This is a genomic window from Thalassoglobus sp. JC818 (assembly GCF_040717535.1).
Lineage (GTDB): Bacteria > Planctomycetota > Planctomycetia > Planctomycetales > Planctomycetaceae > Thalassoglobus.
On record NZ_JBFEFI010000003.1, the window covers coordinates 762,056 to 819,726 of the forward strand.

General features: G+C 52.5%; 48 protein-coding genes (2 of these 48 running past the window's edge). 20 read left to right on the forward strand and 28 right to left on the reverse strand.

The genetic code is table 11. The annotated features are described in order from the left end of the window. From lhgO to tdh, 7 genes are all read right to left on the reverse strand, one after another. Positions 1–749 carry the 5' portion of an L-2-hydroxyglutarate oxidase gene (lhgO, locus tag AB1L42_RS10815; protein ID WP_367054601.1) on the reverse strand. The gene continues 460 nt to the left of window position 1, outside the view, so only the first 749 of its 1,209 coding nucleotides appear in the window; its start codon is at positions 747–749; the stop codon falls past the left edge of the window. Between the two features lie 104 nt (positions 750–853). Next, positions 854–1,234 (reverse strand): DUF488 family protein, encoded by a 381-nt coding sequence (locus AB1L42_RS10820; protein WP_367054605.1) that lies wholly within the window; start codon positions 1,232–1,234, stop codon positions 854–856. 154 nt (positions 1,235–1,388) lie between these two features. Continuing rightward, positions 1,389–2,636: an NADH-quinone oxidoreductase subunit D gene (locus AB1L42_RS10825; protein WP_367054610.1), complete on the reverse strand. Its 1,248-nt coding sequence runs from the start codon at positions 2,634–2,636 to the stop codon at positions 1,389–1,391. A 41-nt stretch (positions 2,637–2,677) separates the two neighbouring features. Further along, positions 2,678–3,208 carry an NADH-quinone oxidoreductase subunit C gene (locus AB1L42_RS10830; RefSeq protein WP_367054615.1) on the reverse strand — a complete coding sequence of 177 codons (531 nt, stop codon included), beginning with the start codon at positions 3,206–3,208 and terminating at the stop codon, positions 2,678–2,680. 83 nt (positions 3,209–3,291) lie between these two features. After that, positions 3,292–3,864 (reverse strand): NADH-quinone oxidoreductase subunit A, encoded by a 573-nt coding sequence (locus AB1L42_RS10835; protein WP_367054620.1) that lies wholly within the window; start codon positions 3,862–3,864, stop codon positions 3,292–3,294. A 44-nt stretch (positions 3,865–3,908) separates the two neighbouring features. Then, positions 3,909–4,550: a 4Fe-4S binding protein gene (locus tag AB1L42_RS10840; protein ID WP_367054623.1), complete on the reverse strand. Its 642-nt coding sequence runs from the start codon at positions 4,548–4,550 to the stop codon at positions 3,909–3,911. 139 nt (positions 4,551–4,689) lie between these two features. Further along, positions 4,690–5,721, reverse strand: coding sequence for an L-threonine 3-dehydrogenase (gene tdh, locus AB1L42_RS10845; protein ID WP_367054626.1), 1,032 nt, complete (start codon positions 5,719–5,721; stop codon positions 4,690–4,692). A 390-nt stretch (positions 5,722–6,111) separates the two neighbouring features. Between tdh and AB1L42_RS10850 the strand changes: the two genes are divergently transcribed. Beyond that, the gene (locus AB1L42_RS10850) at positions 6,112–7,308 is read left to right on the forward strand and encodes an amidohydrolase family protein (RefSeq protein WP_367054629.1); all 1,197 of its coding nucleotides are present in this window, start codon (positions 6,112–6,114) and stop codon (positions 7,306–7,308) included. Positions 7,309–7,517: 209 nt separating this feature from the next. Here the strand turns inward: AB1L42_RS10850 and cimA are convergent, their stop codons facing one another. After that, entirely contained in the window at positions 7,518–9,104 is a 1,587-nt protein-coding gene (gene cimA, locus AB1L42_RS10855; RefSeq protein WP_367054632.1) for a citramalate synthase, read from the reverse strand. 482 nt (positions 9,105–9,586) lie between these two features. On the opposite strand from cimA, the gene AB1L42_RS10860 reads away from it, so the two are divergent. The 7 genes from AB1L42_RS10860 (at position 9,587) to AB1L42_RS10890 (ending at position 16,503) form a co-directional block, all read left to right on the forward strand. Continuing rightward, positions 9,587–10,384, forward strand: coding sequence for an aldolase/citrate lyase family protein (locus AB1L42_RS10860; RefSeq protein WP_367054635.1), 798 nt, complete (start codon positions 9,587–9,589; stop codon positions 10,382–10,384). A gap of 253 nt (positions 10,385–10,637) precedes the next feature. Continuing rightward, the gene (locus tag AB1L42_RS10865) at positions 10,638–11,411 is read left to right on the forward strand and encodes an MBL fold metallo-hydrolase (RefSeq protein ID WP_367054638.1); all 774 of its coding nucleotides are present in this window, start codon (positions 10,638–10,640) and stop codon (positions 11,409–11,411) included. Positions 11,412–11,448: 37 nt separating this feature from the next. Continuing rightward, positions 11,449–11,964 (forward strand): hypothetical protein, encoded by a 516-nt coding sequence (locus AB1L42_RS10870; RefSeq protein WP_367054641.1) that lies wholly within the window; start codon positions 11,449–11,451, stop codon positions 11,962–11,964. 254 nt (positions 11,965–12,218) lie between these two features. Beyond that, positions 12,219–13,511 carry a DUF3592 domain-containing protein gene (locus AB1L42_RS10875; protein WP_367054644.1) on the forward strand — a complete coding sequence of 431 codons (1,293 nt, stop codon included), beginning with the start codon at positions 12,219–12,221 and terminating at the stop codon, positions 13,509–13,511. Then, complete coding sequence (locus AB1L42_RS10880; protein ID WP_367054647.1) at positions 13,508–13,867, forward strand: hypothetical protein; 360 nt, start codon at positions 13,508–13,510, stop codon at positions 13,865–13,867. The genes AB1L42_RS10875 and AB1L42_RS10880 overlap by 4 nt, the downstream gene beginning before the upstream one ends. 416 nt (positions 13,868–14,283) lie before the next feature. Then, positions 14,284–14,976 (forward strand): hypothetical protein, encoded by a 693-nt coding sequence (locus AB1L42_RS10885; RefSeq protein ID WP_367054650.1) that lies wholly within the window; start codon positions 14,284–14,286, stop codon positions 14,974–14,976. A gap of 105 nt (positions 14,977–15,081) precedes the next feature. Then, positions 15,082–16,503, forward strand: a complete 1,422-nt coding sequence (locus tag AB1L42_RS10890; protein ID WP_367054653.1) for a M14 family zinc carboxypeptidase — start codon at positions 15,082–15,084, stop codon at positions 16,501–16,503. 14 nt (positions 16,504–16,517) lie between these two features. Here AB1L42_RS10890 and AB1L42_RS10895 read toward each other — a convergent pair whose 3' ends face one another. The 13 genes from AB1L42_RS10895 to AB1L42_RS10955 all read right to left on the reverse strand — a co-directional run bounded on the left by AB1L42_RS10895 (position 16,518) and on the right by AB1L42_RS10955 (position 31,477). Further along, positions 16,518–18,068: an ABC transporter permease gene (locus AB1L42_RS10895; protein WP_367054656.1), complete on the reverse strand. Its 1,551-nt coding sequence runs from the start codon at positions 18,066–18,068 to the stop codon at positions 16,518–16,520. A gap of 78 nt (positions 18,069–18,146) precedes the next feature. Next, complete coding sequence (locus tag AB1L42_RS10900; RefSeq protein WP_367054659.1) at positions 18,147–20,105, reverse strand: hypothetical protein; 1,959 nt, start codon at positions 20,103–20,105, stop codon at positions 18,147–18,149. 85 nt (positions 20,106–20,190) lie between these two features. Next, complete coding sequence (locus tag AB1L42_RS10905; protein ID WP_367054662.1) at positions 20,191–21,069, reverse strand: DUF1559 domain-containing protein; 879 nt, start codon at positions 21,067–21,069, stop codon at positions 20,191–20,193. Continuing rightward, on the reverse strand, positions 21,069–21,518 hold the full coding sequence (locus tag AB1L42_RS10910; RefSeq protein WP_367054665.1) for a hypothetical protein: 450 nt from the start codon (positions 21,516–21,518) through the stop codon (positions 21,069–21,071). The genes AB1L42_RS10905 and AB1L42_RS10910 overlap by 1 nt, the downstream gene beginning before the upstream one ends. Beyond that, positions 21,515–22,093: a hypothetical protein gene (locus AB1L42_RS10915; protein WP_367054668.1), complete on the reverse strand. Its 579-nt coding sequence runs from the start codon at positions 22,091–22,093 to the stop codon at positions 21,515–21,517. The genes AB1L42_RS10910 and AB1L42_RS10915 overlap by 4 nt, the downstream gene beginning before the upstream one ends. Next, the gene (locus AB1L42_RS10920) at positions 22,090–22,437 is read right to left on the reverse strand and encodes a type II secretion system protein (RefSeq protein ID WP_367054671.1); all 348 of its coding nucleotides are present in this window, start codon (positions 22,435–22,437) and stop codon (positions 22,090–22,092) included. Before AB1L42_RS10920 ends, AB1L42_RS10915 begins: the two co-directional genes overlap by 4 nt. Before the next feature lie 47 nt (positions 22,438–22,484). Continuing rightward, positions 22,485–24,107: a type II secretion system F family protein gene (locus tag AB1L42_RS10925; RefSeq protein WP_367054675.1), complete on the reverse strand. Its 1,623-nt coding sequence runs from the start codon at positions 24,105–24,107 to the stop codon at positions 22,485–22,487. An 18-nt stretch (positions 24,108–24,125) separates the two neighbouring features. Beyond that, positions 24,126–25,160 carry a type II secretion system F family protein gene (locus AB1L42_RS10930; RefSeq protein ID WP_367054678.1) on the reverse strand — a complete coding sequence of 345 codons (1,035 nt, stop codon included), beginning with the start codon at positions 25,158–25,160 and terminating at the stop codon, positions 24,126–24,128. A 182-nt stretch (positions 25,161–25,342) separates the two neighbouring features. Further along, positions 25,343–26,386, reverse strand: coding sequence for a type II secretion system F family protein (locus tag AB1L42_RS10935; RefSeq protein WP_367054681.1), 1,044 nt, complete (start codon positions 26,384–26,386; stop codon positions 25,343–25,345). A 123-nt stretch (positions 26,387–26,509) separates the two neighbouring features. After that, a complete protein-coding gene (locus tag AB1L42_RS10940) occupies positions 26,510–27,514 on the reverse strand; it encodes a CNNM domain-containing protein (protein ID WP_367054684.1) in 1,005 nt (334 codons plus the stop codon). 112 nt (positions 27,515–27,626) lie between these two features. Next, the gene (locus AB1L42_RS10945; protein WP_367054687.1) at positions 27,627–28,937 is read right to left on the reverse strand and encodes an ATPase, T2SS/T4P/T4SS family; all 1,311 of its coding nucleotides are present in this window, start codon (positions 28,935–28,937) and stop codon (positions 27,627–27,629) included. A 277-nt stretch (positions 28,938–29,214) separates the two neighbouring features. Next, a complete protein-coding gene (locus AB1L42_RS10950; protein ID WP_367054690.1) occupies positions 29,215–30,006 on the reverse strand; it encodes a dienelactone hydrolase family protein in 792 nt (263 codons plus the stop codon). A gap of 259 nt (positions 30,007–30,265) precedes the next feature. Next, positions 30,266–31,477, reverse strand: a complete 1,212-nt coding sequence (locus tag AB1L42_RS10955; RefSeq protein ID WP_367054693.1) for a class I SAM-dependent rRNA methyltransferase — start codon at positions 31,475–31,477, stop codon at positions 30,266–30,268. Positions 31,478–31,723: 246 nt separating this feature from the next. On the opposite strand from AB1L42_RS10955, the gene AB1L42_RS10960 reads away from it, so the two are divergent. After that, entirely contained in the window at positions 31,724–34,837 is a 3,114-nt protein-coding gene (locus AB1L42_RS10960) for a hypothetical protein (RefSeq protein WP_367054696.1), read from the forward strand. Positions 34,838–35,035: 198 nt separating this feature from the next. Next, the gene (locus AB1L42_RS10965; protein ID WP_367054699.1) at positions 35,036–36,586 is read left to right on the forward strand and encodes a hypothetical protein; all 1,551 of its coding nucleotides are present in this window, start codon (positions 35,036–35,038) and stop codon (positions 36,584–36,586) included. A 66-nt stretch (positions 36,587–36,652) separates the two neighbouring features. On the opposite strand, the gene AB1L42_RS10970 is transcribed toward AB1L42_RS10965, so the two are convergent. After that, positions 36,653–38,593, reverse strand: coding sequence for a translocase (locus tag AB1L42_RS10970; protein ID WP_367054702.1), 1,941 nt, complete (start codon positions 38,591–38,593; stop codon positions 36,653–36,655). A 231-nt stretch (positions 38,594–38,824) separates the two neighbouring features. Beyond that, the gene (locus AB1L42_RS10975) at positions 38,825–40,198 is read right to left on the reverse strand and encodes a hypothetical protein (protein WP_367054705.1); all 1,374 of its coding nucleotides are present in this window, start codon (positions 40,196–40,198) and stop codon (positions 38,825–38,827) included. 640 nt (positions 40,199–40,838) lie between these two features. Here AB1L42_RS10975 and AB1L42_RS10980 point away from each other — a divergent pair. The 3 genes from AB1L42_RS10980 to AB1L42_RS10990 all read left to right on the forward strand — a co-directional run bounded on the left by AB1L42_RS10980 (position 40,839) and on the right by AB1L42_RS10990 (position 43,708). Beyond that, entirely contained in the window at positions 40,839–41,816 is a 978-nt protein-coding gene (locus tag AB1L42_RS10980; RefSeq protein ID WP_367054708.1) for a polysaccharide biosynthesis/export family protein, read from the forward strand. A gap of 170 nt (positions 41,817–41,986) precedes the next feature. Then, positions 41,987–43,039, forward strand: coding sequence for a hypothetical protein (locus AB1L42_RS10985; protein ID WP_367054711.1), 1,053 nt, complete (start codon positions 41,987–41,989; stop codon positions 43,037–43,039). Positions 43,040–43,312: 273 nt separating this feature from the next. After that, positions 43,313–43,708, forward strand: coding sequence for a hypothetical protein (locus AB1L42_RS10990; protein WP_367054714.1), 396 nt, complete (start codon positions 43,313–43,315; stop codon positions 43,706–43,708). A gap of 32 nt (positions 43,709–43,740) precedes the next feature. Here AB1L42_RS10990 and AB1L42_RS10995 read toward each other — a convergent pair whose 3' ends face one another. Further along, entirely contained in the window at positions 43,741–45,573 is a 1,833-nt protein-coding gene (locus AB1L42_RS10995) for a UbiD family decarboxylase (RefSeq protein ID WP_367054717.1), read from the reverse strand. Between AB1L42_RS10995 and AB1L42_RS11000 the strand changes: the two genes are divergently transcribed. From AB1L42_RS11000 to AB1L42_RS11010, 3 genes are all read left to right on the forward strand, one after another. Continuing rightward, positions 45,572–45,748: a hypothetical protein gene (locus AB1L42_RS11000; protein ID WP_367054720.1), complete on the forward strand. Its 177-nt coding sequence runs from the start codon at positions 45,572–45,574 to the stop codon at positions 45,746–45,748. The two genes, AB1L42_RS10995 and AB1L42_RS11000, sit on opposite strands and share 2 nt — an antisense overlap. 73 nt (positions 45,749–45,821) lie before the next feature. Continuing rightward, a complete protein-coding gene (locus AB1L42_RS11005; RefSeq protein WP_367054723.1) occupies positions 45,822–46,565 on the forward strand; it encodes a hypothetical protein in 744 nt (247 codons plus the stop codon). A gap of 47 nt (positions 46,566–46,612) precedes the next feature. Then, positions 46,613–47,749 carry a VWA domain-containing protein gene (locus tag AB1L42_RS11010; RefSeq protein ID WP_367054726.1) on the forward strand — a complete coding sequence of 379 codons (1,137 nt, stop codon included), beginning with the start codon at positions 46,613–46,615 and terminating at the stop codon, positions 47,747–47,749. A gap of 85 nt (positions 47,750–47,834) precedes the next feature. Here AB1L42_RS11010 and AB1L42_RS11015 read toward each other — a convergent pair whose 3' ends face one another. From AB1L42_RS11015 to AB1L42_RS11025, 3 genes are read right to left on the reverse strand one after another with little or no spacing between them, the layout of a single operon-like run. Continuing rightward, positions 47,835–49,493, reverse strand: coding sequence for a hypothetical protein (locus AB1L42_RS11015; protein WP_367054729.1), 1,659 nt, complete (start codon positions 49,491–49,493; stop codon positions 47,835–47,837). Positions 49,494–49,498: 5 nt separating this feature from the next. Continuing rightward, a complete protein-coding gene (locus AB1L42_RS11020; protein WP_367054732.1) occupies positions 49,499–51,031 on the reverse strand; it encodes a serine/threonine-protein kinase in 1,533 nt (510 codons plus the stop codon). Further along, positions 51,028–51,618: a sigma-70 family RNA polymerase sigma factor gene (locus tag AB1L42_RS11025; protein ID WP_367054735.1), complete on the reverse strand. Its 591-nt coding sequence runs from the start codon at positions 51,616–51,618 to the stop codon at positions 51,028–51,030. Before AB1L42_RS11025 ends, AB1L42_RS11020 begins: the two co-directional genes overlap by 4 nt. Positions 51,619–52,089: 471 nt before the next feature. Here AB1L42_RS11025 and AB1L42_RS11030 point away from each other — a divergent pair, with 471 nt between their 5' ends. The 4 genes from AB1L42_RS11030 (at position 52,090) to AB1L42_RS11045 (ending at position 57,238) form a co-directional block, all read left to right on the forward strand. Then, on the forward strand, positions 52,090–53,607 hold the full coding sequence (locus AB1L42_RS11030) for a UDP-N-acetylmuramoyl-L-alanyl-D-glutamate--2,6-diaminopimelate ligase (protein ID WP_367054738.1): 1,518 nt from the start codon (positions 52,090–52,092) through the stop codon (positions 53,605–53,607). Positions 53,608–53,646: 39 nt separating this feature from the next. Continuing rightward, positions 53,647–55,062, forward strand: a complete 1,416-nt coding sequence (gene murF, locus AB1L42_RS11035; protein ID WP_367054741.1) for a UDP-N-acetylmuramoyl-tripeptide--D-alanyl-D-alanine ligase — start codon at positions 53,647–53,649, stop codon at positions 55,060–55,062. Between the two features lie 445 nt (positions 55,063–55,507). Next, positions 55,508–56,599 carry a phospho-N-acetylmuramoyl-pentapeptide-transferase gene (gene mraY / locus AB1L42_RS11040; protein ID WP_367054744.1) on the forward strand — a complete coding sequence of 364 codons (1,092 nt, stop codon included), beginning with the start codon at positions 55,508–55,510 and terminating at the stop codon, positions 56,597–56,599. A 192-nt stretch (positions 56,600–56,791) separates the two neighbouring features. Further along, on the forward strand, positions 56,792–57,238 hold the full coding sequence (locus AB1L42_RS11045; protein WP_367054747.1) for a hypothetical protein: 447 nt from the start codon (positions 56,792–56,794) through the stop codon (positions 57,236–57,238). 284 nt (positions 57,239–57,522) lie between these two features. Here AB1L42_RS11045 and AB1L42_RS11050 read toward each other — a convergent pair whose 3' ends face one another. Continuing rightward, a protein-coding gene (locus tag AB1L42_RS11050) for a hypothetical protein (RefSeq protein ID WP_367054750.1) crosses the window boundary here: on the reverse strand, positions 57,523–57,671 show its 3' end. 886 nt of this gene lie beyond the right edge of the window; 149 of the gene's 1,035 nt are visible here — the last part of the coding sequence; its start codon lies beyond the right edge, outside the window — the gene reads right to left on this strand; its stop codon occupies positions 57,523–57,525.

The following is a 57,671-nucleotide window of genomic DNA, read 5'->3' on the forward strand; positions in this document are numbered from 1 at the left end:
AATTTAGGATCGGGAACCGGATAGATGAGTCCTCGGCAGAGATGCTCGGCTTCTCGCTTGAGATAGAAGTATTCGCCGCGAAACGGAACGATGGGAGCTTCCGGTCGCTGATGCGAAAGTGAGATCAATCGGTCTGCCCACAGCCCGCCGCATGTCACGAGAATATCTGCTTTCAATTCCCCTTGCGTGGAGTCGACGATGACTTGAGATGGCTCCTGTCGAATCGCAGTGACTTCGGCATTCAACCAGATGCGATGCCCCGCCTCTGTCAGCTTCTTGGCGAGCCGTTCGCAGACGAGTCGGTAGTCGACAATTCCGGACTCAGGAACATGAATCGCCTGCACTCCAGCGACATTGGGTTCGAGTTCAAGCAAACGTGTGCGATCAATGATCTCGCAGTTCACGCCGTTGGCGAGCCCGCGTTCGTAGATGTCCTGAAGACGCCCGAGTTCGCTCTCATTCGTGGCGACGATGACCTTTCCGCAGAGGTCGTAGGGAATCCCTTCTTCGTCACAGAACTTCTGCATGGCAAGCTTGCCGGCGCGGCAGTTCCTGGCTCGATAAGTTCCCGGTTTGTAGTAGATGCCGGAATGCAATACGCCGGAATTGTGCCCAGACTGATGCATCGCGATCTGTGATTCTTTCTCCAGAATCACAATCTTTTTTCCGGGATATCGCTGCATCAATTCAAAGGCAGTCGCCAACCCGACAATCCCGCCTCCGATGATCGCAACATCGCACCTTTGCACAGCTGGGCCTCTCTCTTGATCTGGCGGGGAACGCATTCTGATGAAGTCGCTGGTCAGACGCGACAGTCTAGATTGCCGTCAATCCGAACCACAGAATGCGGCAATCAGCCCTTACTGTCGCGGGTTGGCCACCTTGCGACAAGGAACTCTTTCAAAACGGCTGCGTGACCAGCTGCGATGTCTTTGGTACTGGTCACGAGTGTGACGACATCGTGGCACTTCAATGAGTTGATTGTCGACTCAACTTCGTCGATGTTCTCGAGGAGTTCGGTTCGATAGCGTTTGGCGAACTCGTCAACCTGCGACAGGTTTTGATGGAACCATTTCCGAAGATCGTTCGAAGGTGTCCAATCCTTCGCCCAAAGGTCGATCTGAGCAGCTGCCTTCGAAATTCCTCGGGGCCAGAGACGATCGACGAGAACTCGAAAACCGTCGGCGGGGGATGCTTCGTCATAGATTCGTTTGACTCGAATCGTGGTTCCCATCGCACACTCGCATGAATTCATCGAGGGCCGAGTGTCGTCCGAAGCGTCTTTCAACTCGCAGCAACATCGTTCAGCTCAGTGGCTGCGCATCTTGTCGCTGTTGCTGAATGTTTGACTCACCTGCTTCGTTGCGAGGTCATCTCCCGAGATCGGCCTAGCGGTCGATTTCACCCATCACGATATCGAGGGATCCGACAATTGAAGGGATATCAGCCAGGAGGACACCTTCACACAGCGGTCCGGTGATCGAAAGGTTGCAGTAGCAAGAACTCTTCGCACGTGCTCGCATCGGTTCGGCTTGTCCATCACCAACGATGTAGAAGCCCATCCAGCCGCGTGGGCATTCGGTCTCGAGATAGCATTCGTCGACCGGAAGTTTGGTCGTCATTTTGTAAGGAACTCGGAAGTCCCCTTCACTGCTTGGGTATTTCTCCAACCCTTGACGGACGAGCTTGATCGCTTCGACCACTTCGAGCATTCGCACGAAGAAGCGACACCAGTTGTCCCCGAGGACAACTTCCTTCGGAATTCCGGAAACCCCATCGAACGGAGCGCTGATGACGTCAAAGTCATATCCGTCGTACATCTGAGTGTAAATCGGATCTCCGTCGCGGCGAAGGTCGCGTTTAATGCCGCTTCCTCGCAGCACAGGACCGGTGCAGCCGTAATCGACAGCCATTTCGGGGCTCAAAATTCCGAGTCCGGCGGTCCGTTTGATGAAGATCGAATTGCGTGTCAGCAGGGTGTGGTATTCAGCGATACGCTTTTCGAGCCATTCCAGGAAGAGCAGAACGGCGTCAGACCATTTCAGCGTGAGGTTAGGATCTTTTCCTGTCAAAGCAGCCAGGCCTGACGGAATTTGAATGTTTTTCGGGAGGTCGTGAGTCGCTCCACCAATGGTGAGATAGCTGTAGGTCAGTCGAGCACCGCAAGCTTCTTCGAACAGGTCGAGAATGATTTCACGTTCGCGGAAAGCGTAAAGGAACGGGCTGAAGCTTCCGAGGTCGAGACCATAAGCGCCCATCCCAACAAGGTGGCTGGCGATGCGACCGAGTTCAGCGATGATCACTCGGAGCGTTTGGGCTTTTTCCGGGAGTTCAATCCCCAGAAGCTTTTCGAATGTCAGCGACATGCCGAGATTCATGTTCATCCCGGCGAGGTAATCCATACGGTCGGTGTATGGAATCCACTGCGGTCCGGTGAGGTTTTCACCAATCTTTTCGGCACAGCGATGCAAGTATCCGATGTGCGGTGTCACTTCGTAGACGACTTCACCATCGGTGCGAAGCAGGAGTCGCAACACGCCGTGAGTACTTGGGTGCTGCGGCCCCATGTTGACGAGCATTTCGTCGGTTCGAACATCAAATTCGATGATTCGCTGATCTTCAAGCTGAGTTGCCATGTCTTCTCTCAATAAGCTGCAGCGGGAACGCGGGGCTGTGACTAGCCTCGAATGCCGTGATATTCCAATGGGAACTCGTAGTCTTTACGAAGCGGGTGGCCTTCCCAGTCATCGGGGCAAAGAATTCGAACGAGGTTCGGATGACCTTCGAAGAAAATCCCGACGAGGTCGTAAGCTTCGCGCTCATGCCAGTCTGCGATCGCCCAGACTCCAGAGACTGATGGAACGCTTGGCAGTTGACCCGATTGATCATCTTTCCAGCGAGGAAGTTTCACCTTCAGAGTGATCTTGTGATTGTGTTCGATGCTCAGCAGGTGATAGACGACTTCGACGTGCGGCTCGAAAGGAAACTTCTTGGCGAGTTTCGCGTCTGGTTCGAGGTAATCAACGCCCGAGAGATCGCAGAGCATGTCGAGTTTCAGGGCCGGATCACTTTTGACGAACTGGCCAACTTCAGCAATTCGTGGTGCAGCGATTTCGATCCAGGGATCTTTCGCACCGGCTTCGAAGCCGAGAACCACCTCTTCTCCAAACCGATCGGTCAGCGACTGATGAATTTCTTGTGGCGTCATGATTTCTGTCTGCACTAGCTGCCGGGGCAAGTTGAATCGGAGAATCGATTCGGACCCGGAATTCAATTGGAGATTCGGCTAAATCAAGAGACGAGTTGCGAATCGACTCGGGCTTCATTTTGTGAGTTTTTACGCCCCTGTGCACGGGCGATTTTCGCCTGATTGACCATCGCTCGAACCCAGTCGAGGTCGCCGCGTCGCCAGACATAAGCGAATCCGACCAGCAGGACTCCGAAGAAGACAAGAATGTCCGCGAATCCAGTCCATGCGATACGAAGTGCATCGGAAGCGGCAATTGCTGTTTCTGCAGTTGCTGTTCCGGGCTCAAGATTCAAGAGTTTGTCGGTGAGATTGGTGCGGGCAGCTTCTGTAAGCCGCGTGTCTGCCAGTTGCGTGACTCCTCCGAAGACTGTTGCCCACGGGAAGAAGAAGACGACTTCGACGTCGAAGATGATGAAGAGCAGTGCGACGACGTAAAAGCGAATATCAAACTGGACGTAGCTTGATCCGATCGTAGGTTCACCACACTCGTAGACAGCGTCTTTTTCCGGCGTCGGGAGACTTGGTCGCACGAGCCGACCGATCAACATTGGAGCTGCTACGAGAACTGCGCCCGCAATGATGAAGAGGATGAAGTGAACAAGAATGTCAGTCATGGAAAGGCTACAATTTCGAATGAAGAGACGGGTCGTTTCGTCAACTATTCCGCTTCAGAGTATTCAAACGGGCTTGGCTCACCCTTCACCCAAACCGGTTCGTAGAGAACCTTGGATTCGGCGACAGAAGTTGGATTCAGTGTGGCCTGTCCCCATGCTGTTTCCAGTGGAAGCTTCGCGTAATCCACAACACAACCGTCACGGCTGTAGCAGCTGAGATCGTGGTTAGAGCCCATGAAAATGCAGTCGACCGGACAAGGTTCGACGCAAAGTGCACAGAACATGCATTTTGTGTAGTCGATGGTGAACCCGTCGATTCGAAAGCCTTTGCCAACCGGGCTTTTCTCTTTTTCAATGTAGATACAGTCAACAGGGCAAGCCGCAGCACACTTTTCACAACCGATGCAAGTCGTCAGGTCGAAGCGGTGGAATCCGCGATAACGAGCTTTCACCGGAACCGGAGTTTCCGGATATTCGTAAATTTCGGCAAAGGCTTTTCGCTGGTAGGTCTTCCCCATTGTAAAGAGGGTGATCCACATTCCCTTGATCACTGTCGAAACAGCAATCCAGACGTTGCGAAACCAGTCAAACATGATCCATTGACCTGTTGGGCGTTCTCGATAGAGAGTCACGATTGTTTTGATGTGGCGGCGAATTGCACTGATGGCGATTCCACACACGTCCACAACCAAACGTAACTCGTTCGCTGAAAAGCATTATAGGTGTGGCGTCGCCCGCCGCAACCGATCTGTCTGGCATGGATTTCGTCATTCCCGAAGTCGGGAGATGATCGCAGCGTTCACAGCAAGAACTGAGGATTTCGCCTTAAAAAACGGTCCAGTCGAGGATGACTTTTCCAGATTGTCCGGAATTCATCACGTCAAAACCCTTCTGGAACTCATCGGCACCGAAACGGTGAGTGATGACTGGAGTGAGATCGAGCCCCCCTTGCAGCATGACCGTCATCTTGTACCAGGTCTCATACATCTCTCGACCGTAGATGCCTTTGATGGTCAGCATGTTGAAAATAACGATGTTCCAGTCAATTTCGATCGGTCGGGGCGGAATCCCAAGCATGGCGACCTTTCCGCCGTGACACATATTCTCGAGCATTTCACGGAACGCAGACTCATTTCCGGACATTTCGAGTCCGACGTCGAAGCCCTCCTTCATTCCCAATTCTTCCTGAACGTCCTTGATGCGCTCGGATCGGACATCGACGACTCGTGTTGCTCCCAGCTTCTTGGCGAGTTCCAGCCTCCACGGATTGACATCTGTGACAACGACAAACCTTGCCCCCGCGTACTGGCAGACGGCAGCTGCCATACAGCCGATGGGACCTGCTCCGGTGATCAACACATCTTCCCCGAGCACGTCAAAGGACAAAGCCGTGTGAACGGCGTTCCCGTACGGATCGAAGATGGAAGCGACCTCGCGATCGATGTCATCAGCGTGATGCCAGACATTGGTTTGCGGAATGGAAATGTATTCCGCGAATGCCCCTGGTCGGTTCACACCAATGCCAGAGGTGTCTGCACAGAGATGACGTCGGCCAGCGAGGCAGTTCCGACAGTGGCCGCAGACAACATGCCCCTCTCCACTGACGATCTCGCCGGGGTAGAAGTCTTTGACGTTATCACCGACTTCGATGATTTCCCCGACGAACTCGTGACCAACCACCATGGGAACAGGAATCGTCTGGCTGGCCCATGCGTCCCAATTGTAGATGTGGAGATCCGTGCCGCAGATGCCGGTCTTCTCAACGCGGATGAGAACGTCGTTGATTCCGACGTTCGGCATGGGAACGTCTTCCAGCCATAGTCCAATTTCAGAACGACTCTTTACCAGCGCTTTCATTGAAATCTCAATGCAATTTGGATTGGTCAACGCGATTGGAACAGGGCTCCGCCAACGCGATTGTAGCGAGGTCCACAGGCAAAGGTGAGAGCCAGAATTTCTGAATTCGATGTGATCAGGGATGTCGTATGTATCGACAGTTGTTCACATCAAGCTGCCTGATGATGTCATGGTTCATGGTCGAGCGAAAACTCTCGTCGATATCAAACTTCACCACTTTCTCTCGGCTTCTTCATTTGCTCGCACGATCGTGACACATTGAAACTGTGAGCGGTTCACAGTCGGCATACGCATGACTAGAGTGAGTCCATGCAGTCTGTGTTGTGTCATCGGACTGCTTACTGATATTCCGTTTGTGAAGAGTCCGTCGTGAAGATCGCATTTCTCCCAATGTCTTTTCGTTCCCTCATGCTGCTTTTCGTGGCGTGTTTGGGGTTTGCTTCTTCACTTGCTGCACAGGAGGAGAGCGGCGAGTCTCCTCGGCGGATTTATCTCGACGAGTTTCGTCCGACTCCAGTCCTGAAAGTTGACGAACATATCTTGCACTCGGCGAAGTTCCCTTGCGTGAATGTGCATTCTCATCCGGGGAAATTGTCGTTGGAAGAAGTCAACGACATGGTTGACACGATGGATGAGGCCAACATCGCTGTCAGCGTCAGTCTCGATGGGCCGGCTGGGCGGAAATTCGCGGATCACATCCATTTGCTCAAACAAGCTCACCCAGATCGTTTTGTGGTCTTTATGCGAATCGACTACATCGGAGACGGTGACCAAGACGATCCGTCAACGTGGGACGTTCATCGTAAGGGTTACGGATTGCGAATGGCCGATCAACTCACAGAGGCAGTTCGACAGGGTGCGAGTGGATTGAAAGTTTGGAAGAATCTGGGGTTGTACCTGAAGGACCTCGAGGGGAACTTAATCCCGCCAGATGATCCTCGCTTCGATCCGGTTTGGTCGCGGGCGGGCGAGTTGGGAGTTCCCGTGCTTTGGCATTGTGCTGACCCTGTTGCGTTCTTCACCCCGACCAATGAGTACAACGAACGCTGGGAAGAACTCTATCGCCACCCTGAATGGAGTTTTTATGGGGAGGAATTTCCAAGTCATCAGGAACTGATGGAAGCGCGCAACCGGGTGATCGCTCGACATCCCGAGACGACATTCATTTGTGCGCACATGGGCGACATTCCGGAAGATCTGGAAACGCTCGGCAACTATCTCGACGCTTTACCGAACATGCAGGTCGAGATTGCAGCCCGGGTTGCGGAACTGGGGCGACAACCGTACTCAGCTCGCAAGTTCTTTCTGAAGTACTCCGATCGAATCATGTTCGGGACTGATGGAGTCCCGCCCATGTCAGAATTGATTCCGCATTTCCGTTTTCTCGAAACGTGGGACGAGAATTTTCCCTACGAAGACAATCCGTTTCCACCGCAGGGATTGTGGAACATCTACGGGATCGGGTTGCCGGATAGCGTGCTTGAAAAGGTGTACTACAAGAATGCGGCGCGAGTCATTCCCGGAGTTTCGGAAGCACTCTCAAAATGGCCGGACCGTGCGAGCGCAAACGGTCCGGCACAGCCGTGAAAGATCGAGTCGATTTGACGTTCGGCGAACGTCGTTGAAAGTCTCGATCAATCACATCTGAGAGTGTCTCGAAGCTACTTGCGCAAGCTGCACGAGCAGTTTTGAGAGAAACTCTGACTGACAATTCAAGCGAAGTCGATGCGTAAAATCAACAGGCTCGGCAGGATCTCTGTCAGTCAAGCTGATGTTGAGTCCCGCAAGGACCGGCTTCAAACACTGTGCTTGACGTCTCCGTCATCCTTGAAGAGCTTATATTCAATGGCATCAACAAGCGCCAGCCAACTGGCTTCGATGATGTTTTCGCTCACGCCGACAGTGCTCCAGACGTCGTGCTCGTCTTTACTTTCGATGACGACGCGGACACTCGCTGCGGTCCCTTCCGTGGAGTTGATCACGCGGACTTTGTAGTCGACGAGATTCATTCCCTTCAGGTTTGGATAAGTCGGTAGCAGCGCTTTTCGCAGAGCTGTGTCGAGAGCATTCACCGGACCGTCACCCTCACCGACTTCGTGTCGGAGCGGACCGTCGCCGTCGATCGTCAGTTTGACGGTGGCTTCGGTCAGCGGATCAGTTTGGCCAGCTGTTTCGACATTCACTCTGTAGTGAATTCGCTTGAACTTTGGCTCGTATGTTCCGGCAAGTTTTTTGACCAGAAGATCGAACGAAGCTTCCGCAGCTTCGAATTGATAGCCTTCGTTCTCGAGTTCCTGAACTCGCTCGAGGATTTGGGTCATCAGCTCCTGATCGTGGTCGAGCTTGTACTTCGTTGTCATTGCGACGATGTTCGAACGGCCGGACAACTCGCTGACAAGGATACGGCGTTCGTTGCCAACAGTCTCCGGGTCAATGTGCTCGTAGCTGTGAGCGATGCGATTGACCGCATGGACGTGCATTCCCCCTTTGTGTGCAAAAGCACTGCGTCCGACGAATGCCTGATTGACTCGGAAGTTCATGTTGGCCAGCTCATAGACGTAACGAGACAACTCTGTCATGTGGGATAAACCACTTCCCTGAGACAGGACTTCATGACCTTCGTATTTTAATGAGAGATTGGCAGCGACGCTGATGAGATCCGCGTTGCCGCAGCGTTCGCCGATTCCATTGATCGTTCCTTGAACCTGAACAGCCCCGGCTTCGACAGCTGCCAGTGAGTTTGCGACAGCGACGTCACTGTCGTTGTGGCAATGAATTCCGAGGTTCGTTGAGACTTTGCTGCGGACCTCGTTAAGGATTTTGACAAGTCTTCCCGGCAGGCTGCCGCCGTTGGTATCGCAACAGACGATCAGGTTTGCTCCAGCTTCCTGAGCTGCAAGAATCGTTTGCAGAGCATATTCCGGATTGGCAGCGTAACCATCGAAGAAGTGTTCGGCGTCGTAAATGACTTCCCGTCCTTCTGAAACGAGATAGCTTACGGAATCACGGATCATCGAGATATTTTCTTCGAGATCGACACGTAGGACTTCCGTCACGTGCAGATCCCAGGTCTTTCCGACGACTGTGCAAACCGGGGCTTTGGAGTCGACCAGTGCTCTCATTCCCACGTCTTCCGACGCCTGGACTCCGCGCCGACGCGTCATGCCAAAGGCACAAACCTTGGCGTGTTTGAGATTGAGTTCCTGCACCTTCTGGAAATACTCGAAGTCTTTTTCATTCGAGAGTGGGTAGCCCCCTTCAATGTAATCGAAACCCAGTTCGTCCAGCTTTTTGGTGATCATCAACTTGTCCTGCAGTGAGAAGTTGACGCCTTCTCCCTGGCTGCCATCGCGCAGGGTTGTGTCATACAATTGAACGTACATAAGGTTTCCCGTGCTGTTTCCGCTGGGGCTGTTTGGGGGAGTATCCCAATAAAAAAACCCCTCGAATCGAAACCGATCCGAGGGGTTGAAAGTCTATGAAACTCTCCTCAGATCCTTGTCACTGATGAAATAATCAACGCATCGCTAATGATAGCGATTTTCGGACAAGCAATGATTTGAGAGAGGTTTTTCATAAAGAATGAGTCTACTGAATAAGAGTAGGCGACTAACGATATTTCATGACCGCCGCATTCGTCAATGATGAAATCTTGGAAAATATCAGGTTCCACAGAGTGCGAAGAGTTCTTTCGATCTCGTGAATCTGGTGCCGGAACGGTGACAAATACAACGGAGGATGTCAGAATTCACGATGAGATCTGGCGAACATCACGTTCGCCGCTTGATCTTCCATTTGACATATCGGGAAGGTCTCCCGATGTTCTTGTTCAACTCATCCGCAATTCCTTGATTGATCGCTTTCGATGAAAAAGAATCCAGTGAAGTCCGCGCTAAGAGAAGGTCAGCCTCAAGTCGGAACTTGGTTGAGTCTGGGAGATATTACTGCCACGCGAATGCTCGCTCGCGTTGGATTTCCCTGGTTGACCGTTGATCTGGAACATTCACCGATCGATTGGAATCAAGCGGCAACTTTGTTTGGTGTCATCGCTGATGCAGGCTGTGTTCCGCTCGCTCGCGTTCCCGAAGGCCGACACGATCACATTAAGCGTGTGCTCGACGCCGGAGCCCACGGAATCATTGTCCCGATGGTCAATACCGTTCAGCAAGCTCGGGAAGCCATCGCAGCTGCGAAGTACCCGCCCGAAGGAAATCGTTCTGTAGGTGGGGCGACTCACGCTCTCAACTTTGACGCATCGGCCGGGGAGTACTTCGCCAATGCGAACGACGAAATTCTCGTCGTCTTACAGACAGAATCACCTGAGGGTGTGGAAAACGCCGATGAGATTTATTCGCTCGAAGGTGTCGATGCGATTTTCGTCGGCCCGAATGATTTGCGAGCTCAGATGCGAGGGCCGGATGGACTGGACCCAACCAAAGAAGAGTTCGAAGCGATGCTCAGTCGGATTCTGCAAGCGGGGCAAAAAGCTGGAACGCCTGTGGGAATTCACGTGCAGACTGTCGACGACGTGAACGAGCGTGTGGAACAGGGGTGGCAGTTCCTGGCTATTGCCAGCGAACTGAAGATGATGTTGTCGCAAGCGCAGAGTCTGGTCGCAGACCTCAACTTGGCCAGCGAAACGGGAGACCTTGCTCGTTACTAAGCCGTTTTCGAATTTGAATTTTGAGTGATCAAACTGTCAGCCACGTTGATCAACTCAAACAGATACAACAGTTCAAGCAACAGTTTGGAGTGGAGCTGTCCACTTCTCGCAGAATTTGGAAGAGCCTTCCAAGTCTGTGCATTCCGAGAATGAGGGTTGCTGCAAACCGAGACAATCTGTCGTCATTTAATAGAACGTGCTGCCAACTCCGGGATGGAGAAATGGCAGTCAACGGAAAGAGGAAATATCTGGCATGCTTCAGCGGAGAGAGTTGTTCCCGAATGTCATTGAAATGAACCACCAGGCGCGTCGCCAACTGGGATGTTGCGTCTATCTGGTCTTCGATGAAAACGAGTGGGGACTGATTGATATCGGATACGAAGATACACTGAGCGACATCATCGAGATGATTCGCCAGATGGATTTTCCGTTGTCGCAGTGCAAATACCTTGTCGCCACCCATGCGGATGTCGATCACATTCAAGGGCTGAAGCGTGCGAAAGAAATGATGCCGCAAGCCAAAGTGGTCGGTCATTCCAATGCGGCCAAGCTTCTCTCGGAAGGTGAGAGAATCATGACATATGCGGAGATCACGGCTCAGGGAATCTCAATCGACCTTCCTAAAGTCGATTGCGACGAAACCATCAAAGAGGGCGACACTCTCAAAATTGGTGGTCTCAATCTGGAAGTCTGGCACACCCCGGGCCATGCCCCTGCACAACTTTCCTTCCGTTTGAACAATCTGCTTCTGTCGGGAGACAATATCTATCGTGACGGCTGTGTCGGGAACATCGACGCGCATCATGGTTCAGACATTCCTGCGTTCATTCGATCGCTGAAGAGAATTCAGGAAAGCGACGTCGAGTGGTTACTCCCCAGTCATGGTCCGAGCTTCCGCAAGGACAACGCCATGATTCAGGCGACCATCGACCGGTTGGATGGATATCAGCACATGGCAGACTTTGGAACGTGTGCTGTCGACTGGCCGCTGCTCGACGAATGGGATGAGGAACTCGCACAGGGGTAGTGACAACGTTTCAAGAGAGTGCCCGAAGGAGTTGAAGATGAAAGCTTTCGCTCAGGTGTTCGCGTGTTTGTTCTGCATTGCGTTGGCAGGTGTCTCAGTCGCACAAGATGCTGCCAGCTCAACGCTGACGGATGCTGAACAGGCGTTCGTTGATCAGATGACCGAGTCGGTTCTGGTTGGTCAGTTCAGCGTCGATGGAAGAAGTGACCGAGCGCCGAAGCCTGAACGCTACTCCATTCAATCTGTGACAAAGACCAGCGACGACAACTGGATCGTTCAGGCCAGAATCACCTACGGCAAGTATGATCTCCCCGTCCCGGTTCCAGTTCAGGTCATCTGGGCGGGCGACACACCTGTCCTTCAAGTGACGGACCTCAAGATTCCCCTCATGGGGGAAGGCTTCACAGCGAGGGTTATGTTCTACAAAGACCGTTACGCAGGAAGCTGGTATCACGGCAAAGTCGGAGGTCACATGTGGGGCAGCATCGAGCGACAATCTCCGGATGAGGGCTCGAAAACTCCGGAATCCGAAAGCTCCGAGAGTGACGAATAGATTTCCACTCGCAGATAATGGCATTCCTGAAGAACAAGGCAAGCCTCAACTTTGTCGACTGAGCTGTGTTCGACGACCTTCAGTGAGGCCTTCGGCATCGTCAGTTGACACGCTCTGAATGTACTGAAACACAGGCTCGAAGAGTGATTCTTCCTGCCACTTCGCGTGAACTGTTGGCTTCGATTCTTCGTACTCGCTGCACGTGCAAATTGGTGCAGATCGTTTGAGACACGTCCTGGAAATGAATGGGATTCATGGCGGACCAGCAGAAAGCACTTTCGGTCGATCGAGGCAGGAGTTCCTGGGGAGCCGGCTGCTTCGTCGCTTTCGTTGTGACGTGGATCTCAGTGATCTTCGTGCTGGTGGGCGGTTCCGTGTTGTGGACGATGGTCCTCTCGCCAGTCATGGAAACTCTCTCCGCCCCGAAATGGGTCGAAACTCCATGCGTCATTCATCGCAGCGAAGTTGTTCAAGCAATCGATGATCCGGAAGACGGTCAAGACTCGCTCGAGATTGAGTTTGAATACAACTTTGAAGGTCAGCAGTACCAGAGCGACCAATTCAGCTTCTCGCCAACAAGTAACCTGAGTGCTGTCGAAATTCGTGAGATTTCTGAGAAGTACGCCGTCGGAACGGAACAGACCTGCTTTGTTGATCCAGACGATCCAGCAACTGCAGTGCTGAGAGCTGAGTCCCCCGAGATTACTTGGATGGGATTGTTCGGTCTGGTGTTTGTCGTCATCGGACTGACGTTGGCGATCGGAACGTTCGTCGCTTCCAACAGAAAAAGCGAAATTGAAAAGTCCGATCCCTTTGCCGATCCGCCAGCCCGTCGAACTTTCGACGTCGCGGATCGCTCCGAGCTTCGGTCTGGATTAGCTCGATCAGAAGAGAAGCCGGGACAATCGGAATACGACGAAGAAGACCTCTTCGAAGAGCCGGGCCCAATCACGTTGAAGGCAGAGTCTCATCCGCTCATGTTGTTCTTCGTTCTGCTGGTCTTCGGCATCGTTTGGAACGGCATCGTTTTCATGATTGCTTCCGAACGATTCGACGATTGGGCCAATCTGAAGTTCAAAGGATTTGAAGATCTGTTTTTGATGCCGTTCTTAATTGTCGGCATTGGAGTCCTTCTGGGAGCGATCTATGCATTCATGGCTTCTTTGAATCCTCGTCCGGTCGTCGTTCTCAGTCGTCAACTCATTCCACTGGGAGGTTTCGCCACCGCCAACTGGCATTTCGAAGGAGGGTTCGGGTCTGTCCGAAAGCTGACATTATCTCTGATCGGCACTGAAGAAGCGGTTTACCGACGCGGAACGGATACCCATACCGACACGAATGAGTTCTACCGCGAAGTGCTTTTCGAGACGGATTCCCCAAGCGAAATCTCAAGTGGGGAAACCGAGGTCGCAGTTCCCACAGATACGATGCACACGTTCAAAAGCTCGAACAACAAAATCGTCTGGGTGATCAAGCTGCACGGAGAAATTGGCTTGTGGCCTGATGTGCAAATGAAGTTTCCAATTCGCGTGGTGCCTCACGAATGAACGACCTCGAACTCACAATCCTGTCTGAACGGACTGGTTTCGACCCTGGTTCTGAAGTCCCCGTGCGCGCAGCTTGGCAGTTCGATGAAACTCCGGAAGCTCTCGAGCTGAGGCTTGTCTGGAATACTTCCGGCAAGGGGGATCGCGATCTGAAAGTCGTTCAGGTCGTCGAGATCTCTCCCTCCTCACCGACCGGAAGCCACGAAGTCACACTGACTCTCCCTTGGGGACCTTACAGCTTCTCAGGAAAACTGATCTCGATCATTTGGGCAGTCGAACTTGTTGCGTTTCCGGGCAAGGAATCGAATCGACGCGAAATCGTGCTCGCTCCCAATGGGGAAGAGGTCGTCGTCTAGCGAAATCCAATTCTTCCATGCTCCCGAAAGAGGCAAAGAATTCGGGCCAATGAGTCTCTCGCTCGACAAGCTCGTATTCGATTCTTCTCTAAACCTACGGAACTCCAGCGAAAAATGGGAGTTGTCCTGTTGAGACGATCGTAGGACTCGCATCGGTTGCAACTGATAGTCCGGAGGCGACTGTGACTTCGATCTCTCAGGGCCGAAAGTGCTCTCGAATAATCGTCAAATCTGGAAGGCATTCCCAGGATTCTCGGGTTCCGCCGACTGGACTGACCTGAGAAACAGACTCGGGAAATTCTGAAAAGCTCTGTGACAGAGTGTCTCCTCGCCGCACCGCGAATTTCCAGTGCTAGAGTTTCAGCGACTCAGCATCAAAGAGCCGGGTGGACGACAGACACGTTTTGGAGCAACAGATGAGTTTCATTCAACATCGTAGTGCGACCTCGCTGCGGGAAGATGGCGGTGAGGGGACCAAGACGCCTGCTGCCACTTCAACGCAACTCGACCAGCACTTGAACATCGCCCGCTACGGGAGTTTTCTCCTGACCGATGCTATTCGTCCAGCCTTCGACCTGCAGGTCGTGCCCAGCGCCGGTTGGCGAAAAGACGTCTACCGCGATGCGGAAACGCAGATCGATGTGCCCGTAATCATGGCAGCTGAGTCACGCGAAAACCTGTTTGATTTGTTCCTCGATCTGCTCGATCCGTTGGGCGACGAAGTTGATGTCGTCCTGGAAACCAGCCACAACAGCAATCTCGGAAAACATGACGATCTCTACCGAGAATCGATTGATCTGCCGATCCTCAAGAGCCTCCTTTATGAGTATGAGGATGTTCTTCTGAATGACGGATGTGCCGGGATTGCGATTCTCAACCCGCGTATTCCGATGGAAGTGCAGTTCGATGAACACAAGCTGTTGATGATGTACGGACACGATTTAAATCCATTCATCGAGGTCCTGGAATCGCATCATCTCTTCGCCAGCGACACAATTCGTTTCGTTACCGAAGCAGAACACATTCATTCCACAACAGACGAATACACCACGCGATTCGAGTCATTGAAAATGCAACTCGGCGTGGAGCACGGAGAAAGCGCCGTTTGAAGTCAACTGCAGACGTGTTGCATCTCATTTTGATGTCGTGTTCACAGTATTAACTGACACCGAAGTATCCGTTCATTTTTGCAATTTGATTAACCGAGAAGACAGATGAGTCGATTCCCCTTCGGCTTGTGTCTTGGGCTTGTTCTCATCAACCAGGGATGTGTTGGGATCTCCTCGAAGGTTTCATCAACCCTTGAGATTGCAGGACAGCATGCAGGCACTGGCAATTCTCAAAGTCTCACAGTTCCGTTCGAGTCGCACACTCCGAGTGTGAAAGCTCCGATTCAACTTGTGTCGAATCAACAGCGGATTGCCTCGCGACCTCAAAACGCGAACTCTGTGACGAGATACTTCGCCTATCAGGGTGGGCCGCCCATCGATTTGGGACATGCTCAACCCTGGAGTCGTTCTTCAACGTTCTCGCCACCAGTTCAGACTCTTCCGGATCCGGTGATTCCGTCTCAAGAAAAGAAGGGCTTCGGAGACGCAATCGCTTCTCCGTCCCCCGCTTCAATTCTTGAAAGCCAGGACTGGACGCACATCTCTGAGAGTCTTCCGGAGAAGTTGCAGAAGAACATTGTCGATCCTGAAACGATGGTTCTTCCCTCGTCAGTCGAGTCTGTCGAACGTCCCGCAGCTGTCTGGGACAAGCCTCTTCAAAGCACAGCAGGTCGACCTATCGAGATCACACCGATCGGCAGTGGTCCGCTCCGGATTCTCGTTGTGGGAAGCATCTACGGAAATGAGCCGGAGAGCATTCAACTGGTCGATTCTTTTTCCGAAGAAATTCGAGGCGCAATCAGAAGCACGCAGACCCAGTATCTGATCATTCGAACTCCAAATCCTGACGGCTTCATCGATCATGTTCGCACGAATCACAACGGTGTCGAATTGAATCGGAATTTCCCGTCCACCTGGTTTACGGCCAATCCGAATCGTCTTACGGGGCCGCATCCGGGAAGCGAAGTTGAAACACAGCACTTACTGCGAATTCTTAAAGAGTTCCGGCCCCATCGCGTGGTTCACATCCGCGGCAGTATCGGCGTTCGCCCGCTGGTGCTGGTGAATTCCAAACTCGATCGGCTTCGTGGAGAGATTGATCGTCTCGACCAAGTCGATGTTGGTGGCTTCCGAGGCGAGTTCAAAGCGGGTTCGCTTGAAGAGTTTGTCACGGTCCGATCGGGAACTGAAATGGCCACGATCCATTTGCCGCCGTCAGGGTTTCCACAATTGACGCCACGTCAATTGATGGTGATTTGCGAGACGAATCTCACAGAAGGCCACACCCAGCAGTTGAACGATTCGCCCGCTTCCGACTTCGAGCAACAATCACCTGTTGAGTCTGAGAATCCGACTGCGGAAAACGATCTTCCGCAAAAACGATCAGCAGAGGGAAAGAAAGGCTTCGTCGAGTTTTTGCCTCCTCCACCTGCACCAGAGCGATTCAACAATGCGTCTCAATCTGGAGTGAGTGGCGATCCTCGCTATTACGAACTGCCTCCTCCTCCGGGAAGTCTCGGTCAGTAGACGTTGAGCACCTGTCAGGATCCGGCAATTCTTGTGAGTCTGCGGACCATTTCGAATTGAATCGCTCCGCAGATGATGGCCGTCGAATAAAGAATCGGGCTGGCTTCAGCAATCGCCCCTTCACCGGCACTCCGGATCATCGACTTTGCCACCGCTACGAATGGAGCGAACAATCCCCCGGCAATCATCGCCAACCCGATCGCTAAAGGGAGAGCTCCCCACTTCACGATCAGCGAGCATAGCGCTGTCAGATGTGCCATCACCAGAAGCCCACACGCTAGCGTCAGCATGTGCGAAGTGAGAACGAAAGGTTCAAAGTGGTAGCGCCCGACAAGAAAAGTTTCTGGAATGAAGAGGAATAGAATCGTCGGGAGGACTCCCAGAAAGCAGCCAAAGGCTTTCTCCCATGTGATCCGCATTGGCGTTTGTGGAAGCATCAGCAGCGTCGGAAGAGTTCCGGACTTCCGTTCCACATGAAAGAACTGCGAGGCCAGAACGAGCGTTTCGAGACAAAAAAGGACAAGGAGCAGGTCGCGGAATAGCTGGACTCCGTCGATTTCCATTCGGTCATAAATTTGTCGACGATAGTACCACATGATCGTCAGTGAGATGCTGTAGAACGCAACTCGAGTGATGAGTCCGGAAATGCCTCCCGCAACGAAGTAATAGTCTTTCCAGCTGACCGCCCGTCCCCAGGGACGGTGGACCAGAATTGACGCCCAGCGAGAGCGCGTTTTGACGTGCATCCTCGTCGGGCGATCTGTATCAGGAGCCCAAACGATTCGACAGAAACTCGCCCACGCGATCAGGAATGCAATCGTTCCGATGATCAACGAGAATATCAATTGCCAGCTTAAGAAGCTGTAATCGCCCTCGACACTTAAGATTCGTTCAACCTGATGAACCACAGAAGCCTGTGAATTCAATTCAAGCAGCCACTTGGACCACTCAGTCAGTTCTGTCGAATTAAAGATCAGATGTTTTCTGGCCTGCCTGACAGCCTGATAGACGGCGTACGGGAACCCATGCAGGATCAGCAACGCCATGAGCATCGCAGCAGCAGCTTCTTGAGACCTCCGCGACCAGACCGACATCAGCAAGCTGAGATTGGCGATTAAAAACAGGTACGCGGACAAAGCCAGAAACGTTGCCACAATCTGTGAGGCTGTGATTCCGCCGAGAGTGATTGCGAGCAGTGCAAACGGGAACTGCGCAGCGAAAATCAGGATCACCGAGAGGATTCGATTGGTCGATTTTCCCAGCAGAATCCCGAGTGGGGAGATGTTCGCGAGAAGCAGAAGGCTGAGCGTCCCCTCCTCTTTCTCCTCGGTGATTGAATTACAGAAATGGCCGATGCCTGCGAGACTGATCAGTGCGATGGCGAGAAAAGAAATCGATCGGAATAGTTCGAGGCCAGGAGCCGAACTATTTGACTCATAAAAGTGTGCGGCAATTAGAAATAGCAGAATCAAGATCACGCTGGCGATTCGAACAAGATGAGCACTGCGCTTGAGTGCATCTGATCGAACTGATCGCATAAGAAGTGTGAGCGGGCCGTGCAACATCAGTTAGCTTTGTTAAACAGTCGTTCGATAGGAGTGAATTTAACTCGCTGAGAAGTACGTGAGATTTCGTGTTTTCATCTATTGCTGAGCACCCGGGCCGAGGTCGAGGTCCAGGTCGTAGCAATACATCACGACTCCCTCCTGGTCGGGGAAGTCATCTGACTCCGCCATCATTTCTTCGGGAAGTTCTGTCATCACAAGGAGTCGGGCTGAACCTTCTGGTAACTTCAATTCAGAAGGTTCAATTGTCTCGGTCAACCCGAACGAACTTCCGACAAGCAGTCGACTCATCACTTTGTACCGCAGGAGGCCGACCAGCTTCTCATCCTCTTCGTCTTCTTCAGCGGAGCTTGGACTCCACGCATTCCAGGTATTAAAGCCCAATGAAAATGGACGATAGAGATACGCATTGAGATCGGTGGGTTTCTTTCCTGTCGCCAGAGCAAGCGTGGGTGAAGTGACATCCAGTTCGTAAACGATGTCATTGTAAATGACGAAGGCTTGCAGCGGTTCATGAGGAATCGCATCAGAGATGTCGACAGAGATTGAAAGCAGTTGAAGCCCAGAGATGGAATGGTTTACCAACACCGGTGATCCGGAATTGGTCGACACACGTGTTCGAAAGTGAAAAGTCTGCCGAGCATCAGGCGGCATTCTCGCTGTCGCACGGCATTCAGTGCTCGTGAACATGGTAACGTCAGCAGCTTCCGCCTCTTGTGCCGTTGTCATTGTTCCGCCGGTGCCGGGGAATTCCACATCGAACTCACCTGCGAAAACGTTGGCCAGCGTTGACCAGCCGGTGACATCAAATGCGCCGTCACCCAACGTCTTGGCGACGACGACTGTTCGGATTCGGCTATCGACTCCTCCTCCAACTTTTCCGAGCAGCGCAAAGATCAGCGAGAACAGCACTGCCGAGCTGAAGAAGACGATGTAGAATGTTCGGACAGATCTGAGCTCTGTTCCGATCTGGAAACAGGCAGGAAATAGCAGAAACAGGTATGCCAGCACTGCCGGGTAGATCAGCCACCACTTCCGCTCAAACTTAGAGAGTTCGATGAGCTCCCGAAAGATATCAGTGTTCTTGGACCATACCGCTTGAGATGCCTTCATCGCCTGCGCGAGTGCTGACGAGTTCTGACGGTCTGGCATTTCTCGCTTGAGTCTGTTGTTCTCGTCGACGAGCTCGTCGTTGAAGAGTCGAGTGCGGGCTTCTTCGAGTGAGAACTCATCTGCAGTCAGTGGGATTCTCTGGACAGTTCCCTGGCCAACTTGGAAGAAGTCTTCTTGCCGATTGAGAAAATCCATCGCTTTCGGAAAGGCGGGGTATGTTCGGTCCGGTCCAAAGATGATGTAAATACGTCCTCCGGAATAGAGCCAGTCTCGGAGAGTACGTATTCTCGCGCCTTGCCAGAACGGAGGGCGGTCCAGAATGAGCCCCCGTAGCCCATCGAGGGCAGCGATCGTCGTCGGGAATCGATCTTCCGACATTCGTTTGAGGACGCTGTCTCCCTGTTGAACACTGTCCGTGTCATAAACGAGAAGCGTTGCACGTTCGCCCCTCACCACGGGTGGAAAGTCGATGGTATGATTCTGGTCCGGCCCCCATGTGAGTGACCAATCTTCCACGTCGTTTGGGACATAGACAACCATCTGTATCCAGCGCGTCTCTTCTCCCTGCAAGGTGACAGGTTCTACGTAAGTCCCGCCGAAAACGTGTTCTTTCTGGCGAATCGTTCTTTGAAGCCGGAGTTCCCCCTGCCAGGGAGTTGGTCCCAGATTGTGAACTTGAAGAGTGACTGGAACGAAGTGATTGAGAGGGACTCGCCCGTCGAAACCCCACTGGATTTCGGAAACCGTAATCAGGTTTGGATCCGAGTTTTCAGCATAGATGGAGTGAGAACACAAGCAGAGCGTGAGTGCGGCAATCAGACCGGAAACGAGCATGATGAGAGCGGGTTTCTCTTGCTCATGCGATTGCTTCGGTGTCGACTCGTTGCGGGTCTCTAGAACCGATTGATGTACTGGTCTAAGCATTGCTGCTGGAACCCATTCGAAGAGCTGTTTGCGACTTGACGATCACTCTTTGTATCTAAATACATTCAGGTTGTAGGAATCACTTCTAAAAACCTTCGACGAGGTTGCCGTCGTGTCGGTTGCCAAGATTCTGAAACACCTCCTGATTGATGCGTCCAGTCAGGAATTTCACAGCTCCGTCCGCGAAGCAGAAGTGAGCACCATCTGTATGGCTACTCAGGAATCCTCCTACAACAAGATCCGGGTCGACGACTTCGGCGTTTTCGTCGTCGCTTTCGTATGGTGTGTCTTCAGGCAGGCCGTAGTAACTGCCTCGATTGAGTTGGCGGAAAGCTTGAACTTCGTCGGGACGATTGACTCCTGACGTGTTTCGAAGAGTTGCCCTCGTCCCCAACGCCCAAGTGCTGCCTGTCAGAACTTCTCCAAGCAAAATCGTGGCACGCCGACCATCCGTAATGTCGCGAAACCGGACTCGGCTGTTCAGGTAAAGCGACCCATTGTTGTCCATGTCGATCGGGGATTCTGTATCGTGGTGACAGCCAGCATAAGCATGGCTCGCGGACGTGGAACTCGGACAAGTGAGGATCGTCATCACTCGTGAGATGGCATCCAGGTTCGCTGGATCATCAACCGTCCGTGAGAAATCCAGCTTGTCGTATGTCAAACGCTCTTCGAGATACGGCAAGATCTGGGCGACCCAACTAAAGAGATAACCCGGCTGGCCGTCTCGAATCGGTCCCTCCCAGTTCACCGATCCGGGAGGGAGAGTGTCGTGAGTTTGATGGTAATTGTGCAACGCAAGCCCGAGTTGCATCATGTTATGTTTACACTGTGTGCGTCGAGCTGTTTCACGAGCCTGTTGGACTGCCGGCAACAGGAGAGCAATGAGAATGGCGATGATGGCAATCACGACCAGCAATTCGATTGCGGTGAAACCGCGCCGCCTGGTTCGAATTCGATGCATCACATTGACTCCTTAGACTGACTCTCTGACTGTGGCTGTGATTCGACCGATCCGAGAGGGACGACGATGGAACTGCTGATTCCGTAAAACTGATCCTCTTGAACGGGATACTTGGCGACGACTTTTGCGTGGGTTTCGTTCTTCGTCTGAGTAAATGTCGTTGTCACGAGACCCTTCTCACCTTCGATATCAACTTCCCACTCATCACTCTGGGATGGTTCTTCATCAAGTTTCTCGGCCTTGATCCGATCGACGGCTGCTTCAGCAATGAGCTGAGATTGAAGCGTGTTCTTCCGTTGAACAAATCGTTGTTGCCGCAGAATTGTTGTTTGCACCATGGCATACGAAAGTGAAGTGCAAAGGATGAGTGCAATGATTGCAATGACAAGTGCTGTCCCGCAGCGTTGACGCTGATTGCATCGAGAAACTTTGCGAAGAGTCCGGTTCATTCGACATCCTCCCCGCTTGCACTCAAAGTCTGGGAGGATGAAGCGTCCGCTTCGCTAACAAGTCGGTTCCGGCGCCCAAGCGTTGTGGAGATCGTCCACGGACGATTAAAGACGCGGTGTTGAAAACTGTCGGTCACCTTTTCAGGAACACATGTGAAGAAAACACGACTGGGGCGTAGCTCGAAGGAGACTATGGATTCAGGAAACTGGAACGTCTCATATGCTGTCCCGCCGGGACGCGGACCGTTTCGACGTACGGAGTTGTTTTCGTGAAGGGTGTATTGAATTGCTTCACCATTCGGGAGGAACAACTGGATTCCGTTCTCAAAAGGCTCAGCAGTCTCGGCCGACTCAACGTCGATTCGCAATTGATCTTCGAATCGCTGGGCGGTGAATTCCCCTTGCGTCTGAGATTCAAATTGGCCGCCCATGCTGATGAGTCGGGAAATCAATTTGGTTCCCAGAATCCCAATTGTGGAAGTCATGGTGACGATCAACAAAACCTCGATGAGAGTCCAGCCACGTCGATTTTGACCGGTGACTGAAGATCTCTTGATCGTTGGGGTAATCTTCATTCTTCCGCCTCCCACTTCCAATAGGACAGGGAGACAGGGTGAACTGTCTGTTGTTCAAAGTTCTTCCAGACAATCGATACCGTGACGCGTGTGGCTGGGCTGTCTTTCTCTTGAGAGGTCGTCACTTGAAGTTCTGGCTCGGTGAGAGTCGCTTTAAGGCTCTCTGGAATTTCAGGTGTCCACTCCGGATCACTTCTCATTTCATCGATGATCTGTCGAACGGACCGAAGTGCTGCTTCGCTGTCGGACAGGTTGCGATTCACAACGGAAACCTGTGCCAGAAATTGGGCAATCAGGCCCATGACGACAGCTAATAAAACCGTGGAAACGAGCAGCTCGACCATGAGCGCTCCTCTTCGCGACGGTGCAGTTTGTTTTGGAAATCGGTGAGTCATGAAAGTTCATTGAGAAGCTTGACGAGCGGCAGAAACATCGCAATACAAAAGAACGCGACAAAGTTGGCCAGGATGATGATTGTCAATGGACGAACAATCTCGGCGAACAACCGCATTCGATTGAATCGGGTTTGGTCAATCGCTTGAGCAATCGACGACATGGCCCATTGAAGGTGACCAATCTCTTCGGAGTTTTGAAGAGCGAGTGATTCACGGACATTGAGGAACCGCTCTTCCTGAAGCACTTCCCCGACCTGATCCCCGGAATTCAATCGCTGCTTGATACGTTCGTATCTTCGTGCGCGTGAGAAATTTGATGAGGAATCTGCCAGTGATTTAAGAACCGGTTGAATGGGAGCCCCTTGCCGTATGACATAAGCGAAACGCTTTAGAAGTGATGGAGTTTCAATTCTTGGAATCAGATTAATTAACCAATCCGGGAGTCGATCACTCGATTCGTTGAACATCCAAAGGACACCCAACGGAAGTAAGAATGGAGCGATCATCAGTGGACTCGCGAGATACCAGTAGTTTAAGAGCCAGTCCGAAATCTGCATCAGATGCTGCGTCGCCACCGGAAGCTCAACTCCAAAGTCTTCGAAGATGACCTTGAACTTGGGAACAATAAACATCATCACGAAAAGATTGACCATCAGAGTGACGAGGATCACCACCCAGGAGTAAATCATCGTACTGATGACCGGTGTTCCCATGCTGCGGCGTTCGAGCATCCGAGAGTGTTCGAAAGCGAGTTCCGGCAAGACCGATTTGAGTTGTCCCGTTGATTCTGCGGACTCAATCGCACCCAGGAATTCCTGCGGAACCAGATCACGCTGGATTTGCAAAGCGGAGTGAAGTGGCATTCCATCGTGGAGGGCAGCTGCCAGATTCTCAAGACGTTTGAGAAATCGATCGTACCGCCTCGCGCTGATGAACAGCGGGATTCCGATCGGAAAACAAAAGAAGATCATCGAGACCGTGAACACCGATCGAAGGATGGGGCGTTGTGGACGCATCCCGATCACGAGTTCATCGACTTCAACACCAAGATCAAGATTGTTCCGAACTCCGACAGCCAACGACCAGAGTAGCTGATTCTGATAGATCTTCCTCGGATGAGAGGAGAAGATGAAAATCACAATTGGAATCAGACCAACCGTGGCAGCGAACACAATCGCAGGGAGTGCAAGGGGAAGAAGCACCAGGATGATGGCAAACGCTGTGGCGGAAGTTTCAATCTGATCCCGTCGAACGACTTCGAGAAATGCCTCGCTAGAATTCGTTGAGTCCTCGTGAGTTGGTTCGTTGTCGTCGAGTTGGATCTGAAACTTTGAGACTTGCCAGGTTCTCCACGCGGTGATTCCGCAAAGCGATGCAATCAGTCCTCGCACTAAGACGATACTCATCGAATTGAAATCGAGCGAGATTTTGGAGAACTCCTGAAGTGCCAGATAAGCCATGATCCCTGCATAACCAGCCAACAAAATCGCAACCCCTCCGAGGAGTTGCCGACTTTGCTCTCTCGTTTCGGGATCCAGACCGGCCGTCCTCTGATGATTGAATCGCAGCATCATCAGGGCTGTGCCGGGGATCACGAGCAGGAGGAAAATGGGTTCCATAATACGTGCGGTCCGTAGTTAGCTCAGGTCGCTAAGTAGTCTGATTAAAGGCATGAACAGGGCAATAACCGTAATTCCAACAAAAGTTCCGATTCCGAAAATTGTCAGTGGTTCGATGATGATCGCGATCTGATTCGTTAATCCACGGGATTGCGAAGCGAACACTGAAGCCAATGATTTCAATCCGTCAGAATAGGTCTCCGGGTCTTTGGCCCATCGGAACGAGTTCGCCAGCGAATGGTGAATTCCGGTTGTCGTTCGCGCCAATTCGTCGCACGTTTCTCCGGACTCGACTCGCTTGGCAAGTCTGCGTGCAATCTTCGCGAGGTACTGGTCTTTGAGTGAAAGTGATGTGACCCGCAAAGCTTCTTCCAGGGGCAACCTGCAATCCACAAGAATTGACATTCGAGAGCAGAATTCAGACGAAGCTGCCATCTCCTGTGCTTTTCCAATGAGTGGGAGCGAATGGAAAACCTTCGCGCGAAGTGCTTTAAACGGCAGATACTTTCTTAAGACGACGAAGAGCCCAAGCAGAATCACACCGATTGCCAGGAGTGGCCAAAACGCAGAGACGAAACCGGCGAATCCAAGAATCATGACTGTGAGGCCAGGGAGCTCTAACCCAAAGTCTGAAAAGATCGCATCAAAGTCGGGAATCACGACTCCGAAGAAGACCAACATTAAGATCATCGAAACCAGCAGCATCGAAAATGGATAAAGCAGGCTTGCGTAGAATGATCTCCAGACAGATGTTAACGACTGATGGCACGTCAGGTATTCTTCTAAAAGTTGAGGGAGTTTGCCGGTTTGAACTCCTGCAGAGACGACAGCGGCCAAATCTCGAGGAAGATCGCGATTGTCTTCAAGAAGATCATCAAGTGACTTTCCTGAGCGAATCCGATCAGAAAGCCGGACTAAAGCACGTCGATCACTCGAAGCTGGCATTTCCTCAGCAACAGCTCGCAGCCCGACAGAAATGGAATACGGAGAAAGCGACTTGCGAGGTCGTTCCTTGTGTTGTTCAGATTCCACGTTTGGTGAAGGAGATTCCACTCCGTGCTCCAGTGATTTACTGAGAGATGAATGACGCTCGTTAAATATGGTGCCGCCAGTTAGTTCTTATCGATACGTGTTGTACTAAAGGGAATCGTTAAGTTGCGTGTTTTTGTTCTCTCGGTCTTGGATGGTATCTGTCTCGACGAGTTACTCACCTTTGTTGCGGGTCACGTCTGAAGCTAAAAAAGGCTGAGGCGGAACCACAGGTCAACCATCGGACCAAAGACGCTCATCACGTACAGCAGTGTGACACCTCCGCCGATGGTCACAACCAAGAACACTGGAATGATCTTGGAAAACCATCGTGCATTGGACTCTGCACGCTTCTGATAGAACTCGGCCGCTTCTGCCAATGCTGTTGGCAGTTGTGAATCTTCGTTCCCGGTAACAATCAGCCACTTCAAAAAGTCGGGGAACTCTGAACTCTCTTGAATAGCGTCTTCGACGGGTACGCCGGACTCAACGGCTGTTGCCAACTGGATACAGTTTTCTTTCAGGCGGTTGCTTCCGGATGCTTCACCAGACAGTTTCAGGGCATCTGGTAATGGTACATTGTGTGAGCACAAGAGCGACAACAGGTGAGCGAAGTGGCTGATCTGAAAACTCCGCTGGACTTTTCGGACGCCGGGGAGTGACATCGACCGTGCGCCGGTCCCGCTCCGGTCACCCGATAGCCACCAGAGTGCTCCGCAAAACAACGCGACAGCTGCCCAAACAAAATAGCGAGGTGAAATCCGGACGTATTGCGTCCATGAGAGCCACCACGGGATTTCAAAATGTAGATCTTGATAGGTCGCGATAATCTGGGGGAGAAGACCGCCAACGAGAATTCCCAGGAGTGCGACAGCAACAATCACGACGGTCAGCGGGTAGACGATTCCAAGACGAACGGATCGTCGCATCTGATCCAGGGTGCTTGTCATTTGACTGACGTCTTCGAGAACTTTCTCACTCTCCCCGCAGTACAGGCCAGCGACCACCACCGCTCGAAATTCAGCGGGAATCGATTCTTCATCTTCAAATGCTTCTGAAACAGTCGCTCCATTTTCGAGGCGTTCAGAAAGTCGTTTCGCGACCGGATCCAATTGCTTCGTGAGGCCAGCGGCTGAGTTACTCAAACCGAGACTCAAGGGCACACCCGATGAAATCATCGCCTGAATCTCGCGAATGAGTGCGCGGATTTCATCCGGCCGCAGACGCTTTGTCGAGGAGGACTGTGTCATACGAAACATTCAGGTGGTGCCTTCAGGTGACCAACCAGTGAAAAGCGTTCCTGGCGGAGAACGCTCTCGGTCATGATGAAGTACGTGCCTGACGAACGCAACGTTGGCGACAATCCCGACTTTTTATGAAGATCGGGAAGGGCTGGCCGCGACGTTCGGGCGGTAGAGTTGTTCGATCAACCCTTTTCTGGAGACAATCCCAAACGTCTTCCCACTCTGCTTGATCACTCCGCTGTGCGACTGGAAGCATTGCAGATGGTGCAGAACTTCCAGCTTGCTGCTCTTGGCATCGAAGACCGGCATGATATGAATGATCGGTCGCACTCGCTTCTGGAGCATTAGTTCCGAAACGACGACGTAACCGTACCAGTCTTCAGGGTCATCCTTGCGATGCACAGCGACTGTCGAGATCCCGAACTGATGAGCGAACTTCAAGATTTCGGCTTTCGTGGAAGTCTCCGGGACTCCCAGAATTCGGGCAGCGGGTGTGACGGAACCAGTTACCGGTTGGGGAGCCAGTTGCAGCAACCCGCCAGACAGGCGACTTTGAACGTCGGTCAGAACACCCTCTTCGTGTCCATGACGCATGAGTTGGACGAGTCGACTGCGTCCGAGAACGAATTCGACCGCCTGCGGGCTTTGATGGCTTAAACGTTCGATGGTTCTCGTCAGCAGCACAAGCGGATACGTAACGACGAACAGAAGTCGAAAGATGTACTTGAAGTAGCGAACGTCCTTTCGAAGCAAATACATCGGAGCGAGGTAGTAGAGACTCTTCGGAAGCAATTCTCCAAAGAGAAAGATGATCGGCGACACGAGAATCGTGATCAAAACTTCGAAGCGTTCGCTGGCCGCTCCCATGAATGCGAGCGACAAAAATCCGATGGCTGCCGTCGTCACGTAGTTGGCGACATTATTCCCAATCAGGCACGTCGCGACGAAATACGCTGGGTTTCTGCTGAACCAGAGCAGTGTGGTCGCTGCTTTGTCCCCCGTTTGTGAATCGATGTTCAAGCGAGGGACGCTGAGTCGATAAAAGCCAGTCTCGGTTCCGCTGAAGAATGCAGAAAGGCGAAGCCCGACGATCAGCAAGAGTGTCGCTAAGATGACTTCCAACCAGTCGGGCACAGATCGTCAGCCTCCAGAGTGCTGCAATTTCAGTTTTCTTCAATGCCTGTGAACACGAAATCAGGGGAGCCTGTAAGACTCCCCGAAACCTTAAAACCAACTACTCTCTCAACTATGAGCGGAATGCTCGTTGAAGCTCTTCGAGTGACGTTTTGCCTTCGCTGACGAGACGTAATCCGTCCGACTGGAAGGACTGAACAGATTGTTTTCTGGCCAGTTCACGAAACTCAGCGGTCGAGGCGCCTTTGAGGATGAGTTTCTTGAAATCATCCGTGATCGCAATCGCTTCGATCAGACCGATTCGACCTCGAAATCCGATTCCGCCGCAGTTTTCGCAGGTTTCTTCATCTGCATCTTCTGCATCCGGACGAGGAGCTCGGTAAAGCACTTTCGTGTCAGCAGGCAGTTTGACGCGCTCGAGGAGTTTCGGATTCGGGCGATAAGCCTGACGGCACTTAGGGCAGAGCAATCGAACTAGCCGCGGACTCACAATGAGTTTCAGATGCTCAGCGACGAGTTTGGGTTGTTCGACCAGTGTGTTGAGTCGTGCGATGCCGTCGGCGGCATCCTTGGCAGGCATCTCCGTGATGATGGCCTGTTTTTCGGACATCTCAAGGATTGTGCGGGCCTGCTTCTGATTCTGGATTGGGTCGACATAGAGAATGTCGATGTCAGCACGTTGAGTTCGACGAATGGATGATTCGAGGTCGCCACCTTCGTCCATTTCGAACGTTTGAACGTGCGGGATATCGCGTCCGTGATGATCTGCGATCGAGCCAATCGCGAGCAAGTAAGCGTCGTTTCCACGCAGAGTCGCGACGGTGGTCGTCGTCACGCCGGACATTGGAGGACCGACCGCGAGCATCAGCCCGGTCTTCTTCGCACCCAATTCACGAATCGTCGATTGCAGTTCTTCGCTGAACCCGAGTTCTTTAGGCGTCTCCAGCCGATTTTTGATGTTCTCGGCTCGCAGAGTCATGATCTCGCCAGATGCCGACGGAGTGATGTCGATCCGGACTTCGTGTGGGACTTCTTCAAACTCTGCGTTGATGCCGCCAGACTGAGGCTTTGATCGCTCGTTGATATCGAGTCCAGCGAGCAACTTCACCATCTGAACGATGGCGTTGGCAGCTTTGGGAGGCATTTTCGCAGCTGGATAAGGAATTCCGTCGACGAAAAATGTGACCCCGGCGAACTTTGGTTTCGGTTCGATCCGGATCATCTCTGCCCGGCGTGCCAGAGCTTCCGAGATCATCTTCTTGGCTGGGATAAGACCCGCTTGCACGAGCCTACCGTTCGCCGACAAATCCGGAGTGACGCCGTTCAGTGCACCACGAAAAAGGATGAAGTCGAGATTGTCATCATCGTCGTCATCCTCATCATCGTCTTTATCTCGTCCACCCTTACCGAATCCAAAAATCACTTTGTCTGACTCCAATACTTTCCGGAGATGTTGCTTCTCCGAGGCTGGCGGGCAAATCGTTCGTGCATTGTGACATGCAGCAAGTGAATTGCAATCGAGTTCAACTCGAAGGCATCGCGAGAGAATCAGGGTCTGAAAAACCGCTGATTCTCGGGTCAATCCCTACAAACGGGTGGATGGCGGTTCTCTCAACCGACCGAACATGACTGTGAGCGAAATCTCATCTTCGCCATCACAGCATCAGTCCGGGGAGAATTGTCCCCTCCGGAATATTGCATTATTGCTTACTCTGAAAGATTTCGTCGAGAAAAAGCTGCATCTGATCCCACGACCGTGAATCGGCCAGCGCATCGTACTTCAAGTTCTCAATTCCGAACGATCCGGCGTTGGGATTGGTAAATCCGTGTCGAGCGCCACCGTAGGAGATCAACTGGTAGTCTGCGTTCACTTTCTGCATGGCAGCTTCGAACCCCTGGACAGATTCCGGAGGCACAAAACTATCCGAAGCTCCGTGACAGACGAGAACGCTAGCGTCGATTGTGTCTGACTCTGAAGGGGGAACAAGTGCGCCATGGAAGCTGACAACGCCTCGAACAGGGGCGTCGGCGTAGGCGAGTTGCAGGACGGTCGATCCACCGAAGCAATATCCAATCGCAGCGATTTTCGATTGGTCGACCATGGGCTGAGCCTTCAGAATGTCCAGGCCAGCATTCGCGCGAGAACGCCAAGCTTCGCTATTCGCTCGGATCTGCGAGGACCATTCCCCAGCCTGTTGAGGGTGCTGGGTGACTTGTCCCTTTCCGTACATGTCCAAAGCAAACGCGATATAGCCGAGTTCGGCCAGCTGGCGAGCACGATTTTCAGCGTAATCGTTGAGTCCCCACCATTCGTGGACAACAAGCACGCCCGGTCGAGCAGCGTCGGAAGAATCGTCCCATGCGAGAACTCCTTCCAACTGGGCTCCGTTCTCTTCGTAAGCGATTCGGCGAGTTTGAACTTCAGCGTTCAAGGTTGAGCCGAGAACGGCGAAGAGTCCAATGATGCTAAATGCGCGATAAGTCGGTTTCATTTCAAAATTCCTTTGCGTGCCAACTCCGCATGGCGAAGACTCGCACGCTGATCTTTCGAGCCTGATGAGTCGCAAAAGTGGGATGAGTCTACCGGTCCAACGAGTTGATCCCGACAACTCCAAGCTTCAGCACGGACTGGAATGACGTTCGATCAATTGGTTGATGGTCCTCACCTGACTATTTTGGTTGTTAAGGGAGGACACTTCAAGAATAGGGCTGCAGACTTTCTACCGGGCTCGCGATCGTTTTTCGATTCGCTTAACCGATGACTCGGCAAAGAAACGCTTTCAGGTAGGACGTTTCTGGGCAACTTGCGATCACCGGGTGGTCCGGAGCCTGTCCGAGTTCCTGCAGTATCTGGACCGGTCTACCAACTTCAAGACTCGCTTGGGCAATGATCTGGAAGAAATCTGTCGGGGAAACGTGTCCGGAACAGCTGCACGTCAGGAGAAACCCGCCAGGCTGTAAGAGCTGAATCGCCAGGCTGTTGAGACGGATGTACGCTTTCACTGCCCTCTTCAGTCCGCCACGAGTGCGGGCAAGCTTGGGAGGATCGAGAACGATGAGATCGAACTTACGTCCTTGTTCGACCAGCTCAGACATTCCGTCGAACGCATCCGATCGCTGAAAAGTCACTTTACTGGCGAGGCCGTTTGCATCGGCATTGGACTGAGCCAATTCCAGTGCTGAAGGAGAAGAATCGATCGCGAGCACAGATTCGCACTGCGGATTGGAAGCAGCGTTTAACGCGAAACTTCCTGTATATGTGCAAACGTCTAGGACATGAGCCTTCGCAGCCAGGTCGTGGATGACGCGTCGATTTTCCCGTTGATCAAAATAGAATCCGGTTTTCTGCCCTTCGATGAGATCGACATGAAATTGAAGTGCATTCTCTTCGATCGTCATGGAACGAGGAGGTTCTTCTCCCCAGATGAGACCGTCATCGATATCGAGTCCTTCAAGCGTTTTGATCCCCTTCTCTGTGCGGAGCCAGATTCCTTTCGGAGAAACTTCCTCGACGAGAGCATCGATGATTTCTTTCTGATGTTTTTCAAGAGCTGCGCTCGTCCACTGCACGACCAGCCAATCATTGAATCGGTCGACGGTCAACCCAGACAGTCGATCCGATTCACTGAAGATGAGTCGGCAAGCTTTCGATGTCGGGGTATCGCCAAATAAGTGCTCGCGAAGCTGAAGTGCATGGTGGACGCGGGATTTCCAAAGCGATGCGTCAAGAGGTGTGGATTCATCCCAACTGTAGAGGCGGATTCGGATCTTGCTGTTTGGGTTGATCAGCCCTCTCGCGATGAACTGGCCGTCGTTCGCACGGACGATCACTTCATCGCCGGTGTTCACCGAACCGGAAATTCGCTTGATCGCGGAGTCGTAAACCCAGGGATGTTGACAGAAAAATGGAAGTGCCTTGCGTGGCTTGAGAGTCGCGACGGGAAGCGGCGAGGGGGCATTCATCGAAGATTCATTTCGTTGGAGAAGTAGAATCTGCTCAGATTATCGATCCGCGATTCAGAATGTCATCTAGATGACGACCAGAACGCCAACGTTCATGAGTTTTCTCGGAAATCGATCTGCCCATATGGGAAACGAGTCTCGCACCGCAGAATGACCTTGCCCAATTTTCCCGCCATTCCATAGATTCCGGGTTGTTGACGTTTTTTCGCAATTTCTGCCGGACTGATCCGGTGACTGATTGCGGCCATGAGTTCATTTTTAATGGCAGGGATGCCGATGATTCGCTGGCAAAAACAAGCGACGATTCAAAAAATCAGTCCATGGATCTCACGATTTGTCGTGGGATGGGCCATTGGCATCTTATTCGTTCTGCTCATCGGACGATTGTGGGTCAGGTACGGCTCCACGTGGGAAACGACGCTCGGAATTTTCGCAGCTCTTCCCATCGCAGCGTTTTTCGCACAGCTTCCGGTCTTCAAAACTGATCGTAAGAGCAGCTTGGGACAAAGTTTGGGACTGTGGATTATTGCAACGTGGGTGTTCCTGCAGCCGTGGGTTGCTTCCAGCATCGATGCCGCGATGAATAGTGTCGCTGTCGAAACGGTCTCGCATCCGGTCTGGGGGCCATTGGCCTTAATTTCCATCGCAGCATTCCTGGTGTTTCCTGCGGTTGCTGGCGTTGGAATGGTTCTTTCTGATGACCAGTCTTCAAACCGGGGAATTCTCTCCGGAATTGCCTGTGTCGGAGTGGTCGGTCCGTTGATGATCGGATTCCCCGGCGGTTGGGCGCTTCCTGTCTGGGGGGCTGCAATCATTTGCCTCGCCTCCGGAGTTTTGTTGCTTCGGCGTCCACAACGAGAACAAACTACTCAAGAGGATCAAAGCGTCGTTGCAACTGAAGTTGTTTCCGGTTGGGAATCGTTGCTGCTTTGCTTTGTCTGCGGGGGTGCGATCTCGATCGCGTACTTCCTGAGTCAGCAGATCATCGTTCCGAATCTCATTACAGAATTCAGCCTGGTCTCTGGATTGTTGATGGGAGCTCTTCTTCCCGCGATTCCGAAGGTTGGTCGCTGGATGACACTCGCGATTTGGGCGAGTCTGGTCGTTCTGGGGTATCCATGGATCGTTTGGACGGCGTTTCAGTCGACAATTTACCTCTCAAGTCCGTTCGTCTTGTTTCTGGCAAGAGCGGGGTTGCTCGTAGCGCTCTCGATTCCGATCGGATGGGTTCTCTCGAGTGCGATTTCTAACGATGAATCCGCGAAGCATTCCACGTTCAAGCAGTGGCTGCTGTCGGCAGCATGGTTGGGGGCGTTTTTCGCGTTTTCGAATGGCTTGTCCAGTTCGACCAATCTTCTTCTCGTAGTGGCTGTCGCCTCGATCATGGGCGTTCGCAAAGCTTTCAGTTTCGAAACACTTCGGAAGCGATGGTCTGTTCAAACAGCGGGCGCTGCGTTCACTCTGGTACTTGCTCTTGGTGCTCTGATTCTGAGTTCGCGGCTCGATACAGCTGTCACAGAAAAGACTCTCTACTCGGGAAGTTCTTACCTCGCAGCACGCAGCGGAGTTCCTTTCGAGCAACTCGCCTGGCTCGACGATGGACGTGTGGCTGAAGAGTGGGAAACTCTTCGAGGACGCACCAGCTTGTGGAAACATCGCGGCGAACAACTTGTCACTCGCACGAATGGAATCCCATCCGGGCTTTATTCACTCGAACCGGAACGATGTCCGCATAGTGCTGCGGAAGTTTGTCCTGTTTGGTTTCCTTTGGTCATGCATCCAGCGGCTGAAGATGTTCTGATCCTCGGAATGCATCAAACGTCGCTTCAGACGTGTGAATACTTCCCTCTCATGTCGGTCACGATCGTGGCTGATGACGCACACGAGGGTCAGCTTGAGAAGGCATTTGAATCGGGAGACTTTTCGAAAGAACGCTACGAAATCTTAAGATCAAATCTGCTGCAGGCAGTTCGGACTCAACACTCTCGCGAATACGATGTCATTGTTTGCCCGAACAGCATTATTGCAAACACACGCGGGGTCGGGCTGCTCACGAGGGATTACTTCTCGAACGCTCGTCGTCATCTGGCTGATGATGGATTCTATTGCCAACGACTCTCGTATTACGACATTGGACCTGACACTCTCACCAGCGTGCTGAAAGCTTTTCAGTCTGTCTTTCCCAATTTGCTTGTCACAGAAACTGTTCCCGGTGAGCTTCTGTTGATCGGAGCACAATCCGATCAGCCACTCGTCACAGAACAAGTTCTGGAACGCCTGCAGACTTCGCATTCGCGGCGAGTCCTGGCAGGCATGGCGTGGGACTGGGCGATTGCTGCGACGCGAGGAACTCTCGATGCAGAGGCTTTGGACAAGCTGACTTCTTCAGAAGGTTCTTCGAATGATGTCGACTGGCCGCTGGCTTCGTTTGCTTTGCCTTGGGAGATCGCTCGTTGGAATGACAAGATGAGTTTGTCTCGACAGCTTCTCGCTCAGCACGGTGAGCTCTTTAGCGGACGAATCGATGATCCCGCGATTGCGACCGAAATCTCACAGCGACTGGAAGATATTCGTTTGGCCCAAAAAGTCGTCGATACACAGCCTGACAATGTGTGGGGATACCGAGCAGCCATTAAGCAGAAACTCTCAGATCGACCTCGATCGAAAATCATGCAGGTCGCTCACGGCGGGTTGAAGAACCAGTTGCATCCGGAAGACCAAAACCGCAAAGACTATCTGGTGACATTGGGCCGGTTGACCAAAGAAACCGAGTTGTCCGAAGACGATGTCGACACACTCGTCCGCCACACTCAGCCATTCGATCCACTCGTCTCTCCGTTTGCTCGACATGAAGCGATTCAGCTTCTGAAACGTGTACAGAGTGAAGAAATTGAGACAAAGAAATTCGACTACCTGTTGCACTCAATATACTACTCATCTCCGCGAGATCGCTCGGTTCGAAATGTCTGCGACACAATCGCTCTCGTGACCGACGGCAAACTCGAGACACTCACTCCTACGGAACAGTGGGATCATCTGAATGGTCTCCTCGATGTCCTTCGGATGCGGTGGCAGACCCGATGGCAAGCAACTGATGCCAGCCAGCAGGATTACGAACTCGTCGACACCGAACGTTGCCTCGACGCGATCGAGTCCGCAATCGAGATGATGGAAGAGTTGCGTGCCGAGGCAAGTGTTCGTCCGAACGAATGGGAGAATCGTCAGGCGTTTCTCGATTCGAGTTTGGTGGAACCACTTCAGCAATACCGCAGCCAGCAGATGCAACGGGTCCGCTATGCTCGACCAGTTGCAGCCCCCGCCCCAGAAACACAACCAGCTTCTGTTCAGGGTCGGGAGTAATTGGTTCTACAGTTGCGCTCGATCACTTCTGAACAAATGGATTCATGGATCAGCTCCTGTCTCAAAGGCTCTCATTCTCTCAAAGAAGCCTTCGAGTCACGATCAGAAGTTGCGCAGTACGAGAATTTCGAAGCGGGCAGCCAGTCTTTCGGGAGCATTCATCTTTTCGAGAGTGAGTCATCGACGTAGGATTTCTCCATGAAAAGTTCCATCCTCCACGGCCGCTGCCTGGCACTCCTCCTCTCGCTGATTGCGATTCATCTGCTCGGGGCTCAAGCAGTCGCGAAAGACGATCGGCTGCAGAGGCTCTTCACGCGATTTGAAGCCATTCACACGGAATTCGCTGAGGAAATGGAATCGATCGCTCAATTCTGCGAGCAAAATAGCTACTTGACCGACGCTGAACGAATTCGCCACCGAGCGCAATACTCGCAGCGGTCCGCTCTTGATATTCGAGAACTTCCGGAGCAGATGGCCCCTCCGCTTCCGCGAGATCTTAACCCGATTCAAAAGCAGTGGCGAATCAAACTTCAGGCAGTCGAGAAGGATCATGCGATCCAGTTGTATCGACTCGCCCGAGAAGCAATCGAAGCTCGGCATCCGAGTTTGGCATTTCAACTCATCCGACACGTTTTGTACTTTGATCCCGATCATCGGTATGCCAGAGAGTTGCTCGGATACGTTCAGGATGACGACCGCTGGACGACTCCGTTTGCCCGTCGCATGAAGTTGAAAGGCTTCGTTGATCACCCTCAGTTTGGATGGATTGCGAGCGAGAACGTCAGTCGTTACGAAAACGGTGAACGACTTTTTAAGGGCAAATGGATTAGCGCCGAGCGAGAGAAGATTCTGCGGAGCGAGTTCAAGAACGCCTGGGAGATCGAGACCGAGAATTTTCTGATCCAAACGAATCACTCGCTGGAACGGGGCGTCGAACTCGGGCGGAACCTCGAAATGTTCCACCAGTTCTTCATGGAACACTTCACAGCGATCTTCAGCACGCCTCAGCAGATGCAGCGACTTTTCAACGGGGCTGCTTCTCCATCAAGAGTTCGGCGCGATCCGCATCGAATCGCGTACTTCCGAAACAAAGACGAGTTCATCAGAGAACTGAAGGCGATCGAAAGCCGAATCGAAATTGCGAACGGGTTCTATCTTCCACGAACACGAACAGCTTACTTCTTCCACGTTGACGATCCGGAAGCGAAGGAAAGCAACATCGAAACGATGTTTCACGAAGTCACCCATCAGTTGCTAGGCGAAAGCAGTTCTAAAACGATCGAGGTGGGCGAACACTATCACTTCTGGGTGATCGAAGGCTTCCCCTGTTACATGGAGTCCTTTGAAACGACCGAAAGTGCATCAGACCCATCGGGCTTCGAACAATCTGCAAAAGCACTCTCGATCGGTGATCCCGAACACCCCCGCATCTACTGGGCGAGAAAGAAAGCTCTCGAAGAGCTGTATTACATCCCCATGCGACGATTCATGGTGATGGGCAAACGCGAGTTTATGCGCCCCGAGGACAACGATGTCCTGCATGCTTATTACAGCCAGGCGACCGGGTTGTGCCACTTCTTCCTGCACTACGAGGGAGGCATCTATCGCGACGCGTTCATGGAATACCTGTCGCAGATTTATAGCCCTGATGATCGAGTTCGCCTCAATACGAAAACGATGGAGCAGCTACTAGAGATTCCGTTTGAGACGCTCGATCGCCAGTATCTCGACTACCTCAAAACTCTGTAGATCGCTGATGTTTATCGCGGACCTAAATGAGCTCAAGATGCGACGCCTTCTTTGAATTTCGAAGTGCTAAGTTTCAGCGACTTCAAGATACGGGTCGAGTCCCATTTGCCGAAACTTCTTCTTCTGATCTTTGTCAAACTTCAGCAGCTGTTTCCTCAGCAGAACATGTCTCTTCTCCAGATTCTCTTGCAGAGATTCAAACCGGCGAACCCAGCTTGAGGAGAGCTCTCCGATGGAATTCGGATTCGCTCTGCGTCGAAAAGACTGCAGCTGCGATGGCTTCATAACTCGCAACAATTCGTCGTCGAGTGAGAGAAAGAACTGATAGCTTCCCGGATCGCCCTGTCTGGCGGATCGTCCAATCAACTGGCGGTCAATCCGTTTGGAACTGTGCATTTCTGTCGCGATCACATGCAGTCCGCCAGCTTTGCGAACTTCTTCCGAGAGAAGGATGTCCGTTCCGCGGCCTGCCATATTCGTCGCGATGGTAATTCTGGCGCGCTGCCCTGCCTGTTTGACGATCTCCGCTTCCTGTTCGTGGTAGAGCGCATTGAGAACTGTGTGAGTTAGGTTCTCTTCTTTCATCTTGACCGAAAGTGCGTGGGACGCTTCGACGGATGGAGTTCCGATCAAGACGGCACGACCACCCACGATGTACGTTTTGACTTCCGCCAGGACGGCATTGAATTTTGACGCTTGATCAACAAAGACTCGGGTTGGGCTCCCGGTCCGGATACACGGACGGTTCGTTGGAATCACAGAGACCTTGAGATCATAAACGCGTTTGAATTCGCTTCGCGCCTGCAACGCTGTGCCTGTCATGCCTGCCAGATGTTCGTAGTGACGAAACAGTGCCTGAATCGTAATTCGAGCTGCTGCGCCGGTCGACTCTGTCAGATCGAGTCGCTCTTTCGCTTCGACTGCTTGATGCAGACCTTCCTGCCACTTGCGTCCATCCATCTTGCGACCGGTTCCTTCATCGACAATGACGATCTCTCCATCATCGATGACGTAGTCGCGGTCTTTCTCGAAGGCGAGTTCCGCAGTGAGTGCTTTCTCGATGTGCTGGTAAATCTGCTCGGTATCAATCGTGTCCAACAGCACGGGTTTGGACATGAGCGTGACGTGGCGGCATCCGGATTCTGTAAGGAAGACAGTTCGTTTTTGTTGATCGAATAGATAGTCGCTGTTGATTTCAAGACGCTTGATCGCTGTGCGGCACCATCGATAAAGGCTGATGACGGCGTCTTTGTTTTTCTCCTGAACTCCGATGATCAATGGAGTCCTTGCTTCGTCAATCAAGATGCTGTCCGCTTCGTCGATCATCGCGAAGTAGTGGCCGCGCTGAACCGGCATGGAAGATTCGCTCTCTTCGGTGAAGATCTTTCGATTGGATATCAATCCGGAGTCAGCACCCTTTTTGATTCGATCTCGAAGAAAATCGAATCCCATCTCGCTGGCGGTCCCGTATGTGATGTCGCGAGCATACATTTCGAGGCGTTCAGAATCGCTCTTTTCTTGTGTGACGCAACCGGTCGTCAGTCCCAGCTGTTCGTAGACTCGCCCCATTTCCTCAGCGTCACGAGCGGCGAGATAGTCGTTTGCTGTGACAACATGAACTCCCTTCCCGACAAACGCACGCAATGCGACAGGCAGGACCGCGGTGAGCGTTTTTCCTTCACCGGTTTGCATTTCGGCAATGTGCCCTTCGAAAATCGCCTGGGCTCCCATCACCTGAACTTCGTAGTGGCGTTTGCCGAGAGCGCGATGGGATGCTTCAATCGTGAGCGCAAATGCATCCGGGAGGATCTGAGCAAGCGACACTCCCGACCGTGCCTTCCACTTCATCTCACGAGCCAGAGTTGCCAGTTCTTGAGAAGTGCGATTCTGGAGCGATTCAGACTTTCTGATAATCAGCCGGGCTTGTTTTCTCCAATGGGCGAGGCGGTCGAACAAAGCAACTCCCGATCCGTGCAGTGTCTGCGACTTGAGCGTTTTTCGATTCACTGGACGAAACAACGCATGAAAAAAGAAGTCAAATTATGAGTGTCTGTACCTCGAGAAGTCATCGACTTCTGGTTTGAGCGTATCGTATCCCGTCGAACTCAGCCCGCAAGAGGACTTGCACCACCAGCAATTGAAACGAAAAAGAGCCATTCTGCACGAACAGAATGACTCTTTCTGAATTGTGTTGGCCGTTCACGGCGAGTGCGATAAGTGCTGTCTCGCCAAAACATGCTATTCGACGTAAACATCCCATGTGTCGAGGTCGCCGAGGTAATTGTCAAACAGCGAAGCTTGGCGAAGAAGGAGGAGGCCATAGCTGTCGAAGTCGACTGTTTCCTGATAGACCGCCAAACCGTATTCGCCGTTGAATTCTGAAACGATCTTTTTCACAGAAGCGTTGAGGGTTCCCTCATCTTCTTCTTCGAGTTTGACGCCGTTCTCGGCATTGTCGAATGCCTGAACTTTCTTGAAGTCTGCGAAGAAGTCTCCCTCACCGGTTTCGGTGAAGTCGATGCCATCTTTTCCGTTTTGGCTGGCGTCAACGTTTCGGACCTTTGCGAAGAAGTCGCCGAAGTCAGCTTCTTCGATGGCGATTCCTTCCTCGTAGTAGTTTCCGAATGCGAGGACGTTTTTGAAGTCGACGTAGACGTCTCCGTCTTGTTCTTCGTCAAGTTTGATGCCTTCGTCGTTGTTCCAACTTGCGTCGACTTTCTTAAGCATCAATTCGACGTCGCCTTCCCCTTCTTCATCCAGGTCAAGACCTTCGTCGTAGTTGTAGCTCAGGCTCGTCTTCATGATCGAAGCATAAATTCCGCCATCCCCAGCTTCGTCGATGTCGAGACCATCATCGAGATCAGCTTCGTTGAAGAACCCGTTGTCATCAAAAGTGGAGTTCTTGACAGTCAGGTAGACGCTTCCATCTCCTCGCTCGTCGAGTTCCAGTCCATCACCACCGTTTCCGTCAATTCGGGAGTTCTTGATCTCCGCGTAAATGTCCCCTTCCCCGCCCTCGTCGACCCGGACACCGTCGTAGTCGAGGTCACCGATTCCGTTGTTAAAGAAGTTACTCTTGTTGAGCTTCAGCTCAATGCTCGCATCGGAATCGTTCAGCTGATCGGCGATGTGCAATCCGAACAGGTCGCTATCCAATACTGTCAGGTTCTTTCCTTCAAACGACACAGTTCCTTCCGCATCTGCCGAGATCGGAACGTAAATGCCGTTGAGTCCGCCGATGAGTGTCATCTTCTGCAGGCTGAGATTCGCATTCCCCGTCGACTCGAACAGATTGAACTGTCCGATGTCATCTCCGACTGTCTGAAGCGTGACGTTCTTGCCATCGATCTTGAGATCCTGAGCCCCGGTGAATTCGACAGTCGACTCGAGATTCACGAGATCGACGGAATTCTTGAACTTGATTTTGGTGATCGATGAATCGGCGTTGGCCTGCTCGATCGCGTCGCGAAACGAACCATCACCACTATCTGCTGAGGAAGTCACCATGACCGCAGACAGAAGTGTTCGCGATTCGAGACTTTCAGTTTCACGAACTGATTGATTCTTACGGCGTGTGGTTGTCGGTCGGCTGAGTGACAGTTTTGGAAGCATGAATTTCCTCGTATGTCTGAGTGGTTAGAGAATTGATTGCGAATGCGGAAGACTGTCTCCTCTGGGTAGTCAAGATGGTTTGAGGAAAGAAATTGTGATGACTGTAGGAATTCTTCGTTAACTGATGATTCGTCCGAAAGAACCGGGGCCACGCAAATGGGACTGCACGCGGTCCAGCGGGGATCGCTGTCGATGCGTAACTGTAACACTGCATAGATTTTAGGTGATGAGTTGGTCACCGAAGCAGTATGAGCCATCGGGTACGGTTACTCTTTGCCCGTCGAGAAACAACTTTTCCTATTCTTCGCAAGCACCCTGGTTGACGTAACCGGATTAACGCGCACGTCCAATACAAAGATCACATCACGATCGGGGTTCTATCTGAATGGACTGTACCGCTGAAGCGTGTTGTACCGATTCCTCAAGCAACGTCAGGACTCTCATGAGTGAGGTCCTTTCCATCAGGCCCGACGCCTTCACCCATTGTGAGGGTTGTCTGTCAGCCGTGTAACGGATTGAGGTGATTGAGATGCACTTGGGGATTCGACTTCTCCTATTGGCGTGTATGGTCTTCTCGGGTTGTGCACACACTGTGAAGAGCCAACCTTACGTAACGCAGGGCATCCCAAGAGAATTGGAGATGATGTCGCTGCCAGAATACCGCGTCGCTCCACCGGACGTTTTGATCATCGAGGCGATCGACAACATTCGGCACCCCGACAGCTTGTTAATGCCGGGCGATACCGTCTTCCTGCAGGTCGCTTACGGTCTTCCCTGGGAGATCCTGACCCAGACGGACTCGATCGACGAAGTTCGCGCTGTCATTGATGTTGAACGCTCGTTCAAAGACATCAATGGGAACTTCCTGATCGACTTCGAAGGAAATGTCGACCTTGGACCGTTCTACGGAACCGTCAAGGTGGCCGGTCTGAGTAAAGAAGACGCCAAGAAGTTGATCAAAGACCATCTTGTTGCATCCAACGATCTGGCAGAGCCGAAGGTGAGCCTGCAACTGATCGATATCAACGCCAAACAACCTGTCGGCGGGGAACATCTGATTCGTCCCGACGGAACTGTCTCGCTGGGATCGTACGGAAGCGTGTACGTCTCCGGGATGACTGTCGACGAAATTCGAATGGTGGTTGAAGCGTTCCTGAAACCGCACCTGAATCAACCGCAAGTGAACGTGGATGTTCTCGCGTACAACAGCAAGAGCTACTACGTGATCACCGACGGTGGCGGTTATGGTGAGCAGGTGATTCGACTGCCTGCGACCGGAAACGAAACAGTTCTCGATGCGGTTGCTCAGATTGAAGGACTCTCTCAGGTGTCGTCCAAGAACATCTGGGTCGCACGTCCAGCTCCTGCAGGGATGGGAGTCGCACAAATTCTCCCGGTGAACTGGCGTGAAATTGCTGCCGAGGGTGTGACCGCAACCAACTACCAGCTGATGCCGGGTGACCGGATTTACATTCAGGCCGACCGCCTGATCAAGCTGGACAACACATTCGCGAAGATCATCTCTCCAGTGGAACGTGTCTTCGGTGTGATTCTCCTCGGGGATTCAACATGGGATTCGTTCTACCAGATTGGCAACCAGGGAGGCGGCGGGTTCTAGAGCAAGAGGGTTTCCATCGCAGACCCGCAAGAGCTGTCTGACTCAGCAAATTGCCGTCACTGTTCATGCGGATCTGCGAGAACAACATCGAAACTCCTTTCGTCGCCTGCTGTGCTTTCCTGAACGAAAAACTGTCGGCTGAAGCTTTCCTGAAATGAAGGTCCGCGATCATGCGACTGCAAAAAGTTGTGATTACTGCTTCTGTGCTCGGTGCTGTGGGATGGAATACTCTTCCCCTGCAGGCGGGCGATCTGTTCGGCTGGTTCTCTAAAGACAAAGCCTGCGACACCGAAGTGCAATATTACGAGGAGAGTGGTCCTATCAGTCGATTCTTCGACTACGATCGGATTCACAACAAATCGATGCCGAAACGCAAAGCGAGAGTGGAAGCGTGGCATACCTGGCACCGGTGGTTCTTGAACCCTGTGGTGACTCCCGACAACACCTGCAACTACGGATACTTCGAGACTCAGTGGAGCCGCTCTCCTTACGAAGGGTCTCGGATCTGTCCTCCAGGACAAGTGATCGAGTCGGTCCCATCGGGGGGACATTCGGTTCCACAGTATCCGTCCATTCCAGCGAGTCCTCCTGTTCAACTGGACTCTCCGGAAGTTCCGACAGAAGTCCCCACGGGAGCACCGCCAGCACCTGCTTTTGAGGCAGCTCCTGCCGAGACCGGAATGGCTGTTCCGCTGTTTCGGACCGGACGTCACACATTAGCTCCGCCTCAAGAGGCGACAGGCGTAAACCCACAAACGACTGCGATCCCGCAGCCTCGTCGGGATTTTCCGTCGCAGGTTCCGCAGTCGACATTTCCGGACTCCTCGGCGAGTGCGGTTTCAGTCGTCGACTTTCGAGAGTCGGAGATGCCAATCGTCCTAAAACTCGAAGAGTTGCCCTATCAGGGAAAGGCGAGAGCTCCACAGCCTGAAGAGAATCTCGTTGCGAGTGTGCAACAGCCAACGACAGTGCAACGAACGACAATAGAACGCGTCGGCTTCGTTCGTCTCCAAGACAATCGGCCGACGGTCGTCCATGCCCGTCACGGGAATCGTCCCGGATACTCCAAACCGGCGCCAGCTCCTGGCGACGAATTAGGGTTTGCCACAATCGAGGGAACACCTCGCGCGTCGAACGAATTCCACATCTTGCACACAACTGTCGAACTTCCAGCGTTTCCCATCCGGAGCACAATGCCACGATTGGGACCTGTGTTTGAGTAGACCGCGTCGAGTACTTTCAAAGTCGTGATTTTGAGATCGGAAGATTGAGTCGATTTCCGAATCATGAGCATCATCGAAGAGCGGCGTCATGCTTGATGGAACGCAGACATCGTCACGGGAAATCGTTCCGGTAGAGCTCTCAGAAGACACGAAAATGATTTTAAGGTGAGAAATCGGCTCGCGCACATGCAATAATGTCATGAACCGTTCTCACTTGAGAATTCACTGGCAGCATTGTCAATCGTTGTCCAATTCAATGAAGGGACTGACATCATGGTGAGAAAAACAAGCTATCTGTTCGTCATCGCAATCGTGATGTTGTCCGGAAAATTTGCAGCTGCGCAAACGAGAATTGCGCCTGCACCGTTGCGGCCACACCTGACACCAACGACCAGCCCGTTTCTCTTTCTCGGAAACGGTCGCTTTAACTCAGCATTGAGTTACTACCAGAGAATTCTTCCGGAACGAGAATTTCGTCAGGCGAACCGAACCAATTACGGTCTGATCCAAGGTTTGGAAAAAGACGTGACCGTCCTGCGACAACGAGAAGAACAACTGGCTGACGATCAGTTGAAGCCAACTGGTCACCGGGCACACTTCTTCAATCCTGGAAACCACTTCAACAACACCGGAAGCTATTACGACCGAAGTCAGTTGCGAGGTCGCTAAGCCCTGATCTCTTCGTTGAATCGGGTGGACCGTTAGAGGATTCCGTGCAGTGGTCCACCCTGCTGAGCCAAAGCATCGACTTTGGCTGTAACTTTAGGGTCCTCAGTCAGCGGCGGGGCGTGCTTTGGCTTTATTCGGGCATCGATCACCAGAGACCCGCGACAGCCCCAGTGCTTATTCTCGATGAAGCTCTCAATGCCATCGATGTCAGCTGCCGGGTTCGACCGAGTGAATACGGTCCACAGAAAATTGTTGAGCGACCGGGCAGTGAATTCTGAATCGTCGACCAGGACGCACAGCGGAAATCGGTTGATGGGGTCGCCAGCCGAAAGCTGATCACAAAACGCTTTTAGAACGTGATCGTCAGCTCTTTCGCACCTTGGAGCTTGGACTGCCAGAACTCCGGGAAGCGCGACCTTCGGTGTCGAAAATCCGAATGGGAGTCGAAGCGACTCCGGAATCTCTCGCGAAAGCTCCCGCACAGGCTTTCCCGCCGCCGCGACGACGACTTTCGAGCCGGCGTTGAAACCATCTCCGGAATAGTCGAGTGTGTCGATCGTGGTCTTTGTCTGAAAATGCAAGTCGCGACGCCAATCAACTCGCTCCAGCATGTGATGGAAAAACTTGTCGATGTCGTGCAGGTTCAGATCCGGCGCATCTTCCTCAGCAGCGATGAACAGGTATTTGGCCAGCGAAAGTTGTCCCTGTCCAAGGATTGCATTCGCTTGAGTCAAAATCTCTTGAGGGATTCGCTCTTCAGCGTAAGGGACATACCGTTCGCTTCCGATGGCCAGAAGCAATGGATGCACACCCGCAGCATCGACCGCGTGGACTTGCTTCACTCCGGGCAAGACCGATGGAATTGCTGGGCCGGTGATCTCGTGAATAATTTCTCCGAATGAGGTGTCCTCTTGCGGCGGTCGACCGACGACCGTGAACGGCCAGATTGCCCCGGTCCGATGGTAGACGCGTTCGACTTTCAAAACTGGAAAGTCATGTCGCAAGCTGTAATAGCCGAGGTGGTCTCCGAACGGCCCTTCCTGTTTCAGTCGCTGCGGATCGATGGTTCCCGAAATACAAAAGTCCGCCTCAGCAATCAGTGGAAGATGATCTTTCCTGCGAATCATTCGAACGCGACGACCGCCGAGTGCTCCCGCAAACGTCAATTCAGAAAGTCCTTCCGGAAGTGGCATGACCGCCGACAATGGAAGAGCCGGTGGTCCGCCGATGAGAATGTTCACCTTTAATTGTTCACCGCGACGAATTGCAGCGGAGTGGTGAACGCCAATACTTCGATGTATCTGGTAGTGAACACCCACTTCGCGATTTGGCGTGTAATCGTTTCCAGCCATCTGGATTCGGTACATTCCCAAGTTCGATTTCTGCCACCCCGGATGAGCGGGATGTTCCGAGTAAACCGCCGGCAGTGTGACGAACGGTCCTCCATCGTCGGGCCAACTCACGAGTTGCGGAAGTTGATCGAGAGATGTCTGATTCTGCGCCAGTGGACCGTTCGAAACGTACTTGGGCTGCATCGCCCACGCGACGGGAAAAGCTCGCCCGTACCTCAGTGGATTTTTCATCGCGACGGCTGGGTCGATCTTGATTTCGACAAGACGTTTCACGAGATCGAGTGTGTCGCGAAACAGAAACCGTGTTCGCTCAATCGTGCCGTACAGATTGCTGAGCATCGGAAACTGACATCCCTGGACATTCTCAAACAGCAGTGCCGGTCCGCCCGCCTGATAGACACGCCGCTGGATTTCGGCAGCTTCGAGATGCGGATCAATGGGTGTCGAGATACGAACCAGATGTCCGTGTTTTTCGAGATCGACGACGCAGTCTTTAAGATTTCGGTAACCCATGGCGTTTCGTTTTGGCGACTGGTTTCAAACGTTTTCTCATCCCTCAGTCTTCTCCGTGAAGCTGGGAGATGGATTTCAAATTCATTTGAAGTCAGGCGGTTCGGGAGTTGTTGGAGAATCCGTCATTGAACGCGGTTCGCCGAATCGTAGCGGATTGCGTACAATCATGAACTGAATTCCAACTGAGCGAGGTTCAACTTTCACTCAGACATCCGCAATTCCCATCTTGCGATAACATAAGGACCTGTATGCGTGGCCCATCTGTGAGAATTCGATACGACGTCCGGAGACTCTGGAAGTGTCCGGAGTGCGGGTATGAACGAAAAGTCGACGCCCGCCACACGTCTGTCCGCTGCCATTGCCAGGATGGGAACTTCTTTATGCGACTTGTCGAGCCGAAGCGGTTCGTTCGTCCTGAGCTGAGCGAGTCCGACTGCTACGTCACAGAAGACGACTTTCCCGAAGAACCTGGGAGCGGACCCTCAATCGAGAATTCTCAGACAGCGGCAGCTGCATCGACCGAGTCTCAGCCGAGCGAAGCCGTTACTGCGGATGCATCAGAGCAGTCAGAAGAAGCAACTGCCAGCGAATCTCCTCGCAACGAAGTCAGTCAAGATTCGGTTGAAGTGACGGAAGCTGATTCGGAACCTCAAGTGGAAGCCGGCGCAGTCGAACCGAGTGCAATTGAAGACAAGGAAGAGTCAACACATCCTAAACCGGCATCGGAGTCGACTGTCGCGAAGGAGCAGGCTCCCGGGGAGCGGTCAAAGAGACGGTCGCGTAAACCCTCGTCTTCCGATTCAAAGAGTCGCGATGGCAACGCTCAACCCAACGCCAAATCGCGGTCTCGACGACGGAAGAAACGTCGCAAATCTGACGGGGCATCTGGAGAAGCGGGGGCCAACAAGAGTCCTCAAGGGAAACAAGCTTCGAAGGAAAACCCCTCTAAACCACCGGGTGATTCAACGAAGAATTCTTCAGAGAGTGATTGAAAGAGCGTCAGCGCTGACGCGAATTCTTTAAGTTCAGAGTGTCGACCATGCCATCGTTTGAGTATTCAAAATTTGACGGTTCAAAGAAGTTTTCTCCGCAGTCGGCAGATCAGCTCTTTGACAAATTCTCCGAGTTCCTCATGGACTACGGAGACGCCGTTCTCGAATCCCTGAATGACTGGGAAGATGAGAATCCCGACGTCGTCGAGGCATTAATCAAGCAGGGATACGTCTCGAAAGATCGGGATGGCACGTTCTCAGTCACTCCGAAGGGCCTGAAACGAGTTGAGAACAAGGCACTCGAAGCTCTCTTTCAGATTCAGAACAAAGACAAACTCGGTCGGCACGAAACAGAGTTTCGTGGGCCCGGTCAGATGAAAACTGAGGAATCCAAACCGTACGAGTACGGTGACCCAGTTTCGAATCTGAACATGCACGAAACGTTGAAGAACGCCATTTACCGTCAGGGAGGAGGGTCGCCCGTCTCGATTCACGAAGAAGATCTTGAGATCTTCGATACGGAGTACCAAACATCATGTGCGACCGTTGTGCTCATCGACATGTCGGGCAGCATGATGCGATATGGAAAATATGCAGCTGCCAAGCGTGTGGCCATGGCCCTCCAAGGACTGGTTCGATCCCGGTATCAGTCCGACTTCCTGCAAATTGTCGGCTTCTACACCTATGCCACTGCGATGACCGAGCGGGATCTTCTCAACTCCGCGCCGAAGCAGGTGAGCATTTTCGATCCCTACGTCAGCATGCGAATCCCGCTCGATCAACCGCCTCAATTCGTTCCAGAACACTTCACCAACATTCAGGCAGGTTTGCAGTTTGCTCGACGAATTCTCAAACGCCAACCAGCACAGAATCAGCAAATCATTTGCATCACAGATGGTGAGCCGACAGCCCACATCGAGGGGCGTGAAATCGTGCTGCTCTATCCGCCAGCGGAGAAAACAGCACGCCACACATTGAACGAAGTCAAACGATGTGCAAGCGACGGAATTCAGATTTCAAGCTTTGCGTTGATCGAAGACTATTTTTACCACGGCCTGGTCAACTTTGTGGAACAGATGGCGATCGTTTCCAAAGGCATCTGCGCAACCTGCAATGCTCAGGACATGGGGAACATGGTGATCAACAGCTTCGTCAAAGGCCGCAAAACGAAGGCGCGAGTCTGATCACTCTGCGAGTCGAATTTCAATTACTGGCGCGAGTTGACGAAGTACATCAATTCCCTGTTCGAAACCCTTCGAACCTGCAGAGCTACGGTGAAAGCGAGAGTTCGATTGGAAAAAGATCGTTCGACGGAACGGATTTCAGTTCGGTCTGCTGAATTGTGTCGGAAGTCGTGTCTTGATACTGATCGGGAACAGTGTCTTCCGGTGCTGGCTCTTCCGATGGGCTGAGGTCAAGAGACGGAGATTCATCCGGTTCTGGGGCCGCATCGTCCAATGGTTCTTGAGTAGGAACTTGATCTTCGCTGTTTTGCTTTGGTTGTACAAATACCTCGGGCAAACCTTGTTGAAGATCAGATCGTTTTAGAAGGAGTTCCGCTCGTCGAAGTGCAATCTCAGCGGAGTGCTTCCGACTTGCGGCTTCTGTGAGATCTTGCTGAGTCCCGACTCCAGTTTTGAAGAGCTTTGAAACACGTTCGAGTTCAGTCTCGGCGGTTTCGAGTTCAAATTTCGCTTGCTCGACATCCAGAACGAGTAACTCTCTGTCAATCTCGCTGTGCTGCGGGGATTGTTGTTGAGGTGTGAATGTGAAGACCCCTCCAACGTTTTCTTGATTTCTGTTGCGTTGAGCCAATGCCTGCTGTTGTTGAAGGAGTGCCCGCTTCAGTTCGATCTCCGCGTCGATTAACTGTTCCTCGCTCTTTCGCAGCTCCATTCGCGAATCGCTGGGGACCCGTTCGTGAGACTCACTTTGAAGGGATTCTGGCACACCGAGACGCTTCAGATGATAGAAGATTCCATTCCTGGTGTCCTCAACGCTTTCCCGTGCTGATTCAAGACGTTGTTGCGCACGTTGAACTTCGAGCCCCAGAATTTCGATCGCAAGCTGACGTGATTTTTCGTCTGCGAAATCGGTCCGCTGTTGATGTTCAACTCCATTCTCAATCGTTTCTTCGTGCTCGATTTCCTGCGCAAGAAATGGGGTTTTGTGTGGAGTCGCGGTCGGCTCTTCAGATTTCCAAAACGGTGGCTGCTGTTGTTGCGACGCGTCGAAAGGGCTGTTCTTCCACTCTTGCTGCGAACGAAGCGAGTTCGCGAAGGGGTCAGGTGCTTGTCCTTGAGGGTCAGTCCGAGGCAACGCCGGTTGCTGTTGAACTGGTTGGGCGGGGGCAAACGGGTCAGTGCTGGAGCTCTGTTGTGAACGTGACGGACTCGGTTGGCGGTTGTTCAGGTGAGGTGGACCAAGTGGTAGACCAACTGGTGAACTGAGTGATGAGTCTTGATTCCGACGGGTCGCCTGAAACTGTCGTTCTCGCTCATGGAACTTGTTCTCAATCTCCGCAAGCCGTTGTCGGAGTTGGGTGATCTTCTCTCTCAGAAGTGCCTGCTCGGTTTCCCACAGCGATTCATCGAACTCGGCGATTTCGCGATGAATGTTTCTCGCTGAGGCGTTGTTGCCCGAATCTGGGTAGGATTGCAGGTTCGGGGCCGAGAAACCTGACGGGGCTGCTGGAGGTGTTGCCTGAGTGAGCTGAGTGGCCTCAAAAGCGGGTTGCGGAGTAATCACCTGTTTGGCAGCGGGACTTGTGTATCGCTCGACTAGGGTTGCTGGAGGTTCCGCATTGAGTTGGCCGTCGTCTCGCAAGTTCAGCGCGAGGATAGCTCCGACCAAGCAGAGGAGAATTGAGACGGCTGAAGCTGTGGGCGAAAACCGCCGCTTCGATGTGTTTGAGTTCGTGGCTTGCATGTTCGCTAGTCCTGAGGGCTGGGGAGTGGTTCGGGCAATTTGAATTGAGGCACGGTTTTGTTTTCAGCGTCGGGTTCATTCAGGAGGGTTTCGACACGGCTGAGTTCCCCCTCCAGTTCTTGAATCTCGCTGAGAATTGCCGACATCGAGAGTTCGCTTTCATCGGGCAGAAGCTCCGGTGCTGCGAGCGGTTTCGTCTCGATGTTGGGTAAGCCGTCGAGTGTCGCAGCAGCTTTGGTTTGCTCAAGTTGCGCGGAAGATGGAGATTCGGAGTTCGGCCCGAAGGACCCTGCCACAACGATGATCGCTGTAAGTGCCAAGATCGAACCACCTGCCCAGTACAGCAGTCGCCGATTTCGATTCGGCGATCGTTGCAGGAATTTGGGGAGCGGACTTTGATCGGGTTGTTGAAGATGCGCTAAGCACTGTTCGAAAAGCTCTGCGACTTCTTGAGCAGTTTGGAATCGATCGTCAGGATCTTTTGCGTGCAGACGATCGATGAGTCGAATCAGCCAGACGGGAGTCTCCGGCCGAACTTGCTGGATGGGTCTGGGTGTTTCATCTGTGATTTTTCTCAGAATTGCATAGCTTGTTTCGCTTCGAAACGGCGGTCGTCCGGTGCAAAGAGTGAAGAGAACGCTTCCGAGGCTGAACAGATCGCTGCGCTGATCGACACGTTCTCCACGAGCTTGTTCGGGTGACATGTATTGAGGTGTCCCAGCTAGAACTCCAGTGCGTGTCATGCTGGCGTCGTCTGCTGCCCGAGCCAGGCCGAAGTCCGTGAGGATGATTCGGTCAACGTCGGGCTCCATCAGAATGTTGGCCGGTTTCACATCTCTGTGAACCAGTCCTTGAGCGTGAGCAGCTGCGAGTCCGCGACAGACTTGCAGGCCAATGCGAACTATCGCTTCGATCGGGAGTGGACCTGCATGGTCGATACGGCGTTGGAGTGACTCCCCTGCGACATAGGGCATGACCAGAAAGGGCAATCCATTTGATTCAGAAACTCTGTGGATCGAAACGACGTTGGGGTGAACAACCGAAGCAGTCGCTTGTCCTTCTCGCGAAAACCGGGCACGTGCTGCTCCCGACATGGCGAGGTGAGGAGCAAGGACTTTGATCGCAACATATCGATTGAGGGCCGGTTCGTACCCTTTTAGGACGACACCCATGCCGCCACACCCCACGACGCCCACAACTTCATAACCCCCAAACCGGCCGAGCATGCGGGGATCGTCCGACGGTTGCAGAGCATCCAGGACCCCAGGGATCGCGGAGTGAAGAACTGGATCGTTGTGGAACCTTGTCGGAGGACTTGGAAGCGACTCTTTGAGTTCCGAATCAAAAATGTCGTCACTAAGGAAAGAGGAGGTGTCGTGCCACCATTGCTGGTCCGCCGACTGTTCATCAAGTTGCTTCTGGCACGATGGGCAACTGTCGAGGTGTTTGAGGAATGTGCCTTGATCGGTCTCCAACAGTTCATCATTCAAGAAGGCTGTCAGTTGGGCCGGGGAACAAGCTTGTTTTGCATCGCTCATGTTTCGTCCTCCATTGCCAGGACGCCTTCACGCAATCGTTTCATCACTCGGCTGCGTGCTGCATAGAGGGAGCCGATCGAGATGTCCAAGTCGTTGGCAACCACCGTTTTCGAATGTCCATCGACAGCTGTTCTCCAAAATGCCATCCACGTCGAGTCAGAGAATTCGTCGCGGATTTTCTCGACCACTTTTCGAAATGTGGCTCTCCGTAATTCGAGTTCGATTTCTGCCTCTTCTTCAGAATCAAATTTTCCTCCGGAAACAGCGTGTTCGTCGACGTTTGTCAAAGAATGGTGGCGATGTGATCGCGTCGCCGCATTCACGACTGCATTTCGAGTGACGACCAACAGCCACGCACGGAAAGAACCACTTTGGCGATCGAGATGCCAAGTCTTCATTTTCTCGGCAGCATTGGCAAAGACTCGTTGAACAAGGTCTTCCGCGTCGGCGGGCTGCAATCCTTTTCGGCGTGCGTATCGATAGATGGCAGACTGATAGATCTGCAGAAATTCGCGCCAGGCATCGTCGTCGTCCGCGTTCTGAACGCGTTGAAGCAAACTCCAGCGAGTTGTCGGCAGGTCAGACACGGATCCTCCGAAGTTGTGGGGCGACTGTCAGAAAGAAGCACACATCAACCTGTGTGATCTGACACGCTTTTTCAAAGATTTATTGTCTGTTTCGGTCAGTCGAAAACCAACCGAGCGTCGATCCGCCGCCGACGGCGCTCTGGCAAACCTCGCAGTGAACGGTTCGATTCTTCAGTAAATTATGCGAGATGAGGCGATTTCGAGGCGATTGATGTAACACTTACAACGTGGGGGGATGAAATCGGAATTTCCTTCAAAGCCTGCTTGACCGTTTTCGGAAAATGGAGAGAATCCCTCTCACTTGGCCAGCAGCAAACACGCCGCTGACAACACAACCACTTGCACCAGAATCGGTTACACTGTCAGACAGATTGGCAAAACAACTCATTCGGTGCCCCTTCCCCTTCATTTAACTTCGTCACGGACGACGCAACCTGCCTGGCAGGTTGTGGGGCAGGATGCCCTGTTTCCATGTTGATTCCGCATCGACAACCTGGAGCCGTGAATCTCCGCAAAGAGATTCCACTGGCGAGTTTCGTTGGCTGTCCCGACATTACCGTTTCGGAAGTGGCGGCTCACACCGACGATTGCACCCCAGGTTGCCTGTTTGTCACTCTTCCTGGAACACAATCCCACGGCCGTGATCATATTCCCCTTGCCCTCCAACGCGGGGTCGCGGCAATCCTCACTGATTACCCACTCGCGGACATTTCACTTCCTCAGTGCATCGTTCCAGATGTCCGGAAAGCGTACGGTCAACTTTGTCATGCCATGTACGGTCATCCTTCCCGTCGAATGGGAATCGCAGGGGTGACTGGCACGAATGGCAAAACGACCACCACGTGGATTTTGAGGTCCCTTCTCCAATCTGCCTCTCGATCAACCGGTCTGATTGGAACGATCGAATACAACGACGGCGTTCATTCAGAGCCCTCAACTCTGACAACGCCCGATGCGATGACGACGGCCCGACTGCTCGCAGCGATGCGAGATCGCCAGACAAATTACGCGGCAATTGAATTGTCGAGTCATGCTCTGGCACAAGGACGGCCCGAAGGACTTGGACTGGATGTCGCGGTCATCACCAACGTGACTCATGACCACCTCGATTATCATGAATCACTCGACCAGTACATCGCAGCCAAAGCCAAAATCATCGACTACTTAAAGCCGGAAGGCATCCTGATCGTCAACACAGAGTGCCCGCATTGGGAGAAATTCATCCCGGAGCAAGAAAGGCGTGTTCGCGTCCTTTCCTTCGGGGCGACTGACGATGCAGATATCTTCCCCGAGATTTTGGAACTCTCATCGAGCGGTTCACGATTCCGGATGCATTACGGAGTGGAACGTTTCGATTGTGAGATTCCACTCACTGGAAAACATAATGTCTCGAATGCTGCTGCAGCTGCTTGTGCTGCACTGCACTTGGGACTGACTACCGAAGAAATCCAGGCTGGTCTTGCGAAGTGTCCTCCGGTTCCCGGTCGACTTGAGTCCGTCAATTGCGGACAAAACTTCAGCGTCTATGTGGACTATGCCCACACCGACGACGCAATTCAGCATGCGATTCAAACGGTTCGTCCGTTGACATCGGGACAGACAACAATTGTCTTCGGTGCTGGCGGAGAACGAGATCGATTCAAGCGTCGAAAGATGGCGGTGGCAGCTGCTGCCGCAGATAAGGTGATCGTCACGAGTGACAACCCACGCGGTGAGTCACCGGAACAGATTATCGAAGACATCATGGAAGGTTTTGCGTCAACGTCGGTGAAACCGATCATTGAAATTGACCGAAGAAAAGCCATCCAGCGTGCAATTAGCGAAGCCAGAGGCGGTGATGCCGTCCTCGTGGCAGGCAAAGGGCACGAACGATTTCAGATTGTCGGCAATCAGCGTCTTCCATTTGACGATGTCGCAGTTTGTCGAGAAGCGATTCAATGGAATTTTCGCACGCTCCATCGCGTCGAAGCAACGGCGAAGGTCGCCTGATGAGTCGCATCGAAAAGACCACAATTCGGAAGCGGAAACATGCAACCCATTGCGGTCGATGACCTGATCTCCGCAATCGGCGGAGTTCCCAACGGTTTACCAGCTGGCAACCCGGAAGTGACTCGAATTTGTATTGATTCGAGACAAATTCAAGCGGGCGATGTCTTCTGGGCACTGGAAGGAAACAACTTTGACGGACACGAGTTTGTCGAGTCAGCTCTTCAGCAAGGAGCGCTGCTGGCAGTCGTGGAACCTGAAAGTTGCAGCCTCGAACGAACAATACAAGTTGCCGATACACTGATGGCCTTCTGGGATTTCGCAGAAGCCTACCGGCGTCAATTTGATTCACTGATCATTGGTGTCACGGGAACGGTCGGCAAGACGACCACTCGCCATATGATCCACTCGGTTCTTTCGAACAAGTTTCGAGGAATTGAAAGCCCACAGAATTTCAACAATCACTTTGGAGTCCCGCTCAGCCTGCTGCAGCTCGATGATCGCCATGATTTCGGCGTGATCGAAATCGGTGCTTCGCAGCCGGGTGAAATCGGAGATCTCACTGAGATTGTCCATCCTGAGATCGGTGTCATCACAGCCATCGGTCCCTGTCACCTCGACGAGTTCAAATCCTTCGAAAACATCCTGCGAACCAAAGCGGAACTGATTGAGCGTATCCCGAAGGAAGGCTTTGTCGTTCTGAACGGCGATGATCGCAACGTTCGCAAAATCGCAGACAATGCAGACTGCTCCGTCGTGTTTGTCGGAGAACGCAGCCGGAATGACCTGGTCGCCAAGGACATTCGGGTCTCGAACAACCTCGTTCAGTTTCGTGTCGATCAATCGGAGTTTCACGTTCCGGCCACAGGACGACACCACGTCACATCCGCACTCATTTCCATCGCAATCGGTCGACAGATTGACATGACCGATTCCGAAATCCAGAACGGTCTGAATTCGTTCTCGGCCATGCCCGGACGGAGCTGTTTGCGGAAGATCGGTCCCTGGACCGTCATCGACGACACATACAATTCCAACCCTGTTTCGATGTCGGCCGCGTGTCGCACGTTGCAGGACATGACAACCGAGGGGAAGCGAATTCTCCTCACCGGAGACATGCTCGCACTCGGAGAATGGTCGGAAGATTTCCATCATCTCCTGGGCGAAGAAGTCACCCGAGCGAAGATCGATCGAGTCATTGCGATCGGTTCACAGGCAGCAAGTGTCGCAGGAAGCGCACGACAACATGGCATGGATGCCGGCTGCCTGGGAATCGCACGCGATCAGGAGATCGCCATGATGCTCTTGAACCTGTGGCTGGAACCCAACGATGTGGTTCTCGTGAAAGGTTCACGGGGAACTCGGATGGAAACATTCCTGCCTCGCCTTGAACAACTCGCGGAAGAGATTCCGCAGATGAAGACGAACTTCGAAACGTCAACGCGAAAAGTGGCTTAGAGCCGGTGGCTCGTGCTGCATCGCGAAGGCCGTTTCAGAAAACAGACGAAGATTTCCTACGGACTTTTCAACATTCGCACACCAAGAGAACGAGAGGATCCTGTTGTGTTGCTGTTGAGGTTGCGGGACTTCCTCAGCACCGTCCCACTAGGCGTCTCGGGTCGGTAAGCACCACAGGCGGAACTACGAGTGGTCTCCTGGGTCGATCGCTCAAATTCGCTGCTACACAGCAGGATCCCTTTTTACATTTCCCCTTCGACAAATCACCCTGTGCACTGACTGAACCACGCCTCTCAACTTGCATGGCCAGCAATGACATGCCAAGTTCGCTGGTTCAGACGAGTGTACTGCAACAACTGATTTCGGAATCGGCTTCTCAGGTCGAGTTCGAAAACCTCCCCTCCCTCTCCATTCCTCAATCCATTCAACTCACATGATCCCTTGGTTGCTGAACCACTTGGTTCCGTTCGCGGAACAGTTGGAGCGGCACGCTGCTGGTGACTCGCGCATCCTTCTCACAGGACGCATCGCACTGGCTTCTGTGACCTCGTTCCTGGCAGCTTTGTTACTTGGACCGTTCGCGATTCGCTGGCTCAAAGCCCGCTGTCGAGAACGAATCGACAGTGCCTCCAAACGACTCAACGAACTGCACGCACACAAACAGGAAACCCCGACAATGGGCGGACTGTTCATCATCGCGTCGGTCGTGATTTCGACTTTGGTGTGGGGCAACCTTGCGAATGTTTTTGTTCAAATCGGACTTTTTGTTGCCATCTCATTTGCTGCTCTGGGAGCGGTGGATGATTGGACGAAGGTTCATAAGAAAACACGTGGACTGAGTGCTCGGCACAAGTTCATGACTCAACTGATACTGGGTGGAGTGGCAGCGACTTGGCTGTACTTCTCCCAAAAAGAGACTCCACACGGGCTGGAACTGATCTGGCCGATTGGAAAACACGGAATCTGGCTCGGTGCTGGATTCATCGCCTGGGGTGTTCTGGTCCTAGTCGGAACTTCGAACGGAGTAAATCTGACAGACGGACTGGATGGACTGGCCAGTGGATGTACGGTCTTCGTTGGATCGGCATTCATCGGACTAACCTACCTCGCCGGGCATGTAGTCATGGCGGACTATCTGAGTATTCCGCACATCACCGGAGCAGGTGAATTTGGAATCGTGATTGGTGCACTGGTCGGTGCGGTGATGGGATTCCTTTGGTTCAACTGTTATCCCGCCCAAGTATTTATGGGCGACACCGGTTCACTTCCAATTGGAGCACTTTTGGCTTTGGCCGCACTGGTGACACGGCAGGAAGCAGTCCTGGTCATCGCCGGAGGAGTCTTCGTCATCGAGACGCTGAGTGTGATTGCTCAGGTCGGATGGTTTCGAATGACTGGAAACAAATTGATCGCGTGCAGCCCGTTGCACAATCATTTCGTCTTCAAAGGTGAGCACGAAATTAAAATCGTCACACGATTCTGGATCGGCTCTGCACTGCTGGCCATCCTGAGTGTCGCAAGTCTGAAAATCTTGTAAAAGGATTTCGAGTGTCGACGAAACGAGCAGCAACGTTCAACAAGATTCAACGAAGTTAGTATGCAGCGTAGGGAGAGAGGGAATGGAAGTCGATCCGATTTACGGATCGGATCGGCTTCCAACCTTTTCCTGAACTGCTTCAGAGATGGATTGCTCGCCGACGAGCGACATTGCGGTTTGAGGAGTCCTTTGATGAAACGGCTGATTCAATACTTTAATTTTTCGACTCTCGCACTGGTTTGTGTTTTAGTTACTGGTTCAACTCTGGCTGTTACCCTCGTTGGATGCAACGCCTTAACCTGGAACGGAACACATCACGGGATTCGTTACAGCATTCATCGTGATCTGAGAAATCATTCCATCGTCAAAGGCAAAGATGGTTCTCTGATGTACGACTCGCCAGAGTTGGTCGTGCTTTCAGAAAACGGAAAACTGATGATTAATGGAGTCGAAAGCGGAGAAGTTTCCGAAGGCGATCTGGTCAAAATTACCGATCTTGGAACCGTTTTAGTAAACGGACAGCGACGTGGTGACAAACTGACCGGTCATGCGGAACTACAGAAACGGCTAAAACAGGGGCAAGCGGTCATTGAGACCCACACCCAGGCAGAACTCGACTACATGAGCGATCACGGCTAAATCGGACGGATGTTAACGAGCGGTGTATAGAGCAATAGCTGGTGACCGAGAAACGTAATCCTCATCTTGAAACACTGAAGTTAAATGCGTCGTAGGGAGAGAGGGACGGGAGCTGGCATGATGTGATCATGTCAGCTCCCACCTTTTTTTGTAGTGACCCAGATGACGCAATCGAAAACGACTGCGGGCCAATATTTCTGACAATACGTCTCTCGCACATTCGTGCTCATTGCTGGCGATTTGAGACGAGAAGAAACTTGCTAATTCCTATCGAATGCGGGGGTCTAAGCGCTTTGTCGATCCAACTTAATGAGACTGGAATCGAGTTCTGCATGAACCAGTAGACCGCGCGCGACGCCGTAAGGGGCGTATTGTGAAGGCCGGCACATGCCGAGTCGAATCGGAATCGGGCTTGTCTGAAAGACCGCTTTTA

Coding starts and splice junctions, on each gene's coding strand:
- AB1L42_RS10820 (WP_367054605.1), bottom strand. CDS start 1,234: ATGGGAACCACGATTCGAGTCAAACGAATCTATGACGAAGCATCCCCC.
- AB1L42_RS10825 (WP_367054610.1), bottom strand. CDS start 2,636: ATGGCAACTCAGCTTGAAGATCAGCGAATCATCGAATTTGATGTTCGA.
- AB1L42_RS10830 (WP_367054615.1), bottom strand. CDS start 3,208: ATGACGCCACAAGAAATTCATCAGTCGCTGACCGATCGGTTTGGAGAA.
- AB1L42_RS10835 (WP_367054620.1), bottom strand. CDS start 3,864: ATGACTGACATTCTTGTTCACTTCATCCTCTTCATCATTGCGGGCGCA.
- tdh (WP_367054626.1), bottom strand. CDS start 5,721: ATGAAAGCGCTGGTAAAGAGTCGTTCTGAAATTGGACTATGGCTGGAA.
- AB1L42_RS10850 (WP_367054629.1), top strand. CDS start 6,112: ATGTCTTTTCGTTCCCTCATGCTGCTTTTCGTGGCGTGTTTGGGGTTT.
- cimA (WP_367054632.1), bottom strand. CDS start 9,104: ATGTACGTTCAATTGTATGACACAACCCTGCGCGATGGCAGCCAGGGA.
- AB1L42_RS10860 (WP_367054635.1), top strand. CDS start 9,587: ATGAAAAAGAATCCAGTGAAGTCCGCGCTAAGAGAAGGTCAGCCTCAA.
- AB1L42_RS10865 (WP_367054638.1), top strand. CDS start 10,638: ATGCTTCAGCGGAGAGAGTTGTTCCCGAATGTCATTGAAATGAACCAC.
- AB1L42_RS10870 (WP_367054641.1), top strand. CDS start 11,449: ATGAAAGCTTTCGCTCAGGTGTTCGCGTGTTTGTTCTGCATTGCGTTG.
- AB1L42_RS10875 (WP_367054644.1), top strand. CDS start 12,219: ATGGCGGACCAGCAGAAAGCACTTTCGGTCGATCGAGGCAGGAGTTCC.
- AB1L42_RS10880 (WP_367054647.1), top strand. CDS start 13,508: ATGAACGACCTCGAACTCACAATCCTGTCTGAACGGACTGGTTTCGAC.
- AB1L42_RS10885 (WP_367054650.1), top strand. CDS start 14,284: ATGAGTTTCATTCAACATCGTAGTGCGACCTCGCTGCGGGAAGATGGC.
- AB1L42_RS10890 (WP_367054653.1), top strand. CDS start 15,082: ATGAGTCGATTCCCCTTCGGCTTGTGTCTTGGGCTTGTTCTCATCAAC.
- AB1L42_RS10895 (WP_367054656.1), bottom strand. CDS start 18,068: ATGTTGCACGGCCCGCTCACACTTCTTATGCGATCAGTTCGATCAGAT.
- AB1L42_RS10900 (WP_367054659.1), bottom strand. CDS start 20,105: ATGCTTAGACCAGTACATCAATCGGTTCTAGAGACCCGCAACGAGTCG.
- AB1L42_RS10905 (WP_367054662.1), bottom strand. CDS start 21,069: ATGCATCGAATTCGAACCAGGCGGCGCGGTTTCACCGCAATCGAATTG.
- AB1L42_RS10910 (WP_367054665.1), bottom strand. CDS start 21,518: ATGAACCGGACTCTTCGCAAAGTTTCTCGATGCAATCAGCGTCAACGC.
- AB1L42_RS10915 (WP_367054668.1), bottom strand. CDS start 22,093: ATGAAGATTACCCCAACGATCAAGAGATCTTCAGTCACCGGTCAAAAT.
- AB1L42_RS10920 (WP_367054671.1), bottom strand. CDS start 22,437: ATGGTCGAGCTGCTCGTTTCCACGGTTTTATTAGCTGTCGTCATGGGC.
- AB1L42_RS10925 (WP_367054675.1), bottom strand. CDS start 24,107: ATGGAACCCATTTTCCTCCTGCTCGTGATCCCCGGCACAGCCCTGATG.
- AB1L42_RS10935 (WP_367054681.1), bottom strand. CDS start 26,386: ATGACACAGTCCTCCTCGACAAAGCGTCTGCGGCCGGATGAAATCCGC.
- AB1L42_RS10950 (WP_367054690.1), bottom strand. CDS start 30,006: ATGAAACCGACTTATCGCGCATTTAGCATCATTGGACTCTTCGCCGTT.
- AB1L42_RS10955 (WP_367054693.1), bottom strand. CDS start 31,477: ATGAATGCCCCCTCGCCGCTTCCCGTCGCGACTCTCAAGCCACGCAAG.
- AB1L42_RS10960 (WP_367054696.1), top strand. CDS start 31,724: ATGAGTTCATTTTTAATGGCAGGGATGCCGATGATTCGCTGGCAAAAA.
- AB1L42_RS10965 (WP_367054699.1), top strand. CDS start 35,036: ATGAAAAGTTCCATCCTCCACGGCCGCTGCCTGGCACTCCTCCTCTCG.
- AB1L42_RS10975 (WP_367054705.1), bottom strand. CDS start 40,198: ATGCTTCCAAAACTGTCACTCAGCCGACCGACAACCACACGCCGTAAG.
- AB1L42_RS10980 (WP_367054708.1), top strand. CDS start 40,839: ATGATGTCGCTGCCAGAATACCGCGTCGCTCCACCGGACGTTTTGATC.
- AB1L42_RS10985 (WP_367054711.1), top strand. CDS start 41,987: ATGCGACTGCAAAAAGTTGTGATTACTGCTTCTGTGCTCGGTGCTGTG.
- AB1L42_RS10990 (WP_367054714.1), top strand. CDS start 43,313: ATGGTGAGAAAAACAAGCTATCTGTTCGTCATCGCAATCGTGATGTTG.
- AB1L42_RS11000 (WP_367054720.1), top strand. CDS start 45,572: ATGGCGTTTCGTTTTGGCGACTGGTTTCAAACGTTTTCTCATCCCTCA.
- AB1L42_RS10995 (WP_367054717.1), bottom strand. CDS start 45,573: ATGGGTTACCGAAATCTTAAAGACTGCGTCGTCGATCTCGAAAAACAC.
- AB1L42_RS11005 (WP_367054723.1), top strand. CDS start 45,822: ATGCGTGGCCCATCTGTGAGAATTCGATACGACGTCCGGAGACTCTGG.
- AB1L42_RS11010 (WP_367054726.1), top strand. CDS start 46,613: ATGCCATCGTTTGAGTATTCAAAATTTGACGGTTCAAAGAAGTTTTCT.
- AB1L42_RS11015 (WP_367054729.1), bottom strand. CDS start 49,493: ATGCAAGCCACGAACTCAAACACATCGAAGCGGCGGTTTTCGCCCACA.
- AB1L42_RS11020 (WP_367054732.1), bottom strand. CDS start 51,031: ATGAGCGATGCAAAACAAGCTTGTTCCCCGGCCCAACTGACAGCCTTC.
- AB1L42_RS11030 (WP_367054738.1), top strand. CDS start 52,090: ATGTTGATTCCGCATCGACAACCTGGAGCCGTGAATCTCCGCAAAGAG.
- murF (WP_367054741.1), top strand. CDS start 53,647: ATGCAACCCATTGCGGTCGATGACCTGATCTCCGCAATCGGCGGAGTT.
- AB1L42_RS11045 (WP_367054747.1), top strand. CDS start 56,792: ATGAAACGGCTGATTCAATACTTTAATTTTTCGACTCTCGCACTGGTT.